Consider the following 57671-nt stretch of genomic DNA (forward strand, 5'->3'; position numbering starts at 1 on the left):
ATGCCGCTGCCTGAAGCTTCGCAACGTTAAGCTGATAAACATTCGACGCATTGCGGTTACCCTGGCGACGCGCCTTACGCGTTAACCAGCCTTCTGCTTCCAGCCGTGCGATAGCCGTTCTGACGGTACTCATCCCCGCGCCAATCTGACGGGCAATGGTTTCAATTGATGGCCAGCACACACCTTCGTCATTACTGAAATCAGCCAGGCGGGCCATAATTGCCACGCTGGATAACTTCATGCCTGATGCAGCGCAACCATCCCATACATAGCCGGTTAATTTAGTGCTCATGACCGACCTCTATTTCCCTGAATTTACGACGAAACTGTTCGAGCGGACTGAAGCATTCATGCTCATAACCTTCGCGGAGGTAGATAACCCGTTGTGTTTCCGGTTCCCAACGAATGACTCTGACGGGCACTCCGTAGTGATCTTTGAACCAGCGGTTAACTTGTCGCAAAGGACTGTCTCCTTCTGCCGGTTGAAATCACCCACAGCCCACTCTGCAAAGCTGTGGGTTACAATTTCCCTGTCACCTGGTACATTCACTGCATAGCAATACTCCACCTTCGCTTTTCCACCCGGTACAGGAAGCGCAATCAGTTGCGAGCGACGGTAGGGTGTTGTTAAACTGTTCATGCGTTAGTTTCTCCACAATTAGAAGCAATCGACGCCACGACGCCCGGAGCTGCACACTCGCGGGCGTCATTACTTTCTGAAATGCAAAAGATTTTGTAGACCAGTGCTGCATGCTCCTGCAGCTTCGAAATTGACAGGTACAGTTCGTCGTTAATTGCTGCCTGCTCGTGTGGTTCCACCACCCCGTCTTCAATTGCTGAACGAATCTGTTTTGAATAACTGCCGATCTGTTCAATGACCTCCAGCAGGCGTTGGTTGATATCGGCGTTCTCTACTTCCTCAATTTCAGGAAGCGATACAAACACCCCACCAGCAGACTGTGCGACTGCATCCGCAATGTGGTGAGTGCCAGCAGCACGCTGTAAAACCATTGCCCATCCCAGCGGGAAAATCTGATCGCCATCGGCACGAAGGCGGTTAAATAATGCGTTCTCTGTTACATCCAGCCAGTCAGCAGCTTCAGCGTAACCCCCCGGCAATGCCGCGATAGTTTTTCTGACAGCTTTCACGTACCACTCAGGCTGTTTTTCTACTTTCCAGTGATGCTTACCCACGGTTAGCCTCATCGTTCTGTGGTTTCTGTTAATCGATTTATCCATTAGATTTTTCATAAAGCTCAGGTTTAAATGGCAACCGTCCGCAAGTTCTATATGCAGCTTCTGCTGCACGTCCTTTTGGAATTAACTGGCCCGGACGGTTTCGCCACTGATAAACGGCTTCAGTTGTTATGCCGAAAAAAGCAGCAACTTTCTCAATACTGCCGAAGTAGCTTTCGATATCGTCAGTTGTCATACGCCCTCCAAACTAAGTTTTATTAGATGCTAATTACAAATCTATCTTTGGTCAATAAAAACTAAGATTACTTAGCAATTCAAGAAATGGTGCTCCTATGGAAACGGTTGGTCAGCGTATAAAAGCTCTGAGAAGAGTTACCAGAACGTCCCAGAAAGAATTGGGTAAATTTTGTGGAGTAAGCGACGTTGCTGTGGGGTACTGGGAGAAAGACATCAATACCCCTGGTGGGGAGGCACTTTCGAAATTAGCGAAGTTCTTCAATACGTCAATAGATTACATTCTTTATGGTGCTGAGTTTGAAGGCAAACTCGTCACAAACATGCGCAGAGTTCCTGTAATATCGTGGGTTCAGGCTGGGCAGTTTACTGAGTGCAGGGCAGCAGAAGTGTTTAGTGAAGTGGACAAGTGGGTAGATACATCATTAAAGATTGGTGATAACTCATTTGCATTAGAGGTTAAAGGTGACTCCATGACTAACCCTAATGGCCTCCCAACAATACCAGAAGGCGCAACAGTGATTGTAGATCCAGATGCAGAACCTCGTCATGGAAAAATAGTCATCGCTCGACTTGATGGAACAAACGAAGCTACAGTAAAAAAATTAGTCATCGATGGCCCTCAAAAGTTTTTAGTGCCATTAAATCCTCGGTATCCCAACATCCCTATCAATGGTAATTGCCTTATCATTGGTGTAGTCAAAGGAGTTCAATACGAACTCTAAGACCTCTCTTCTCTAACTAAGGCACCGAGCTAAGAAAAGTTTGGTGTTTTCTCTTGCCATAATAACTAAGTTAAGTTAGATTTTATATCAAAGATAACGAACAGGCAGGACGCCCACGAAGTAGCCGCCGGTGGCGTATGAATGACCGGATGATTCGTTAGCAACAAAAAAAGCGCCCTATAGGACGCTTCGCTCTTTAACAATCCTGGTATCCCCGTAACAAAAGAGGGTTCTATGGTCATATTCTGTGCTTACGTTCATCCTAATGGATTTTTTATCAGCACCAACCAACAAGACGAATTCTGGATTCTACTTAGTAAGCAGATCGGATGGGGACGATTCTGTCTAATCCGACCAGAATCAGAATTTACAGAGAATGGAGGGCTTTTTGAATTACGTGAAATACGTCCGGCAGATGGTCAAGCCCCTGACCAAGTAATCGAATCGTCAGCTGTTTTATGGCGTCGGCAGGAAGCGTTCGAAGCTGAGAAAGTAATTTCTTCTTATCTTCAGTCGTGGCAGAAGTAGAACTATTGATGATACGTTCAAGTTCACAGAGAGTCTCATCATGCAATCTTATTGTCATAATCCCAAGAATAGCTTTAAGACCTCCATCATCACGAATGAAATCAATTCCATCTTTAGTAATTCTTAATTCAGGAATATTTATATTTATGCCATCCAAGTAATAATCAAGAGCATTCTTAATCAAGCCATGTTCTTCGAGATAAATTAAGTTCGAAATTAGGACATTATCATCTCCAAATGCGTCACGAACAGACTGCAACGCATCATCAGAAATTTCATAAGGATGAGCATCATACAGTATTTGTAACAACTGCCTTTGTGCACTTCTATCAAATTTGTCCATCTTAAATAATCACCATGTTATTGGGGGTATCAAGATTAACCGAATCCTTGTTGTTGGGGAATAACCAGGTCCACCTCGCCTGATGTGGCTAAAAGCAGGCACATAACAGCTAAGTATTTTCAACCAGAGAGAATCCTTAGCGTTGTGGTGAATGCGGCTCAGCGCACGCGGGTTAAGGTTGAGGCTGACAGTCGACCTTCTGTGGATACCCACCCGCCTGGTGTGCAACCTTCGCCAGGCACCGGGAGGCACCCGGCACCACAACAGCCACTGCTTTGGCGGTACCAGTTTGTACACTTGCTTCCGGCTGGCACCGCTCTTTTTACAAAACAGAGAAGAGCATCACCGGACGACGGGCTCATAACCCAATCCATCCGGGCGGCTGCCACCGCAGGTGTTCTTCTCTGTTTTGTGGAGAAACTAACCGCCCCTGCGGGGGCATCTATTGAAACGTAATTGACTCAATAATCGCCGGATGGCGAGGGCTTCCTTTTCCCAAAATTCAGCGCGGTGCAGCGCATATAAAGTGGAGAACGAAATGTCATTTATTAAAACTTTTTCCGGGAAGCATTTTTATTATGACAAGATAAATAAAGACGACATCGTTATTAACGATATCGCGGTTTCCCTTTCAAATATCTGTCGCTTTGCTGGTCATCTTTCACACTTCTACAGCGTTGCCCAACATGCGGTGCTTTGCAGCCAGCTGGTACCGGAGGAGTTTGCTTTTGAAGCGTTAATGCATGATGCAACAGAAGCGTATTGCCAGGACATCCCCGCACACTGAAACGCCTTCTTCCTGACTATAAACGGATGGAAGAAAAAATAGACGCAGTAATCCGTGAGAAATACGAGTTGCCCCCGGTTATGAGCACGCCTGTGAAATATGCCGATCTCATCATGCTGGCAACTGAACGCCGCGATCTCGGGCTTGATGATGGCTCTTTCTGGCCGGTACTGGAAGGCATCCCGGCAACAGAGATGTTCAAAGTTATTCCACTGTCACCAGGCCATGCCTATGGGATGTTTATGGAACGCTTCAACGAGTTATCGGAATTACGCAAATGTGCATAACTCATGTAGTTAGTTTTTCTGGCGGGAGAACATCTGCATATCTTGTTCACCTAATGGAAGAACAAAGAAAGGCTGGCAATAACGTCTGCTACATCTTTATGGATACCGGTTGCGAACATCCGCTGACATACCGCTTTATTCGAGAGGTTGTGAAGTTCTGGGGCATACCGCTAGCTGTGTTGCAGGTCAATATCAATCCAGAACTTGGGCAACCAAATGGTTATACGGTATGGGAACCAAAGGATATTCAGACGCGAATGCCGGTGCTCAGACCGTTTATGGACATGGTTAAAAAATATGGCACGCCATACATCGGCGGCCCGTTCTGTACTGACAGGCTAAAACTCGCTCCTTTCACGAAATATTGCAATGACCATTTCGGACGAGGGAATTACATCACATGGCTGGGTATTCGCGCAGATGAACCCCGCAGACTGAAACAGAAATCGGGTGTCCGGTATCTTGCCGAGCTGTCAGATTTTGATAAGTCGGATGTTATCCGGTGGTGGCGTAAACAACCTTTTGATTTGCAAATCCCGGAGCACCTCGGGAACTGTGTTTTCTGCATCAAAAAGTCAACGCAAAAGCTGGGGCTTGCATGTAAAGACGAACCTGGTCTGATGCGAGTTTTTAATGAACTGCTTACGGGTAAACACGTCAGAGATGGTCATCGCAGGACAGGTAAAGACGTAATATACCGTTGTCACCTGACGCTTGATGGGATCGCCAGAATGTATACCGACAGCGACTACAAAAATTTATATCAGGCGATGGTGCAGGCCAAGAGATTTGATACCGGGTCGTGTTCAGAGTCATGTGAAATCTTTGGTGATCAATTGGAATTGAAATTCGAAGAGGTAGGGGTATGACAACAAAAATTAACTACTATGCTCTGCGTGAGCGCGCACGGAATAAAGTGCAGAGCATTGAGTTCGCCTTTACACAGAGTGCATTCGCTGAGATTCGCGCTGAGCTTGAAGATGAGTTAGAACTGGCACGGATTGCACTGGCATTTCTGGAAGTAGAGCCAGATGAACGCGCAGCCTATGAATTATTCATGGAAAAGCGTTTCGGTAAAACAGTCGATCGTCGGAGAGCAAAAAACGGTGATAACGAGTACATGGCGTGGGATATGGCTCTCGGCTGGATCGTCTGGCAACAACGCGCTGGCATGAGTCTTACAACTGTACAACCGCTGGAGAGTCAACAATGAACAACTTAATGACAACTAAACAAGTAGCCGACTTCTGTGGCGTTTCAGTATCAACAGTTCTTCGCTGGAACAGCGTAAACAGGAGAACTGGCCAGAAATACAGGCCTGACTTTCCAGATCCTGATATTAAATCCTGCCCCAATAAATGGGCATCACACAAGATATACAGGTTTGCGGGAGTTATTGAGTAATACGTATTAGTTCAGATGTGAACTAACACATCTATGGCACAGAGCTAAACCTAATCTGACTGTCTACTCTGTGCCATAAGTGGATGTTAATTACTTCTTGGTATTTTAATGGTTGGATAGCTTATCAAGATTACTAATCACCCTGTGATGTAAAATAAAACCAATGGTATTCTAGAGCTTGCATAGACAACCCAACCTTGTCCCTCAATAGGACACCATTCAGCTCCTGATAGTACCTATCGCGCACCATATCACTTACGTGAATCCTTAAAGTCGCTGGGTCAATAGATATTAGATAGTTATCAAAGAGACGATGTATATCAGTACGCAATAACAAGCCATTTTTTATATGATTATCCTTATCTCCTCTGTAAGGATAAATATGAGCTGCATCAAGTACTGCTATTGTTTTGCACCCAGTAAAGGCACATTGCCCCCAAACGTTTATCAGTTTATTTCTGAAGTCGCTTTGACCTATACGTATCGTGACGTTTCTATTTATAACCTTTCGTTCATCAGAGTTATTTATTTTAAAACTCCCCGCTGTTGAAAAATCAAATTTTTCAGTCGCACTAAATATTTTTTTAGATTGTTTTTTTACTTTTGCAAGCTGTAAATCTGACTTTATTTGTAAGGGTTTTGAGTTTTCTTCATCAAACGATGGAAGTTGAAGTTCTTTAATCATGCTGGTAGATAGAAAATTTTTGTAACTCATTAACTTAAAATCTAATCCTCGCTCATAACGAATTTTAGAGAGCACTATTGCAGCTTCTTCAATGTATTTAAAACTACTTTTCCTTTTATCCCATAATTGAGATAAACAATCTGCATTTAACCTATCATATCTTGATAAAATCTCACCCAAACTGCTGGCTTTAGCGGCGCTATCATAGTTTATATACTGTTTTTCTTGGGAATCTTCAATGGAATCCAGAATAAAATTTATATTTACATGATTATCTACATCTGCATCTGCATCTGCATCTGCATCTGCATCTGCATCTGCATCTGCATCTGCAGATGAATCATTAAAATTATCGTAGTCAAGAGAATTTTGATCACTCCAAATAGGTAGCGATAGATAGCAAATATTATCAATACTGTCGTCCACCAACATTAATTTTTGGTGGAGTAAAAATAATATAACTGAAGCTTCAAGGTAATTCATTTCTTGTGACAAGAATTTTTCTTTAAGCATATCAAAGTCATATTGTACGTATTCATTTTTTTTCTTTGATATTACGGAGAGTTGCTCTTCACTTAAGACCACTGGCCTGTCTTCTGATATATTACGAAGTAAGTATGAAATCAATTTTTTTTGATTTTTTTTAGAATCTTCAGACCTAGGAGGTTCGAGAAACACACCTTCAAGTCTATCCAATGCTTTAAGGCAACTTCCCGCAAGCCTAGTCATCGCATCTTTTCTTGTTTGAATTAGAGGATCTGCATAGATAACAAAATTATCCCCATTACGAATATGAGCTATTTCAAGCTGATATACATCTAGATTTTTTATAAGTTTAAATACAAATCCGTATTTTTGCATTCTATGCAAAGTCAGTGTCGGTATAATATCTTTATTAGATTCTTCATCCAAATTATAGTTTTTTATTCTTTTGTACAACCAATTTGTTGCAGAGGAAGAGCAAATTAACTCATTATATTGAATTTTACTATTTTTAGTTATCAGATTTAGAAGAGACATTCCAAACAATGCCTGAATACAATCTACATAATAAGATATAGTTGTATAATCTGGATGTCCTTTATAGGGGAGAGAATCTATTGAAATAAAACCTGAGTTATAGAATCTCATAAAGTTTTTTTCAGATAACACCATGATCCCTAACGTAGTTCTGTCAATAACATTCTGTCCATTTTTTATTATCTCAAGTAGGCTTACTGAAGCTAGTAAGGAAATATAATGCGAACCTAAAGTAGCGAGATCTCTGTGCGAACTTATAGATCTATTTTTACCCTTTATTCTAGGGGGTATAAAAGCCTGGATTGAATTAAAGTTATTTGAAAAACCAAAAGCCATGTTCAATTCATTGTTGATGTAACACTCTTTAACATTCGGTTTCTGTACGCCACCCCATGCTGAAATAATACTATTAGATTTTAATATTTGTTTTTTATTGTTTTTCAAATTCAAATGATTGCAAACTAAACTGGCAACATTATTCTCTGCTTTTTTTTTACTCTCACCACTTCCGATAAATATCTGTCCATTAGGAAGTGCTATTTCAGACTCATATATTGGTGCATGCTCGGTCCCACCAGCCAAGGTGGTTTTGTATGTAGGGATTATGTGTTGATGTCTTTGGAAATATTCATGTAAAAGAGTTTTTGGGGGTTTGCCAACAAATGACTCCGTAATAGAAAGGCTTTCAACAAAAAATTTGAGATGTAATATGATATCACAATTAGATATCGCCCCTAGGTAAAATTGAAATATTTGAATTATCATAGAAGATGAGTTGATTTCTTCTTGTTTTACTCCAGGACCAAATTCTGTTTGTTGGTAGACTTTTGTTAAGGGAAAATTTGTAACAACAAGCTCTCTTAGTTTTTTCTTCAGGCTGCTAGTCATAATGCTTAAATTGTTACCATCCGCACCTTCTATACTCAGAGACCGACAAGCGCAGATTAAATCCTCAAGCGACTTACCAACTGATACAGTTGCGTTAAACAATTCAGTATTGCAATTAAAAGATGAACGATGACTTATCTGAATATAATTTTCGTTGATATGATTTATGAATAACTTATTCATTTTCACCTCGTGTATTATTCGATAAAGATCACATTGTACGTGATATCAACTACTTGCTCAAAGCAGATCGTCATATCCTATTGCGTTCTAGCTACGTAAACTATCCTATCAGTTAGAGTCTGAGTTAGTACAAGTAACAATCGATTCAACTCTCTCCCACCATGCCTGGTAGGCTTTACGCTGTTCTTCTAGATAATCGCTCTTGTCATAAACTTGCCATACCCCTGGCAGTTTATGACCTAGCATTATTTCTGCAATATGAGGCGCAGTAAGATCAGAAAAGTTTGTTCGTGCTGTTCGTCTCAAATCATGAAGAGACCAATGAGGAAATTGATACCCCAAACGCCGCCATGCGTACTGCATTAAATTGTAAGGCAGCGACTGCAATGATGTCCGACCAACTGGTTCCCTGCTTCCTTCCTTAGTAAAAAGCATATCGGAACCGTTGTTCATAGAGATAACGTATTTTATAAGCTCTTCAACCGGTTCAATAATGGGCCGCTTTAGCGGTTCGCCTGTTATATCCCCTGTCTTATGTCGTTCTGGTGGTACAGTCCATATCTTATTAATGAAATCAAAATCGTCCACCTTGGCAGTAATTAGCTCTGAACTACGGCAACCAAAATGAAGCAATAGTTTAATGAAGGCCCGGTATTTAGGAACCATTCGAGAACCATCGATCGCAGCATAAAGGATTTTAATTTCATCATGTGTCAGAAACCGTTTCTTCTGACCTTTACGGATATCCATATCTTTACCCGTGATATCTGACAGCGGGCGAGTTTCAATGAGCTTTCTCTTATACGCCCAGACATGGGCCTGCTTTGCGTTAATTAGCAATCGGTCTGCTATTGCTGGAGTCTTAGTGCTAAGAGGCTCCAGGACTTCTAACCAATCATGCAATGTAGCTGCATCGTGAGGGATATTCCCGATTTTAGAGAACAGGTGCAGCTCAAACGAGCGGAGTATCTGTTCAGAACCTTTTTTATTTTTTACACAATATGCTTCATACCAGGCACGGATCACAGACTCTACCGTCATGGCTTCAGTAGCTTTTCGTTTTTCAGCCTGCTTGACCAATCGTGGATTACGGTTTGACTCGAGTTCACCACGGAGACGGATAACTTCTTCTCTGGCCTCTTTTAATCCAGTTGCCGGGTAAGTTCCGATATCAAGACGCTCACCTTTCCCTGCCCATTGATAACGATATTGGAACACTACGCGACCTTTCGGTGATACTCTGACAGACAGACCATCACGATCGGATTTAACCAAAACCTTATCACGTTCCTTTCCAACGACTGAACGCAACCACGCATCAGACAGCGCCATTACTCACCTTGTACAAATCGCAAAACACCTCTGCTGCTTTGTACATTATGTACAAGCATATGTACAGATTTTTGATGAAAGCAACCTGATCGATTTAAAGTTACATGAAAGAATTTTCAATTAAAGAAGTCACATAACCAAATGTATTTAAATGAGTTATATAGCTCAACCTCAATTAACTGAAAGGATTTTGAAAGAGTGAAAGAGCTTTAATTTGGACTTAATTATTGGGGTGAGAAATAATGGCAAAAGTGCGGCGCTTCGCCACCTCTTGCAAATAAGGAGACAACGTCATAATTCTTTCTTCTTGAGTAAGCGGCATCGCGCCGCGCTTGTTGAAAACGAAAAATTGCGGCTATTTTACCCATCAACGGGGGGGAGGCAATCAGTGTTTACACAGGAGCTGCTCCAGTTCGTGCAACGAAGAAACGGTCCAGGTGGGCGCGATGCCTTCTGGTTGCTCGCGATGGTGCGCATTCAGCCAGCAGGTCGCAAGCCCGGCGTTGATGCCACCGAGAATATCGGACTCGGCAGTGTCGCCAACCATCAGCACGCGTGAACGGTCAGGATTGCCCGCCTGTTCCAGCGCATAATCGAAAATTTTCTTATTCGGTTTGGCAACGCCAACTTCTTCGGAAATCACCAGCAAATCGAAGTAATCACGCAGGCCCGTGCGTTCCAGACGCACTTGCTGCAAGGCGCTAAAGCCGTTGGTGATGATGCCGATTTTGGCGTTGCCACGAATGGCGTTAAGCAGAGAAACCGCGCCCGGCAGCGGCGTGCAGATTTCCGCCATCGCATTAATAAAGGCATCGTTAAGCAAGCCTGCTTCAACTTTCAGCCGTTCGGCCCAGCTCTCAAAACGCCCGTGCTGAAGCTGTAATGAAGTGATCGCGCCGTTTTGATAATCCACCCACAGTGGCTTGTTAACGGCCTGATAGTCCTGAAAATCTTCAGCGGTAAAGGTGACGCTGTAATCAAGAAACATCCGCTGCAGGCCGGTGAATGAGTCAAAGGTAAACAGCGTTTCATCGGCATCAAAGAAAATCCAGTCCCACTTCATTATTCCACCTTGTCTTACATACTGATTGGCAACGCCATGATGATGGCGTCTTCGCGACCGTCCGTGGTGGGGTAGTAATTGCGGCGAATCGTCGCCTCGTTAAAGCCTAAACTTTCGTACAGGGCAATGGCGGCAGCATTTGAGGCACGGACTTCCAGCCATAGTGTCGCCACGCCGCGTTTTTCCAGTTCGTCGATCAGATGTTCCAGCAGCACCCTTCCCAATCCCTGACGCTGATAGTCAGGATCGACCGCAATATTGAACAATGTAGCTTCATCCAGCACCACTTGCGTAATCGCAAACGCCGCCATTTTGCCGTTTTGCGTTAACTGAAAGTTGAGATAACGCTCGCCCTGGTTGCTGGCAAAGGTTTTTTCACTCCACGGAAAGGCGTGGGCGCGTTGTTCAATGTGGTAAGCCGCTGGTAAATCAGTCGTTTCGAGGGAAGAAATCGTGTTCATATGTGCAAATTTGTTGCCATAACGCGGCGCGTGCCGTTGGGTTTGCCCGTAATTCGGTGAGCGCCGGTGATGCCACCTGAGCGCCTTCCAGTGATAGCGGTTCGTCAGTACCCAACCGCCAGCTGTTGCAGCGACTGCCTTGCGGCAGCATCGCGATTTTTTCTGGCGTCAGTTGCAGCACTTGATCGGGGCTGACGGTTAATGCGCGCAGAACATCGCTCACTAAAGGATCGGTCAGGGCGGGAAGATCGTTTGCCACCATCACCAGACGGACGTGTGCCGGGATCGCAATGGCAATCTCCCCCTGCAACGCGCCAGGGCGACGCAGCGACCACTGGGTAATGCCCAGTTGCTGTAACTGCCAGTCTCGTCGGGATGTCATAGCGAATCGCTCCTGTTGTCAGGGGCGCAAATATAGCAAATTCGTCGATACCGCGCCAACATATGGCTATAATCGCCGCCAGTATCAATTGAGGAGCATTCCATGTCTGCATTTACCCCGGCAAGTGAAGTCTTGCTGCGTCACAGTGATGATTTCGAACAAAGCCGTATTCTGTTTGCCGGAGACTTACAGGATGACCTGCCCGCGCGTTTAGATACCGCGGCCAGCCGTGCTCATACCCAGCAATTCCACCACTGGCAGGTATTAAGCCGCCAGATGGGGGATAACGCCCGTTTCAGTCTGGTCGCCACGGCGGATGACGTCGCAGATTGCGATACGCTGATTTACTACTGGCCGAAGAACAAACCGGAAGCCCAGTTCCAGTTGATGAATTTACTTTCTCTGCTGCCGGTGGGGACGGATATTTTTGTCGTTGGCGAGAACCGCAGCGGCGTGCGCAGCGCCGAGCAGATGCTGGCAGATTATGCGCCGTTGAATAAAGTCGACAGCGCTCGTCGCTGTGGCCTCTATTTTGGTCGTCTGGAAAAACAGCCGGTATTTGATGCCGATAAATTCTGGGGCGAATACAGCGTCGATGGCCTGACGGTCAAAACGCTGCCTGGCGTGTTTAGCCGCGACGGTCTGGATGTCGGTAGCCAGTTGCTGCTCTCGACGTTAACTCCGCACACGAAAGGTAAAGTGCTGGATGTCGGCTGTGGCGCGGGGGTGCTTTCAGTTGCCTTTGCGCGCCATTCGCCGAAAATTCGTCTCACCTTGTGCGATGTCTCTGCGCCAGCGGTAGAAGCCAGCCGCGCAACACTTGCGGCCAACTGTGTTGAAGGTGAAGTCTTTGCCAGCAACGTCTTTTCCGAGGTGAAAGGTCGTTTTGATATGATCATCTCCAACCCGCCGTTCCACGATGGGATGCAAACCAGCCTGGATGCGGCGCAAACGCTGATTCGCGGCGCGGTGCGTCATCTTAATAGCGGCGGCGAGCTGCGAATTGTAGCGAACGCCTTCCTGCCTTACCCGGACGTGCTGGATGAGACATTTGGCTTCCATGAAGTGATTGCGCAAACCGGGCGTTTCAAGGTGTATCGCGCCATTATGACCCGCCAGGCGAAGAAAGGTTAATTATCTCGCCGAATACCGTGTCGGATGCGGCGTGAACGCCTTATCCGACCTACAAAACCTGCACGTTAGCCCTTCGTAGGCCAGATAAGACGCGCCAGCGTCGCATCTGGCATCTGCCCCCGCATGCCTACCAAACCTGCACGCTAGTTTCCTGATGGACATTTTTCCAGCAATTACACCTCCGGCGATAATTAACTATTGACGAAAAGCTGAAAACCACTAGAATGCGCCTCCGTGGTAGCAATTCTTTTTAAGAATTGATGGTATGCGAAGGTGGCGGAATTGGTAGACGCGCTAGCTTCAGGTGTTAGTGTCCTTACGGACGTGGGGGTTCAAGTCCCCCCCCTCGCACCAAAAACCACGTTGATATTGCTCGCACTGGGCGAAGGTGGCGGAATTGGTAGACGCGCTAGCTTCAGGTGTTAGTGTTCTTACGGACGTGGGGGTTCAAGTCCCCCCCCTCGCACCAAACGAGGCGATATCAAAAAAAGTAAGATGACTGTGCGAAGGTGGCGGAATTGGTAGACGCGCTAGCTTCAGGTGTTAGTGTCCTTACGGACGTGGGGGTTCAAGTCCCCCCCCTCGCACCAATTATCTTTACTTCCTTTCTTGTTTCTTCCTTGATTTTTCATCCCTGATTCAAATTCATTATCATCAGCATGATGGCAGCAATAAGCGCCAGGCACGATGGTAGCAAAACGTAATGCCGTAACTGTTTGTGATACAGCATCACCGACGTCAATACTAATCCCATCAGAATGACAATCCGCCACTGATCCGGTGATAAATCCGCATACATCAGCCCTGCAATCAGCAATCCTGGCAGCAACACTCCCCAGCCACTGCCCAGCGTACGTTGCAACATGGTTTCATCTCTTTCATTGATAATGATAACCAATATCATATGATAATTTTTATCATTTGCAAGCCAGAGAAATCCCTTGCTATCGGGTAAACCTATCGCTAGGATTAGCAATCATTATCATTTAGATTACTATCCCGATTATGGCCTATCGTTCCGCACCGCTCTATGAAGATGTTATCTGGCGAACGCATCTCCAGCCACAGGATGCTGGGCTTGCACAAGCCGTACGTGCGACGATCGCCGAACATCGTGAACATTTGCTGGAGTTTATCCGCCTGGATGAACCCGCTCCGCTTAACGCCATGACGCTGGCGCAATGGTCATCACCGAATGCGCTAAGTTCTCTACTCGCGGTCTATTCCGATCATATCTATCGCAACCAACCAACGATGATCCGCGAGAACAAACCGCTGATCTCACTATGGGCACAATGGTATATCGGCCTGATGGTGCCACCATTAATGCTGGCGCTACTGACGCAGGAAAAGGCATTAGATGTGTCGCCGGAACATTTCCATGCTGAGTTTCACGAAACCGGCCGTGCCGCCTGTTTCTGGGTCGATGTGTGTGAAGATAAAAACGCAACACCACATTCGCCGCAGCAGCGAATGGAAAGGTTAATCAGCCAGGCGCTGGTTCCGGTTGTGCAGGCACTAGAAGCGACCGGAGAGATCAACGGCAAACTTATCTGGAGTAATACCGGTTATTTGATCAACTGGTATCTTACTGAGATGAAGCAACTGCTCGGCGAGGCGACGGTTGAATCGCTGCGCCATGCCCTCTTTTTTGAGAAAACGCTTACTACCGGTGAAGATAATCCACTCTGGCGTACCGTGGTGCTACGCGACGGCCTGCTGGTGCGCCGGACCTGCTGCCAGCGTTATCGCTTACCGGATGTGCAGCAATGTGGCGATTGTACGCTGAAATGAAAGCACTGCCGGGGAAGTAAACCCGGCATCATGCAGATTAATAGGGATGCAACACATTACTTGCTTCGCAATGCCGCATACATAACAGAATATCTGCGGCCTCCAACAACCCTGCATCAGAACTGACGCCCAGTTTCGACATCACATTAAATTTATGTGCACGGATCGTTTTGATATTGCGTTTAAGCTGCTCGGCAATTTGTGTCATTGAGTAGCCACGCGACATAAAGCGCAATATTTCTCTCTCCGTCGGGCTTAGCGTCCGGCTTTGGTTAATGTACCACTGATTGTTCAGTCGGTCGGTCGCCTGACGTACACCATTTAATGACAAAAAGAGTTCCTGATGAAAAATCTCCAGCGTTGACGCTTTACTTAATACACCGTCCAGCGGTGATGGCGACAATGAACCAATCAGCCGAGCTTCAATATCATCATCCGCAATAACTAAACGCCGGGTACGCGGAAACTTAATCGCCAGTTCAGTCAGGCAAGATAATCCCTCTCTGCGCTCACTTCTCATGGCAGAAAAAGAAAAAATGACCGCCGCAAATGAGATCCGCGACATGGCATCCTGAAATGACTCCTGACTGGTATAGGTATGGAGCTTATAAGGGTTACCCGCAAACTTTCTGAATAAACTCTCAATACCGATACTGCTCATGACGCATTTTTCTATGAGTGCGACATTTCTCTTCTTAATTCGGCTGTGTTCCATTCTGCGGCATCTCCATAAACAGAAGGCAAGTTAAGTTCTCTTGCACCCTGCGCGCTATTTATCCATGCATACATTTCAGCGTTGCTGTGAATTGCCAGTCGACGCATAGCACTGTTTTTTTGGGCGCTGATAGTTTTATTACTTTTCTTAAGCAACGAAGCTATCTGGTTGATGCCCCATCCTTTACCTAATAGCCGCAGTACCTTGCGCTCTGAAAGAGTGAGAATGACGGAGCGATAGCTAAAATCATGAGTTTCATTCATTGCCGGAGAGGTCAGCATGGCGCTGATACGCTCTGCGTGCGTATTGCCGGAACGTACGGTCTTGACCAGATTCTCAATGGGTTCAACATCAGACAATAACGTCGCCGTAGGGCACATGAGCAATTCTACTGCCTGGGAATACCAGGAGCGTGACACCATGAAAACCCAGTGAATTTCCCGATATTGTGAGATTAAAGAATAATAATGTTCACAAACAGAACGAGGATCTTCACTTTCACCGGCTAAATCAGCAATGACTAATCCGGAACGACGTAATTGTAATAAGGTAAGGTCCTCCGCAGAGGCGCTGGATATTATTTCATATTCAGGGAAGTGAGTCCTCATGACCTCTTTTAACCCTGCTTGCATAACAGGTATTTTACTGATAACAATTCCATTTTTGCAGCATCCTGGCAACATATTTCCTCCACATCCACTGTCTAAAAATCATGATGGTTTATTCAGGATATTCATTCCTTAAATGTTTCCAGCAAATTAATAGATTAAGCGAATAAATTATCCTTAGCATTCACTTTCATATCAGCATACTCCTGCTGCACAACAACTCCACTGCATGTGTCAGAAGGTTAGCATCAAATGATAACCTGGTGAAATAGCCTGGAGACATTTAAAATATCTACATTAAGTTGTTAGGAATACTTAATGAAAAACAGAAATCACATTCATTTAATTTATAATTAAATGATATCCCTTCCCGCAGAATGAAAAATCACACAACCAATATTTATTCAATGAAATCTGATGGTTTTAACTTGTTAACATTAAAAAACGTGCCCGGTTATCTATTATCCTGATTCGTAAAGGCCAAACAATAAATTCATTATAGTGATAATATTCATGTGATAGTTTGTTTGCGGCGAGAGATAATTCGCTTTTTATCACCGAGCTTGTCCCGATAACCAGGATTAATCAGCGCAATTTTGATCTTAACCTACCGCAAAACAACCGTGCTTCATGATACAAATGGATTCTCATTATCTGAACAATACGCAGCACGTCTATGACAAAGGGCGAGTTATGCAAACTGAGCAACAGCGAGCCGTAACACGGCTTTGTATCCAGTGTGGATTATTTCTTTTGCAACATGGTGCGGAAAGCGCGTTGGTTGATGAGCTTTCCTCACGACTGGGTCGGGCGTTGGGGATGGACAGCGTCGAAAGTTCTATCTCTTCGAACGCCATAGTGCTGACAACCATTAAAGATGGGCAATGCCTGACATCGACACGTAAAAATCACGATCGCGGCATTAATATGCATGTGGTGACTGAAGTCCAGCACATTGTGATTCTGGCGGAGCACCATCTGCTGGATTACAAAGGCGTAGAGAAACGATTTAGCCAAATTCAGCCATTACGTTACCCAAGATGGCTGGTAGCCTTAATGGTTGGCCTTTCTTGTGCCTGTTTCTGTAAACTCAATAAAGGTGGCTGGGATGGTGCCGTCATCACCTTCTTTGCCAGTACGGCCGCGATGTATATCCGCCAGCTGCTGGCACAACGTCATCTTCATCCACAAATCAACTTTTGCCTTACCGCTTTCGCCGCCACCACCATTTCCGGATTGCTTTTGCAACTTCCCACTTTCAGCAATACACCCACTATCGCGATGGCCGCCAGCGTTCTGCTGCTGGTGCCGGGATTTCCGTTGATTAATGCCGTCGCCGATATGTTTAAAGGCCACATCAATACCGGACTGGCACGCTGGGCGATCGCCAGTCTGCTGACACTGGCTACCTGCGTCGGCGTAGTGATGGCACTGACGATTTGGGGGCTACGCGGATGGGTGTGATCGAATTTCTGTTAGCGTTGGCGCAGGATATGATCCTCGCCGCCATTCCTGCGGTCGGCTTTGCGATGGTGTTCAACGTTCCCGTTCGGGCGTTACGCTGGTGTGCGCTGCTTGGCGCGATTGGTCATGGTTCACGAATGATCTTAATGACCAGCGGGCTGAATATTGAGTGGTCAACTTTTATGGCTTCTATGCTGGTCGGCACCATTGGTATTCAATGGTCGCGCTGGTATCTGGCGCATCCGAAAGTGTTTACCGTGGCGGCCGTTATCCCTATGTTCCCGGGCATATCGGCTTATACCGCAATGATTTCGGCGGTAAAAATCAGCCAGTTAGGTTACAGCGAACCGTTGATGATTACCCTGTTAACCAACTTTCTTACAGCTTCATCGATTGTTGGTGCGTTATCCATCGGTCTTTCCATTCCTGGATTATGGTTGTACCGCAAGCGCCCTCGCGTATAAAATTGCCTCGCTTAAGCACACGGATGAGAGACAGCCTCCTCTCCTCCGTGTGTTACTATAAAAGTTATCTCCCTTCTCGTTCATCGTTCCATATTTGAGAAACAGTATGTCTTCCAGAGTTTTGACCCCGGACGTCGTTGGTATTGACGCCCTGGTACACGATCACCAAACCGTTCTGGCAAAAGCTGAAGGCGGTGTGGTTGCCGTATTTGCTAACAATGCCCCGGCGTTTTATGCCGTCACGCCTGCACGCCTGGCTGAACTGCTGGCGCTGGAAGAAAAGCTGGCGCGTCCGGGAAGCGATGTCGCTCTGGACGATCAACTCTATCAGGAACCGCAAGCCGCTCCCGTTGCTGTCCCCATGGGGAAATTCGCCATGTATCCGGACTGGCAACCCGATGCCGACTTTATCCGCCTGGCGGCGCTATGGGGCGTGGCGCTAAGAGAGCCGGTAACCACCGAAGAACTGGCCTCATTCATTGCCTACTGGCAGGCGGAAGGTAAAGTCTTTCACCATGTGCAGTGGCAACAAAAACTGGCGCGCAGCCTGCAAATCGGTCGTGCCAGCAACGGCGGACTGCCGAAACGAGATGTGAATACGGTCAGCGAACCTGACAGCCAAATTCCACCAGGATTCAGAGGGTAACGATGAAAAACGTTGGCGACCTGATGCAACGCCTGCAAAAAATGATGCCTGCCCATATCAAACCCGCATTCAAAACGGGTGAAGAACTACTGGCCTGGCAAAAAGAACAAGGGGCGATCCGCTCCGCCGCTCTCGAACGTGAAAATCGGGCGATGAAAATGCAGCGCACCTTTAACCGCTCCGGTATTCGTCCACTGCATCAGAACTGCTCCTTTGAGAACTATCGCGTTGAGTGTGAAGGGCAGATGAATGCGTTAAGCAAAGCGCGCCAGTATGTCGAAGAGTTTGACGGCAACATCGCCAGCTTTATCTTTTCTGGTAAGCCAGGAACCGGCAAAAACCATCTGGCGGCGGCAATCTGCAACGAGCTGCTGCTACGCGGTAAATCCGTATTGATCATCACCGTGGCCGATATTATGTCGGCGATGAAAGATACCTTCAGGAATAGCGGTACCAGCGAAGAACAACTGCTTAACGATCTGAGCAACGTTGATCTGCTGGTGATCGATGAGATCGGCGTGCAGACCGAATCGAAATACGAAAAAGTGATCATCAACCAGATCGTCGATCGCCGCTCTTCTTCCAAACGCCCAACCGGGATGCTGACCAACAGTAATATGGAAGAGATGACCAAGTTGCTGGGCGAACGCGTGATGGACCGTATGCGCCTGGGTAACAGTTTGTGGGTGATCTTCAACTGGGATAGCTACCGTAGCCGGGTAACAGGTAAAGAGTATTAATCCCCGTTTCTGGCGGTATACTGCGACACAATTCCACCTTGAGTAATGATGATGAAAACTGTTAAACATCTTCTGTGCTGTGCCATTGCCGCCAGCGCATTAATTTCCACCGGGGTGCATGCTGCGTCCTGGAAAGATGCGCTCTCCAGCGCCACCAGCGAACTTGGCAACCAAAACAGCACGACACAGGAAGGCGGTTGGTCGCTCGCGTCATTAACTAACTTGCTTAGCAGCGGAAACCAGGCCTTAAGCGCAGATAACATGAACAATGCCGCAGGCATTCTGCAATACTGCGCGAAGCAAAAGCTGGCGTCGGTAACCGATGCCGAAAACATCAAGAATCAGGTGCTGGAAAAGCTGGGCCTGAACAGTGAAGAGCAAAAAGAAGACACCAACTATCTGGACGGCATTCAGGGTTTGCTGAAAACCAAAGATGGTCAGCAACTCAATCTGGATAACATCGGAACGACTCCGCTGGCAGAAAAGGTGAAAACCAAAGCCTGCGATCTGGTGTTAAAGCAGGGGCTGAACTTCATTTCCTGAACCGCGAAACGCCGCGTTTTAGCTGTTACCCGGCTGACGCGGCTCTCTCCTGCCCTTTTCCCTGCTCCTGGACGGTTTTCCCCCTGTTACACGGGAAGCGACCGCGATCAAAAAAGTCTGTTTATAAACTAATTCCTAACAACATCGCATTTTTTTGACACTAGAATTGCAGCAATATGGCGACGCCATTACATTGTGCTTCTCAAAAAGCTTAAACGTTGGCTAAACGGCCCGGTTTAGTGAGGATCGCCCGTTGTCAGAACTACTCTCTTTCGCCCTTTTTCTCGCCTCTGTGCTGATTTACGCATGGAAAGCGGGACGTAACACCTGGTGGTTTGCAGCCACATTAACGGTGCTGGGGCTATTTGTCGTTTTAAATATCACCCTGTTTGCCAGCGACTATTTTACTGGCGATGGTATTAACGACGCGGTTCTCTATACCTTAACCAACAGCCTGACCGGTGCTGGCGTCAGCAAATACATCCTGCCGGGTATCGGCATTGTGCTGGGGCTGACAGCGGTGTTCGGTGCGCTGGGCTGGATCCTGCGCCGTCGTCGCCATCATCCGCACCATTTTGGTTACAGCCTGCTGGCGCTCTTACTGGCGCTGGGTTCGGTGGACGCCAGCCCGGCATTTCGTCAGATAACGGAACTGGTGAAATCCCAGTCACGCGATGGCGACCCGGACTTTGCGGCTTATTATAAAGAGCCGTCGAAAACTATCCCTGACCCGAAACTCAACCTGGTTTATATCTACGGCGAAAGTCTCGAGCGGACCTATTTTGATAACGAAGCTTTCCCGGATCTCACGCCTGAACTGGGCGCGTTGAAAAATGAAGGCCTGGATTTCAGCCACACGCAGCAGCTGCCAGGAACGGATTACACGATTGCGGGCATGGTGGCTTCTCAGTGCGGCATACCGCTGTTTGCCCCCTTTGAAGGCAACGCCTCCGCCTCTGTCTCCAGCTTCTTCCCGCAGAACATCTGTCTGGGCGATATCCTGAAAAACTCGGGTTATCAGAACTATTTCGTGCAGGGCGCGAATCTGCGTTTTGCCGGTAAAGATGTGTTCCTGAAGTCGCATGGCTTCGACCACTTATACGGCTCAGAAGAGCTGAAAAGCGTGGTGGCCGACCCGCACTATCGCAACGACTGGGGATTCTACGACGATACCGTTCTCGATGAAGCGTGGAAAAAGTTTGAAGAGCTTTCCCGCTCAGGTCAGCGATTCTCACTGTTTACCCTGACAGTCGATACCCATCACCCGGATGGTTTTATCTCGCGTACCTGTAACCGCAAAAAATATGATTTTGACGGTAAGCCGAACCAGTCATTCAGCGCGGTAAGTTGCAGCCAGGAGAATATCGCGGCGTTTATCAACAAAATCAAAGCGTCACCGTGGTTTAAAGATACCGTCATCGTCGTCTCTTCTGACCATTTAGCGATGAACAACACGGCGTGGAAATACCTTAATAAGCAGGATCGCAATAACCTGTTTTTTGTCATTCGTGGCGACAAGCCGCAGCAAGAGACGCTGGCAGTGAAGCGTAACACGATGGATAACGGCGCGACGGTGCTGGACATTCTCGGTGGCGATAACTATCTCGGACTTGGTCGTAGCAGTTTATCCGGGCAGTCGATGTCGGAAATCTTCCTCAATATCAAAGAGAAAACATTGGCGTGGAAGCCGGATATCATCCGCCTGTGGAAATTCCCTAAAGAGATGAAAGAGTTCACTATCGACCAGCAGAAAAACATGATTGCCTTCTCGGGTAGCCATTTCCGTTTGCCGCTGCTGTTGCGGGTTTCAGACAAGCGCGTAGAACCGCTGCCGGAAAGTGAATACTCAGCACCGCTGCGTTTCCAGCTGGCCGATTTCGCTCCACGCGACAATTTCGTCTGGGTTGACCGTTGCTACAAGATGGCACAACTTTGGGCTCCGGAACTGGCACTCTCCACCGACTGGTGTGTCTCGCAGGGGCAGCTTGGCGGTCAGCAAATTGTCCAGCATGTTGATAAAACAATGTGGAAGGGCAAAACGGCATTTAAAGATACGGTCATCGACATGGCGCGTTACAAAAGCAATGTCGATACGCTGAAAATTGTTGATAACGATATTCGCTACAAAGCCGACAGTTTCATCTTCAACGTCGCCGGTGCGCCAGAAGAGGTGAAACAGTTTAGCGGGATTTCCCGTCCGGAGTCGTGGGGCCGCTGGTCCAACGCTCAGCTGGGCGATGAAGTAAAAATCGAGTACAAGCATCCGCTGCCGAAGAAATTTGACCTGGTGATTACCGCCAAAGCATACGGCAATAACGCCAGCCGTCCTATTCCGGTACGCGTAGGCAATGAAGAACAAACTCTTGTGCTGGGCAATGAAGTAACCACCACCACACTGCATTTCGATAACCCAACCGATGCCGACACACTGGTAATTGTGCCGCCGGAACCTGTCTCAACCAACGAAGGGAATATCCTCGGACACTCGCCGCGTAAGCTCGGGATCGGCATGGTGGAAATTAAAGTTGTGGAACGTGAAGGGTAATTCCTGACTGATGTGTAGGTCGCATAAGGTGCGACCTACACACCTTCTCCGGCCTACAAAACATCATTGAGAAACAGAAAAAAACAGCGCCCAACACTTCCCCGGACGCTGCATGGCAACTTTAATAATCTCGCCTTATCAGAAAGTAATTACACCCTTAATCAACTCACGATTGTTAATCACATCGCGCTCGTAGGTTTCTGCCAGCGTGGCGAACGGATAGCGATGGGTTAACATCATGTCGGCAGTGATTTTCCCTTCTGCCATCAGTCGACCGACTTTAGCGAAATCTTCCGGCGTGGCGTTGCGGCTGCCCATCATCGTCGTTTCTTTTTTATGGAATTCCGGATCGGAAAACTGCAACTCACCTTTAAACAGGCCGACAAATACCACCGTGCCGCCGTGACGAATCAGATTCACGGTGTTATTCATCGCATGTTGATTACCTGTCGCGTCGATCACTTTCTGCGCCAGCGAACCACCAAACTGCGCCCGTAGCTGCGCGTCAAAATCTTCGGCTGACGGGTCCAGTACAGGTAATTCCAGACGCGTTGCCACATGTTCACGGCGCGCTGGACTGGTATCCGCCACCACCACCTGTGCGCCATCGGCTTTAGCGATTGCCGCCGCGCCCAGACCGATTGGCCCCGCCCCGACCACCAGCACCTGCTCGCCGGGAGCAATGGCTGCGCGACGCACCGCATGAGCGCTAATAGCGAAAGGTTCAATCAATGCTGCCGCCTGCGGGTCAATACCGTCTGCGGGCAAAATGTTCGCCACCGGCACGCTCAAATACTCACTAAAACCGCCATCCTGATGCACGCCAATGACTGAAATTTTTTCACAGCAATTGGTACGCCCGCTTTTACACGCCGGGCATTGCTGACAGGCAACATAAGGGATCACAGCAACTTGCTGACCATTTTTAAGATCAGCAATATTTTTACCCAGCCCAACAATCTCCCCACATATTTCATGGCCTAAAACACGTGGATAACTAAAAAATGGTTGATTTCCACCCCAGGCATGAATATCGGTACCGCAAATCCCGACAGACTTAATTTTTATTAATGCTTCATTGTCACCCGGAATAGGTATCTCGCGTTGTTTCCAGACTAATTCTTTCGGCTGCTGGCAAATTAAAACATTCATCGTAGACATGATTCGGCTCTCCATTTTTTGTTGCCTTAGATATCAATGAAAATGAAAAATGGCAGCGGAACGGAAAATCTGTTTTGTGAAAACACACGCATAAAAATGTTTTAAATCGGGTTTTAATGGACTCACAAGGAGGAAAATATGAGTCGTTCACAAAATTTACGCCACAATGTGATTAACCAGGTCATTGATGATATGGCGCGGGGTCATATCCCTTCCCCACTTCCATCGCAAAGTGCGCTGGCGGAAATGTACAACATCAGCCGCACAACAGTGCGTCATATTCTCAGCCACTTACGCGAATGCGGCGTCTTAACGCAGGTTGGAAACGACTATGTTATTGCGCGTAAACCTGACCATGATGACGGTTTCGCCTGTACTACCGCTTCAATGAGTGAACAAAACAAAGTGTTTGAGCAGGCTTTTTTCACGATGATAAACCAGCGTCAGTTACGCCCTGGGGAAACTTTTTCTGAACTGCAACTGGCTCGGGCCGCGGGTGTCAGCCCGGTGGTTGTAAGAGAATATCTTTTAAAATTCGGCCGTTATAATCTTATTCAAAGCGAAAAACGCGGCCAGTGGAGCATGAAGCAATTCGATCAATCCTACGCCGAGCAGCTGTTTGAGCTACGCGAAATGCTCGAAACACATTCACTTCAGCACTTTCTCAACCTGCCTGATCATGATCCCCGCTGGCTGCAGGCGAAAACCATGCTCGAACGTCATCGGCTACTGCGTGACAACATCGGCAATAGCTTTCGCATGTTCTCGCAACTTGACAGAGATTTTCACTCCTTACTGCTTTCAGCTGCCGACAATATCTTTTTTGATCAATCGCTTGAGATCATCTCAGTCATCTTTCATTTTCACTATCAATGGGACGAAAGCGATCTTAAACAGCGCAATATCATTGCCGTCGATGAGCATATGACCATTCTCAGCGCTCTGATTTGCCGCAGTGACCTTGATGCCACCCTTGCGCTCCGTAACCATTTGAATTCAGCTAAACAATCAATGATTCGAGCCATTAATGAGAACACGCGTTATGCTCATTAAGTACGGATTAAAAACAGCAAACTATTAGCGGGTGCACGGTTTTATCAAAAGATAAATACCGGGAAATTCCCGCTTACCTATGCTCACAATCAGTCGACTAAAAATTTTTTTGTGAGCGGTAGTAAAGTCCTAAAACTTTAACCTGCCGTTAATGTCAACCTTGCGTAATTCACAATTACGTAAACAATTAAAATTATAAATACAGGAGTCCGGCGTGGAAAAAGAAAATATCACCCTCGATCCGCGTTCTTCATTTACTCCATCTTCGTCGGCAGATATTCCCGTGCCACCAGATGGATTAGTTCAACGCAGTACCCGAATTAAACGCATTCAAACCACCGCCATGTTGTTATTATTTTTTGCGGCGGTAATCAATTATCTCGACCGCAGTTCGCTGTCGGTAGCAAATTTAACGATTCGTGAAGAATTGGGATTAAGTGCCACCGAAATCGGCGCTTTGCTCTCCGTGTTTTCACTCGCTTACGGGATTGCGCAACTTCCTTGCGGCCCACTATTGGATCGTAAAGGCCCACGCCTGATGCTGGGACTGGGGATGTTCTTCTGGTCACTGTTCCAGGCAATGTCTGGCATGGTGCACAACTTTACGCAGTTCGTGTTGGTGCGTATCGGTATGGGGATTGGTGAAGCGCCGATGAACCCATGCGGTGTAAAAGTCATTAACGACTGGTTCAACATCAAAGAGCGCGGACGCCCGATGGGCTTCTTCAACGCAGCTTCTACCATTGGCGTTGCCGTAAGCCCACCGATTCTGGCGGCGATGATGCTGGTGATGGGCTGGCGCGGGATGTTTATTACCATTGGTGTACTGGGGATTTTTCTCGCCATCGGCTGGTATATGCTCTATCGCAACCGCGAGCACGTAGAACTGACTGCCGTTGAACAAGCTTATCTCAATGCAGGTAGCGTCAATGCCCGCCGAGATCCGCTCAGTTTTGCCGAATGGCGCAGCCTGTTCCGTAACCGTACAATGTGGGGAATGATGCTCGGATTCAGTGGCATCAACTACACTGCGTGGCTGTATCTGGCCTGGCTTCCTGGTTACCTGCAAACAGCCTATAACCTGGATTTAAAAAGCACAGGGTTGATGGCGGCTATCCCTTTCCTGTTTGGGGCTGCCGGGATGCTGGTCAACGGTTACGTTACTGACTGGCTGGTCAAAGGGGGAATGGCTCCGATTAAAAGCCGTAAGATCTGCATTATTGCCGGGATGTTCTGTTCTGCCGCCTTTACGCTGGTCGTACCACAAGCGACAACATCCATGACGGCGGTTCTGCTGATTGGCATGGCACTGTTCTGTATTCACTTTGCCGGAACATCCTGCTGGGGCTTGATCCACGTCGCAGTTGCTTCTCGCATGACTGCGTCGGTGGGCAGTATCCAGAACTTTGCCAGCTTCATCTGCGCCTCTTTTGCGCCGATCATTACTGGTTTTATTGTTGATACCACCCACTCATTCCGTCTGGCACTAATCATCTGCGGTTGCGTCACCGCAGCGGGGGCACTGGCGTACATCTTCCTGGTTCGTCAGCCGATCAACGACCCACGTAAAGATTAATCTCCTTATGCCCGATAACATTTTGCTTATCGGGCATTTTCATGGCGATTAAAATGTTTCCCAGTTCTCCTCGCTATCTGCCACGGCCATTTTACGCGGCGCAGCTGGCGTCACGGTTTTTACCACAGCCGATGTTTCACGCTGCTGTTGCTGAATCCGGAACACTGCCACTGCTTCGGTCAGGCGACTGGCCTGCTCTTCCAGCGCGGCGGCGGCGGCGGCAGATTCTTCCACCAGCGCGGCGTTCTGTTGAGTTACCCGGTCCATCTCAGCAACCGCTAAGCCAACCTGATCGATACCACGGCTCTGCTCATCAGAAGCAGAAGCTATTTCGCCCATAATGTCCGTCACGCGGGTCACAGCACTGACAATCTCCGCCATTGTTTCCCCGGCGCTTTCGACCAGTGTAGAGCCAACATCCACTTTCCCCACCGAGTCTTCAATAAGGCTTTTAATTTCACGAGCCGCCTGAGCGCTACGCTGGGCCAGATTACGCACTTCTCCCGCAACCACCGCAAAACCGCGCCCTTGCTCACCCGCACGCGCTGCTTCAACCGCCGCGTTCAAAGCCAGAATATTGGTCTGGAAGGCAATGCCGTCAATTACGCTGATAATATCGGCGATTTTCTGCGAACTGGTGGAGATATCGCGCATAGTCTGCACCACGTTATCTACCACTTTGCCGCCCCGTTGCGCCGTTTCAGAAGCACTTAATGCCAGATGGCTGGCCTGGCGCGCATTCTCGGCGTTCTGTTTCACCGTTGCGGTCAGTTGCTCCATGCTGGCTGCCGTCTCTTCCAGCGAAGCGGCCTGTTGCTCGGTGCGCGAAGAGAGATCGTTATTGCCGGTAGCGATTTCGCTGGCACCGCTATAGATGGCATTGGCCCCGTTGCGCACATCACCGACGGTACGCATCAGCTCTCCCTGCATATGGCGCAAACTCTCTGCCAGTTGCCCCATCTCATTAGAGCCATCCACCTCAATCGGTTTCACCAGATCGCCGCCTGCAATATGACGGATGCTGTCAATCAGGCGATTCATTGGCGCTACCAGCGAGGCTTTAATACCGAACCAGACGGCGAAGATGACCGCCAGTACGACGATCATCACGCCCACCAGAATCCACATCGCCTGGCTGTAGGAGGCATTGTTATCGCTGACGGCGATATCATAGAGCCGATCGTTTTGCTCCATGTAAGCCACATACTGCTTCTCGAAACCGTCTTGATATCCCTGGGTCGGCTGATCAAAGAACTCGTTGATTTTGCCTGCACCTAACAGTTGGATCAGCTCCGCCAGCGCATTGTGATAAATATCGTAATTACGTTTGATCTCTGCCGCTGCGGCGGTGCTCTGACGCGGGTCACGCGGCAACGCTTCGTAATCCGCCCAGTTTTTTTCCGCCTGTTTCAGCGAAATACTGGCACTCTGCATCAGCTCAGCAACGGTTGAACCGCTACCAATATTATTCTGATCCATCATGTAGCGGATACCCGCGCGGTTGAGGGTGTTACGCGTCTGCAACAACGCGACCCAGCTGCCATTCAGCGTGGATTGCTGCTGGCGAATGGTTTGTAAAACAGTGAAATTTTCTTTGTCATTCTTTAAGGCATTAAAGAACAGACCGCCTGATGTCAGTTGTAAAAGGCCAAAAACGGCCAAAACCAGCAGTAAGCTGGTCACGATCTTGATACGTTTTAACATGGTTTCTCTTTCCTGTGGACCGATGCAAGATTTTCGGCCTGGAAAGCAAAAACTTTATGAAAAGGTGTAACCCGCCATCCATGGAAAAACCAGGCGCTGGTTATCAGATACTAAAAAGTTATTCATTATCGCCCGGGATGGCTTCTTGTCGGGAATTGCCCAGAGCAATAAATTCCTCTAACAGATGGGTTAACTGTTGCATTTTCTCGGCAGTAAACTGAGCTTCAATCTGCCGATAGGCTTCTTCAATCTGTGTCTGAGCGCGGTTATACAGCGCCTGCCCCTCTTTGGTTAGCGAGATATAGAGCTTCCGCTGATCATTGATCGGCTTTAATCGCAACACTAAACCGTCGCGTTCCATCCGCGTAAGGATCCCGGTCAGGCTTGGGCGCAAAATGCAGGCGCGATACGCCAGATCGTGAAAATCCATTGATGGGCTTTCCGCCAGAATACGCACGATGCGCCACTGTTGCTCAGTCAAATTATGCCGTTTAACGATTGGGCGAAAATAACTCATCGCCGCTTCTCGCGCCTGGAGCAACGCAATGGTTAGAGAGTCGTGCATTATCTTTCCCCTGAAAAATTCAAAATCATTAATATAGAAACAGTTAATCATCACGTTACCGGGACTGCGCTGCCCCTGCAATTCTTCATTTTATCAAAATTGAGCATATTTTGTTAACTTGCTGATATTTAATATTTTATTATCTTTAAATGTAAATAGTTTGTTAATTAGATCACATTTACATCACTTACTTTTGCCAAACTACGCAATCGGGAATAAAAGTAATCATTAACATATTAATGATTAAAATGATCGAATCCGAGGAGTGGTAATGAAAGGCACTATCTTCGCCGTAGCGTTGAACCATCGCAGCCAACTTGATGCATGGCAGGAAGCGTTCCAGCAATCCCCCTACAAAGCCCCGCCTAAAACTGCGGTCTGGTTTATTAAACCGCGCAATACGGTGATTGGTTGCGGTGAACCGATTCCCTTTCCACAGGGTGAAAAGGTACTGAGCGGTGCGACTGTTGCGCTGATTGTGGGAAAAACGGCGACGAAAGTAGGTGAAGAAGATGCGGCAGAGTACATCGCCGGATATGCGCTGGCTAACGACGTCAGCCTGCCGGAAGAGAGCTTTTACCGCCCGGCAATCAAAGCAAAATGTCGTGATGGATTCTGCCCCATTGGCGAAACCGTGGCTCTCAGCAATGTCGATAATCTGACCATCTATACCGAGATCAACGGGCGTCCTGCCGATCACTGGAATACCGCCGATTTACAACGTAACGCCGCGCAGTTGCTGAGCGCCCTGAGCGAATTTGCCACACTGAATCCAGGCGATGCCATTCTGCTCGGCACGCCACAGGCGCGCGTGGAAATACAGCCAGGCGATCGCGTTCGTGTTCTCGCAGAAGGTTTCCCGCCGCTGGAAAATCCGGTAGTGGACGAACGTGAAGTGACCACGCGCAAGAGCTTCCCAACGCAGCCACACCCGCACGGCACGCTGTTTGCCCTCGGCCTGAACTACGCCGACCACGCCAGCGAACTGGAATTTAAGCCACCGGAAGAACCGCTGGTGTTCCTGAAAGCGCCAAATACCCTCACTGGCGATAACCAGACCTCCGTGCGTCCAAACAATATTGAATACATGCACTATGAAGCGGAGCTGGTGGTAGTTATTGGCAAACAGGCGCGTAACGTCAGCGAAGCCGATGCCATGGATTATGTCGCGGGCTACACCGTGTGTAACGACTACGCCATTCGCGACTATCTGGAAAACTACTACCGCCCTAACCTGCGGGTCAAAAGCCGCGACGGACTGACGCCGATGCTTTCAACCATCGTGCCGAAAGAGGCGATCCCGGACCCGCATAATCTGACCCTTCGCACCTTCGTCAACGGCGAGTTACGCCAGCAAGGCACCACCGCCGATCTGATCTTCAGCGTGCCCTTCCTGATCGCCTACTTAAGCGAATTTATGACCCTGAATCCGGGCGACATGATCGCCACCGGCACACCAAAAGGCTTATCTGACGTGGTGCCTGGCGATGAAGTGGTGGTGGAAGTAGAAGGCGTGGGCCGCCTGGTGAACCGAATTGTGAGTGAGGAAACAGCGAAATGAAAAAAGTAAATCATTGGATCAACGGTAAAAATGTTGCAGGTAACGACTACTTCCAGACTACCAATCCGGCAACGGGTGAAGTGCTGGCGGATGTGGCCTCCGGCGGTGAAGCGGAGATCAATCAGGCGGTAGCGGCAGCGAAAGAGGCGTTCCCGAAATGGGCCAATCTGCCGATGAAAGAGCGCGCGCGCCTGATGCGCCGTCTGGGCGATCTGATCGACCAGAACGTGCCGGAGATCGCCGCGATGGAAACCGCGGACACGGGCCTGCCGATCCATCAGACCAAAAATGTGTTGATCCCACGCGCTTCTCACAACTTTGAATTTTTCGCGGAAGTCTGCCAGCAGATGAACGGCAAGACTTATCCGGTCGACGACAAGATGCTCAACTACACGCTGGTGCAGCCGGTAGGCGTTTGTGCACTGGTGTCACCGTGGAACGTGCCGTTTATGACCGCCACCTGGAAGGTCGCGCCGTGTCTGGCGCTGGGCAATACCGCGGTACTGAAAATGTCGGAACTCTCCCCGCTGACCGCCGACCGCCTGGGTGAGCTGGCGCTGGAAGCTGGTATTCCGGCGGGCGTGCTGAACGTGGTACAGGGCTACGGCGCAACCGCAGGGGATGCGCTGGTCCGTCATCATGACGTGCGTGCCGTGTCGTTCACCGGCGGTACGGCGACCGGGCGCAACATCATGAAAAACGCCGGGCTGAAAAAATACTCCATGGAACTGGGCGGTAAATCGCCGGTGCTGATTTTTGAAGATGCTGATATTGAACGCGCGCTGGACGCCGCCCTGTTCACCATCTTCTCGATCAACGGCGAACGCTGCACCGCCGGTTCGCGCATCTTTATTCAGCAAAGCATCTACCCGGAATTCGTTAAACGCTTTGCCGAACGCGCCAACCGTCTGCGCGTGGGCGATCCGAACGATCCGAATACCCAGGTTGGCGCGCTTATCAGCCAGCAGCACTGGGAAAAAGTCTCCGGCTATATCCGTCTCGGCATTGAAGAAGGCGCAACCCTGCTGGCGGGCGGCCCGGATAAACCGTCCGACCTGCCTGCGCACCTGAAAGGCGGCAACTTCCTGCGCCCAACCGTGCTGGCAGACGTTGATAACCGTATGCGCGTCGCCCAGGAAGAGATTTTCGGGCCGGTCGCCTGCCTGCTGCCGTTTAAAGACGAAGCTGAAGGCTTACGCCTGGCAAACGACGTGGAGTACGGCCTCGCGTCGTACATCTGGACTCAGGATGTCAGCAAAGTGCTGCGTCTGGCGCGTGGCATTGAAGCTGGCATGGTGTTCGTCAACACCCAGAACGTGCGTGATTTGCGCCAGCCGTTTGGCGGCGTAAAAGCCTCCGGCACCGGGCGTGAAGGCGGTGAGTACAGCTTCGAAGTGTTCGCGGAAATGAAGAACGTCTGCATTTCCATGGGCGACCATCCAATTCCGAAATGGGGAGTCTGATATGGGTAAGTTAGCGTTAGCCGCCAAGATCACGCACGTACCGTCGATGTATCTCTCTGAACTGCCAGGGAAAAACCACGGTTGCCGCCAGGGCGCGATCGACGGGCATAAAGAGATCAGCAAGCGTTGCCGGGAAATGGGCGTCGATACCATTATCGTTTTCGATACCCACTGGCTGGTCAACAGTGCTTATCACATCAACTGTGCAGACCATTTTGAAGGCATCTACACCAGCAACGAGCTGCCGCATTTTATCCGCGATATGACCTACAACTACGAGGGCAACCCGGAGTTGGGGCAGCTTATTGCCGATGAAGCCTTAAAGCTCGGCGTGCGGGCAAAAGCGCACAACATTCCCAGCCTGAAACTGGAATACGGCACGCTGGTACCGATGCGCTACATGAATGAAGACAAGCACTTCAAAGTGGTCTCCATTTCGGCTTTCTGCACGGTTCACGATTTTGCTGACAGCCGCAAGCTGGGCGAAGCGATTCTGAAAGCGATCGAACAGTACGACGGCACCGTGGCGGTCCTTGCCAGCGGTTCGTTATCGCACCGCTTTATTGACGATCAGCGTGCAGAAGAAGGGATGAACAGCTACACCCGCGAGTTCGACCGCCAGATGGACGAGCGCGTGGTGAAGTTGTGGCGCGAAGGCCAGTTCAAAGAGTTCTGCAATATGCTGCCGGAGTACGCCGACTACTGCTACGGCGAAGGCAATATGCACGACACGGTGATGCTGCTGGGGATGCTCGGCTGGGATAAATACGACGGCAAGGTGGAGTTTATCACCGAGCTATTCCCAAGCTCTGGCACCGGTCAGGTTAACGCTGTTTTCCCGCTTCCCGCGTAAGGAACCACCATGCCGCACTTTATCGTGGAATGTACTGAAAATATTCGTGAAGAAGCCCGCTTACCTGAGCTGTTTGCCAGTGTTAACACTGCACTGGCGGCAACGGGGATTTTTCCGCTTGGGGGAATACGTAGCCGGGCGCACTGGATCGATACCTGGCAAATGGCTGATGGCAAGCACGATTACGCCTTTGTGCATATGACGCTAAAAATCGGCAGCGGGCGCAGCCTGGAAAGCCGTCAGGAAGTGGGCGAAATGCTGTTTGATCTGATTAAAACGCACTTCGCCTCACTGATGGAGAGCCGTTACCTGGCGCTTTCATTTGAGATTGCAGAGCTGCACCCGACGCTGAATTTTAAACAAAACAACGTGCACGCGTTGTTTAAATAAATTTGCACCAGCTTCCAGGCCGGATGATAAGGCGCAGCCGCATCCGGCAATGCCACAGGATATCGCTATGTTCGATAAACACACCCACACCCTGATCGCCCAGCGTCTGGATCAGGCAGAAAAACAGCGCGAACAGATCCGCGCGATCTCGCTGGATTACCCGGAGATCACCATCGAAGACGCTTACGCGGTGCAGCGTGAATGGGTTCGACTGAAAATCGCCGAAGGTCGCACGCTGAAAGGCCACAAAATCGGCCTGACCTCGAAAGCGATGCAGGCCAGCTCACAAATCAGCGAGCCGGATTACGGTGCCCTGCTGGATGACATGTTCTTCCACGATGGCAGCGATATCCCGACCGATCGCTTTATCGTGCCGCGCATTGAAGTGGAGCTGGCTTTCGTGCTGGCAAAACCGCTGCGTGGGCCAAACTGCACGCTGTTCGACGTCTACAACGCCACGGACTATGTGATCCCGGCGCTGGAGCTGATCGACGCTCGCTGCCACAACATCGATCCGGAAACCCAGCGCCCGCGCAAAGTGTTCGACACCATTTCCGATAACGCCGCCAACGCCGGGGTGATCCTCGGCGGTCGTCCGATCAAACCAGACGAACTGGATCTGCGTTGGATCTCCGCCCTGATGTATCGCAATGGCGTGATTGAAGAAACCGGCGTCGCCGCTGGTGTGCTGAATCATCCGGCAAACGGCGTGGCCTGGCTGGCGAACAAACTCGCACCGTATGACGTACAACTGGAAGCCGGGCAAATCATTCTCGGCGGTTCGTTCACCCGCCCGGTTCCGGCGCGTAAGGGCGACACCTTCCACGTCGATTACGGCAACATGGGCTCCATTAGCTGCCGCTTTGTTTAAGGAGAGAACGATGGAAAACAGTTTTAAAGCGGCGCTGAAAGCAGGCCGTCCGCAGATTGGATTATGGCTGGGGCTGAGCAGCAGCTACAGCGCGGAGTTACTGGCCGGAGCAGGATTCGATTGGTTGTTGATCGACGGTGAGCACGCGCCGAATAACGTGCAAACCGTGCTCACCCAGCTACAGGCGATTGCGCCCTACCCCAGCCAGCCGGTGGTACGTCCGTCGTGGAACGATCCGGTGCAAATCAAACAACTGCTGGACGTCGGCACACAAACCTTGCTGGTGCCGATGGTACAAAACGCTGACGAAGCCCGTGAAGCGGTACGCGCCACCCGTTATCCCCCCGCCGGTATTCGCGGTGTGGGCAGTGCGCTGGCCCGAGCCTCGCGCTGGAATCGTATTCCTGATTACCTGCAAAAAGCCAACGATCAAATGTGCGTGCTGGTGCAGATCGAAACGCGTGAGGCAATGAAGAACTTACCGCAGATTCTGGACGTGGAAGGGGTCGACGGCGTGTTTATCGGCCCGGCGGATCTGAGCGCCGATATGGGTTATGCCGGTAATCCACAGCACCCGGAAGTACAGGCCGCGATTGAGCAGGCGATCGTGCAGATCCGCGAAGCGGGCAAAGCGCCGGGGATCCTGATCGCCAATGAGCAACTGGCAAAACGCTATCTGGAACTGGGCGCGCTGTTTGTCGCCGTCGGCGTTGACACCACCCTGCTCGCCCGCGCCGCTGAAGCGCTGGCAGCACGGTTTGGCGCACAGGCCACGACCGTTAAGCCCGGCGTGTATTAATGCCGGATGCGCTGCACTTATCCGGCCTACACTCGCACCAAATCGTAGGCCGGATAAGGCGTTTACGCCGCATCCGGCAAAAAGCCGTACCAAATCGCGGACCGGATAAGGCGTTTGTGCGCATCCGCCATAAACCTTGTCGTACCCTACAAAAATCCCATTAGAGGAAGAAAAATGAGCGACACCTCACCTGCCATACCGGAGAGTATCGATCCGGCGAATCAGCATAAAGCGCTGACTGCCGGACAACAGGCGGTTATTAAGAAGCTGTTTCGCCGCCTGATCGTCTTTCTGTTCGTGCTGTTTATCTTCTCGTTCCTTGATCGCATCAACATCGGCTTTGCCGGACTCACGATGGGACGCGACCTCGGTCTGAGCGCCACCATGTTTGGCCTCGCTACCACCCTGTTCTATGCCGCTTATGTCATCTTCGGCATTCCCAGCAACATTATGCTGAGTATTGTCGGTGCGCGGCGCTGGATCGCCACCATCATGGTGCTTTGGGGCATCGCCTCTACTGCCACCATGTTTGCCACTGGCCCCACCAGCTTGTACGTACTGCGTATACTGGTTGGCATTACCGAAGCCGGCTTTCTGCCCGGCATTCTGCTGTATTTAACCTTCTGGTTTCCGGCCTATTTCCGCGCCCGTGCCAACGCCTTGTTTATGGTAGCAATGCCGGTAACGACAGCGTTGGGATCGATCGTTTCCGGCTACATTTTGTCGCTGGATGGCGTAATGGCATTAAAAGGCTGGCAGTGGCTGTTTTTGCTGGAAGGCTTCCCGTCGGTATTACTCGGCGTCATGGTGTGGTTCTGGCTTGATGACTCACCGGACAAAGCTAAGTGGCTGACGAAAGAAGACAAAAAATGCCTGCAAGAGATGATGGATAACGATCGTCTGACGCTGGTTCAGCCAGAGGGAGCCATCAGCCACCACGCCATGCAACAACGCAGTATGTGGCGGGAGATCTTCACTCCGGTGGTGATGATGTATACCCTGGCGTATTTCTGCCTGACCAACACACTTAGTGCGATCAGCATCTGGACACCGCAGATCCTGCAAAGTTTTAATCAGGGCAGCAGTAATATCACCATCGGCCTGCTGGCCGCCGTACCGCAGATTTGTACCATTCTCGGGATGGTCTACTGGAGCCGTCACTCAGATCGCCGCCAGGAACGAAGGCATCACACCGCCCTTCCTTATTTGTTCGCTGCCGCAGGTTGGTTACTGGCTTCGGCAACTGATCACAACATGATCCAGATGCTGGGGATCATTATGGCTTCGACCGGATCATTCAGCGCAATGGCGATTTTCTGGACAACACCGGATCAGTCCATCAGCCTGCGGGCACGAGCGATCGGTATTGCGGTGATCAACGCCACTGGCAACATTGGTTCAGCGTTAAGTCCGTTTATGATCGGCTGGTTGAAAGATTTGACCGGCAGCTTTAACAGTGGATTGTGGTTTGTTGCCGCGCTGCTGGTGATTGGTGCGGGGATTATCTGGGCGATTCCAATGCAGTCCTCCCGTCCGCGAGCGACCCCGTAAGGAACGACGATGTGTGACCGTCAGATTGCCAATATTGATATCAGCAAAGAGTACGATGAAAGCCTGGGCACGGACGATGTGCATTATCAGTCGTTCGCCCGCATGGCGGCCTTTTTTGGCCGCCATATGCTGCCACATCGCCACGAACAGTACTTTCAGATGCATTTCCTCAATAGCGGACAGATTGAGCTACAACTTGACGATCATCGCTACTCGGTGGAAGCGCCCCTGTTTGTCCTGACGCCGCCGTCAGTACCTCATGCGTTTATTACGGAGTCTGACGCCGACGGTCATGTGTTGACGGTACGGGAAGATCTGATCTGGCCCCTGCTGGAAGTTCTTTATCCGGGCACTCGGGAAACCTTCGGCCTGCCGGGGATTTGCCTGTCACTGGCAGATAAACCCGACGAACTGGCGGCGCTGGAACACTATTGGCAACTGATAGAGCGGGAATCGGTGGAACAACTGCCTGGACGGGAACACACCCTGACGTTACTGGCACAGGCAGTGTTCACCCTACTGCTGCGTAACGCAAAACTCGACGACCATGCCGCCAGCGGGATGCGCGGAGAATTAAAACTGTTCCAGCGTTTTAATATGCTGATTGAAAGCCATTTTCATCAGCACTGGACAGTACCGGATTACGCTAACGAACTGCATATCACCGAATCACGACTCACGGACATCTGCCGTCGCTTTGCCAACCGTCCGCCAAAACGGTTGATTTTCGACAGGCAGCTGCGAGAAGCCAAGCGGCTGCTGCTGTTTTCTGATAACGCCGTGAACAATATTGCCTGGCAACTCGGTTTTAAGGATCCGGCTTATTTTGCGCGCTTTTTTAATCGCTTAGTCGGTTGCTCGCCCAGTGCTTATCGCGCCAAAAAAGTACCTGTGACGTGAAAATCCCTTAGCCTTAACGGGAAACCAGGCACCACCTGCTATTCCCCTTTCTCCGCCTGGAGCAAGGGGATTTAGTAACGTCAAAAATCGCTAAAAGCGACCTCGATCACAAAACCGTACCCGACCTGAAAAGTACCAGCCATTGTCCCAAAAGTCTCTTCCCGTAATCGCCCCTGCAAGCTTCAATTGAATAACAAAAACAACACACAAAATTAACAATCGTATTCCGATTAATACTGTAGAGGTCGACATGAAACCAGAAGATTTCCGCGCCAGTACCCAACGTCCGTTCACCGGGGAAGAGTATCTGAAAAGCCTGCAGGATGGTCGCGAGATCTATATCTATGGCGAGCGAGTGAAAGACGTCACTACTCATCCGGCATTTCGTAATGCGGCAGCGTCTGTTGCCCAACTGTACGACGCGCTACACAAACCGGAGATGCAGGACTCTCTGTGCTGGAACACCGACACCGGCAGCGGCGGCTATACCCATAAATTCTTCCGCGTGGCGAAAAGTGCCGACGACCTGCGCCAGCAACGCGATGCCATCGCTGAGTGGTCACGCCTGAGCTATGGCTGGATGGGCCGTACCCCAGACTACAAAGCTGCTTTCGGTTGCGCACTGGGCGCGAATCCGGGCTTTTACGGTCAGTTCGAGCAGAACGCCCGTAACTGGTACACCCGTATTCAGGAAACTGGCCTCTACTTTAACCACGCGATTGTTAACCCACCGATCGATCGTCATTTGCCGACCGATAAAGTGAAAGACGTTTACATCAAGCTGGAAAAAGAGACTGACGCCGGGATTATCGTTAGCGGTGCGAAAGTGGTTGCCACCAACTCGGCGCTGACTCACTACAACATGATTGGCTTCGGCTCGGCACAAGTGATGGGCGAAAACCCGGACTTCGCACTGATGTTCGTTGCGCCAATGGATGCCGATGGCGTGAAATTAATCTCCCGCGCCTCTTATGAGATGGTCGCGGGTGCTACCGGCTCGCCATACGACTACCCGCTCTCCAGCCGCTTCGATGAGAACGATGCGATTCTGGTGATGGATAACGTGCTGATCCCATGGGAAAACGTACTGATCTACCGCGATTTCGATCGCTGCCGTCGCTGGACAATGGAAGGCGGTTTTGCCCGTATGTATCCGCTGCAAGCCTGTGTGCGCCTGGCAGTGAAATTAGACTTCATTACAGCACTGCTGAAAAAATCTCTCGAATGTACCGGCACCCTGGAGTTCCGTGGTGTACAGGCCGATCTCGGTGAAGTGGTGGCGTGGCGCAACACCTTCTGGGCATTGAGTGACTCGATGTGTTCTGAAGCGACGCCGTGGGTCAACGGGGCTTATTTACCGGATCATGCCGCACTGCAAACCTATCGCGTACTGGCACCAATGGCCTACGCGAAGATCAAAAACATTATCGAACGCAACGTTACCAGTGGCCTGATCTATCTCCCTTCCAGTGCCCGTGACCTGAACAATCCGCAGATCGACCAGTATCTGGCGAAGTATGTGCGCGGTTCGAATGGTATGGATCACGTCCAGCGCATCAAGATCCTCAAACTGATGTGGGACGCCATTGGCAGCGAGTTTGGTGGTCGCCACGAACTGTATGAAATCAACTACTCCGGTAGCCAGGATGAGATTCGCCTACAGTGTCTGCGCCAGGCACAAAGCTCCGGCAATATGGACAAGATGATGGCGATGGTTGATCGCTGCCTGTCGGAATACGACCAGAACGGCTGGACTGTGCCGCACTTGCACAACAACGACGATATCAACATGCTGGATAAGCTGCTGAAATAACGCAGCAGGAGGTTAAGATGCAATTAGATGAACAGCGCCTGCGCTTTCGTGACGCGATGGCCAGCCTGTCGGCAGCGGTAAATATTATCACCACCGAGGGCGACGCCGGACAATGCGGGATTACGGCAACGGCCGTCTGCTCGGTCACGGATACACCACCATCGCTGATGGTGTGCATTAACGCCAACAGTGCGATGAACCCGGTTTTTCAGGGCAACGGCAAGTTGTGCGTCAACGTCCTCAACCATGAGCAGGAACTGATGGCACGCCACTTCGCGGGCATGACGGGCATGGCGATGGAAGAGCGTTTTAGCCTCTCATGCTGGCAAAAAGGTCCGCTGGCGCAGCCGGTGCTAAAAGGTTCGCTGGCCAGTCTTGAAGGTGAGATCCGCGATGTGCAGGCAATTGGCACACATCTGGTGTATCTGGTGGAGATTAAAAACATCATCCTCAGTGCAGAAGGTCACGGACTTATCTACTTTAAACGCCGTTTCCATCCGGTGATGCTGGAAATGGAAGCTGCGATTTAAGCTCCAGCCCCTTCACGCATTCGTCGAAGGGGCATTTTTATTGTGATCTCAATCACATATCCACCCGATGAATAATTCTTGCCCAACCGCTCACCGCCATTCCTGACCGCTTACGTCCCTAAAATAACCACTCAGTTATTTACCTTACTTTACGCGCGCGTAACTCTGGCAACATCACTGCAGGATAGCGGTCAATTTACCTCCTCAAACGCAACGCAAACCTAGAACGGCTTCGGCCTATGATTAACAAATTACTCTATGAATTTTGGTTTGCAGGAAGGCAGCAAGTGAGTGAATCCCCGGGAGCTTACAACAGTAAGTGACAGGGGTGAACGAACGCAACTGCCGCACCTGTAAGCCAAAAGACGACGAGTAAAATGCCAGGTTTTACTATGGATACGAAAAAACTATTCAAGCACATACCCTGGGTGATTCTCGGAATCATCGGTGCATTCTGCCTCGCGGTAGTTGCATTACGTCGGGGGGAGCACGTCAGCGCCCTGTGGATCGTGGTCGCCTCTGTGTCGGTGTATCTGGTGGCGTATCGCTACTACAGTCTGTACATCGCCCAGAAGGTGATGAAACTCGACCCCACGCGCGCGACGCCTGCGGTTATTAACAACGACGGTCTGAACTACGTTCCGACCAACCGTTACGTGTTGTTTGGTCACCACTTCGCCGCTATCGCCGGTGCTGGTCCGCTGGTCGGTCCGGTTCTCGCCGCACAGATGGGCTACCTGCCTGGCACGCTGTGGCTGCTGGCGGGGGTAGTGCTGGCCGGTGCGGTACAGGACTTTATGGTGCTGTTTATCTCCTCTCGCCGTAACGGCGCATCTCTCGGTGAGATGATCAAAGAAGAGATGGGGCCAGTACCGGGGACTATCGCGCTGTTTGGCTGTTTCTTAATCATGATCATCATCCTTGCCGTCCTGGCGCTGATTGTGGTTAAAGCCCTGGCCGAAAGTCCGTGGGGTGTCTTCACCGTTTGCTCAACCGTACCGATTGCGCTGTTTATGGGTATCTACATGCGCTTTATCCGTCCGGGGCGTGTGGGTGAAGTCTCTGTCATTGGTATCGTGCTGCTGGTTGCCTCTATCTACTTCGGTGGCGTGATTGCTCACGATCCGTACTGGGGTCCGGCACTGACCTTTAAAGACACCACCATTACCTTCGCGCTGATTGGCTATGCGTTTGTTTCCGCATTGCTGCCGGTGTGGCTGATCCTCGCACCGCGCGACTATCTGGCAACCTTCCTGAAAATCGGCGTTATCGTCGGCCTGGCGCTGGGTATCGTGGTGCTGAACCCGGAACTGAAAATGCCTGCGATGACCCAGTACATTGACGGTACTGGCCCGCTGTGGAAAGGTGCTCTGTTCCCGTTCTTGTTCATTACCATCGCCTGTGGTGCGGTATCTGGCTTCCACGCACTGATCTCTTCCGGTACGACGCCGAAACTGCTGGCTAATGAAACCGACGCGCGTTTCATTGGCTACGGCGCAATGCTGATGGAGTCCTTCGTGGCGATTATGGCGCTGGTTGCTGCGTCCATCATCGAACCGGGTCTTTACTTCGCGATGAACACCCCGCCTGCTGGCCTTGGCATCACCATGCCTAACCTGCATGAAATGGGTGGCGAGAACGCGCCGATCATCATGGCGCAGCTGAAAGACGTTACCGCACACGCGGCAGCGACCGTCAGCTCCTGGGGCTTCGTGATTTCGCCAGAGCAGATCCTGCAAACCGCGAAAGACATTGGTGAGCCTTCTGTCCTGAACCGTGCAGGTGGTGCGCCAACGCTGGCGGTAGGTATCGCTCACGTGTTCCACAAAGTGCTGCCGATGGCTGACATGGGCTTCTGGTATCACTTCGGTATTCTGTTCGAAGCCCTGTTCATCCTGACCGCGCTGGATGCGGGTACTCGTTCTGGCCGCTTTATGCTGCAAGACCTGCTGGGTAACTTCATCCCGTTCCTGAAAAAAACCGACTCTCTGGTTGCCGGTATCATCGGTACTGCGGGCTGTGTGGGTCTGTGGGGCTACCTGCTGTATCAGGGCGTGGTCGATCCGCTGGGCGGCGTTAAGAGCCTGTGGCCGCTGTTCGGTATTTCCAACCAGATGCTGGCAGCCGTAGCGCTGGTACTGGGCACCGTTGTGCTGATTAAGATGAAGCGCACCCAATACATCTGGGTAACTGTTGTTCCGGCTGTATGGCTGCTTATCTGCACCACCTGGGCGCTGGGCCTGAAACTGTTCAGCACCAACCCGCAGATGGAAGGCTTCTTCTACATGGCAAGCCAGTACAAAGAGAAGATTGCTAACGGTACTGACCTGACGGCGCAGCAGATTGCCAACATGAACCACATCGTTGTAAACAACTACACCAACGCAGGCCTGAGTATTCTGTTCCTGATTGTGGTGTACAGCATCATCTTCTACGGTTTCAAAACCTGGCTTGCGGTGCGTAACAGCGACAAACGTACTGACAAAGAAACTCCGTACGTTCCAATCCCGGAAGGCGGCGTGAAGATCTCTTCGCACCACTAACCGTGTTTAGCCCCGCTTCGGCGGGGCTTTGTTCTTATCAGAGTGAACTATGTTTGGTAACTTAGGACAGGCAAAAAAATATCTCGGCCAGGCGGCGAAGATGTTGATTGGCATTCCAGACTATGACAACTACGTCGAGCATATGAAGACCAACCATCCCGACAAGCCGTACATGAGCTATGAAGAATTCTTCCGCGAACGCCAGAACGCACGCTACGGCGGCGATGGTAAAGGCGGTATGCGCTGTTGTTAATGGAGAGAGCATGAACCCGATTGCAGTTACCCTACTCACCGGTTTTTTAGGCGCGGGCAAAACCACCCTGCTGCGCCATATTCTTAATGAACAACACGGCTACAAGATTGCCGTGATTGAAAACGAATTCGGCGAAGTCTCCGTTGATGATCAATTGATTGGTGATCGCGCAACGCAGATCAAAACGCTGACCAACGGCTGCATCTGCTGTTCGCGCTCCAACGAGCTGGAGGACGCGCTACTCGACCTGCTGGATAATCTCGACAAGGGCAATATTCAGTTCGATCGTCTGGTCATTGAATGCACCGGCATGGCCGATCCTGGCCCGATTATTCAAACCTTTTTCTCCCATGAGATTTTATGCCAGCGCTACCTGCTGGACGGCGTGATTGCGCTGGTGGATGCGGTACATGCCGATGAGCAGATGAACCAGTTCACCATCGCCCAGTCCCAGGTGGGCTACGCCGACCGTATTCTGCTGACTAAAACCGACGTCGCAGGCGAAGCAGAAAAACTGCGTGAACGTCTGGCACGCATCAACGCCCGTGCACCGGTCTACACCGTCACCCACGGCGACATCGACCTGGGTCTGCTGTTCAACACCAACGGTTTTATGCTGGAAGAAAACGTCGTCAGCACCAAACCGCGTTTCCATTTTATCGCGGACAAACAAAACGATATTTCGTCGATTGTGGTGGAACTGGATTACCCGGTAGATATCAGCGAAGTTTCCCGGGTGATGGAAAACCTGCTGCTGGAATCGGCGGATAAACTGCTGCGTTACAAAGGGATGCTGTGGATTGACGGCGAACCTAACCGCCTGCTGTTCCAGGGCGTCCAGCGCCTCTACAGCGCCGACTGGGACAGGCCATGGGGCGATGAAAAACCGCATAGCACGATGGTGTTTATCGGGATTCAGTTGCCGGAGGATGAGATTCGGGCGGCGTTTGCGGGACTCAAAAAGTAACCAGCCCTCCAACATCACAATACCTGAGACTTTATCACCCTCATATTCCTCCAGAATATGAGGGCTTTCGGGCTTAATTATCTCTGAACGTGCAACACTTCCTGCGACTCCTTATGCGCCTCCACATCCTGCTTCGTTAACCAGAGCGACTTACGGCCAAAATTTTCGTACATTTTCAGCTGATCTTCATAGTGCTTATCAACTGTTCCATCGGGAGCAATAAACCCACTCTGACCGGGTGCGACCACATCCCAGGCAAGCACAGGACGATCGCTTGTCGTTGGTGAGAAAACAATCATATCGTTTTCTGTTCCACGGTTTTGATACTCCGCCTGATGACGCGTTTCTTCCGCTGCGGCCTGCGGTACACCAAAGAAATTATTTGCCCGGAACGTTAAGGCCATTGCAGGTGTTTTCCAGTTACTCACATTATTGCCATAGCGTTTGGAAAGAGTCTCCCAGGTATCTTCCAGCGCAGCCAACACAACCTCCTGCTGTGGTTTCCCAGCAAACAGATCAACCGCCTGTGGGATTGGTGATTTGTCTCCCTGCACCGCCTCATACAAAATTTTTGCTCCAACACTTATATTCAGCGAACCAGTTGGGCCGTCCTGGGTTGTTTCGTAGCCACTGGCGCTGTACCACTTATCAAATGGCATAGGTACGGCAGCCACTACGGTACGCTTCAACATACTGGTCAGCCAAACGTTCAGGATGGCAGAGCCTGGCTGCTGCCAGGTTTTACCATCATCATTAAGCAAATTGATGCCATCCCAACGTGTTAATGTTTCTACCAACTGACGACGCGGATCGCTCTGTGTCAAACCAGATGTCGCTGCTTGCAGAGTAGGTAAAAAAAGCCTCAGGTTAAGATCCTGACGACTGGTTTGGCGAATAACATCCCATGCCTGATCAGCAGTTAAGCGTGGCTTTTGCTCAAGCAGTCGGTCGATCTCCGTAACGCGATCTGCACCACCCCACAAAAAGGCAAACAGATCTGAAGCGGGATAATCTTTTTGGGGAGAATTGTTCCAGTTAGCAATATATCCCGACTGGGGGTTATACACCTTAGGGTTCATTTCAAAAGGCAATAGCCCTTTCCAGTCCCATTTTCCCGTACCAGGAACGGGTAATCGCGGATCATGGCCTGATTGACGATCTGGATAAGCACCAGTATGAACATAACCAATATTGCCGTTTACATCAGCATAGTACCAGTTGATGGTCAGTGCTTGTTTCGCTGCCTGCTGTGTCCACTCCTGCCAATTTTTGGCCTTCATCTGATGAGTCCAGGCCAGCAAAGACGCCACCTCTTTACCATCCCATGCGCGGGATTTAGCGTAAGCCGTTTGTGTCGTCTGGTCAGTTTGGAGAATGTTGCCATGCACCGTACGCCAGACAGTAAAGGTCTCTGCCTGACCATTTTTCACCGTAATGGTTTCCTCACGGCTTAACATTTTCACCCACTTACCATTATGCAAGTAGTAGCCTGGTTTCTCTGCCGACAGCCGTTCAGCAAAAATATCGACATCATCGCCGAAACCTGCCGTTGATCCCCAGGAAATCACACCATTATGACCAAAAACCAGCCCAGGATAGGCAAATGGTGTATTGCCAGTGACATCATAACCAGCACCGTGCAGACCAATACCATAAGTATACGCAGGCGCATACCAGCCAAACTGCGGACCATTTACCATGATTGCTTTCGCATCCTGGGCTTTGCTTTTGCCGATCACCCACATATTGCTGGTCGTTGGATACCCCGCCAGACCATTGGCACCACCCTGTGCAAATTGTGCAGCAATAGTTTCCCGGTTCTTCCCTGCTGTTAACGCCAGCAGTGCGCCATCCGCCCCTTTTGCTGGTCGGTCAAGCATTGGTGCAGGTAAATCGTAGCGTGGCAACAGAGCTGCTGTTTGCGAGTTTTGCTGATTAAATTTAAGTGGGTAGTTACTCTCTTGTACGGCAATAGTGGTTGGCGCTGATGGGTTTACCAGCCATTTCAACTGATTAAATACCGCCATGCCTTGTGATACACCATATTTATCTTTTAAAGCCGTTAGCAGTGCCAGATTATCAATTTCGCTAGTGCTATCAGAGAAGCGGTTTGCCATGGTGCCCACAAATATCATCGCGACATCAAACGGTTCCCAGCGCTTAGGAGTAAAGCCAAATGTATTAAACTGTTTTGGTAAGAGCGTCTCTGGATTGGTATTTACCTTATCAATCCAGGCATTCATTCCATCAGCGTAGCCTTGCAGAATGGACATATCCTCTGGGGAAAGGGCAGCAATTTGCGCCCGGATAGCATCCGGCCAGTAGTTACGACGGATATCTTTATCAAATTTCACAAAATCTTTGCCAAGCACTTCCGCGACAGTCCCTTGAGTACTGCGACGTGCCATTTCCATCTGAAAAAGGCGATCTTGTGCTACTACATAGCCATAGCCATAAAATAGGTGCCATGTATCATTGGCATAAATATGCGGCATGCCGTATTCATCGCGAACAATCTTTATCTCACTTGACGACTGCTCAGCCAGTGCAGGTAAGCTCCAATAATACATCAGGGAAGCAGTAACACAGTTCACGATCATACGATTTCTATTTTTCATTGTATCCTCTGGCAGGTGTATAATTAGCGAATTGATACTAGCAACGAAGCTTCGGTTATCTATTTGCAGAGAATTGTTTCATTATGAACTGTGAGCGCGATAACTAATTTTTGATACAAAAATTTCATTAATGTGATCTAAAACGAATCGCTTTATTCACCGCTGATGATTTTGTTCTATTCCTTTTTGTGACAGATCCCCCGGACGCATAGATGATGACCCCCAGAGAGACAGCTCAGGTCATTATCTGTATGTAAATCAGAAAAATATGTTGTAAACGACTTTTATGGTTGGATTTTGTAGCAATTTTGAATGCAGACAGGCAGCATTTGCCAACACGCCGCCCATAGTTCACTCCACATCCTCCCTGCGTAACCCAATATCCCTCAACCGTTCATCACTCATCTGCTGTAACACTCGTCGGGTCTGCATTTGCCGCCGCCAACGCCTCACCGCATGCCAGAGTTGCACAAGTCTGATAAACGGCGTTTTGGCTTTGTTTTCGTGAAATTCCATCTGCTGCCTCCTCATCTTTCAGAGGCTTCATCATCCGCCTTCTGGCAGTTCACAATACAGATGCAAATATTAGTTTTATTTAACATACAGACAGGTTAAAACAGCATCTGCATCCGGTTTTTTAGCCTCATCTGTACCGGTTTTTCTTTCTGTATGGGCCAAATAAGGAATACAGCATGACGCGTTATCAACATCTGGCGACTCTACTTGCCGAGCGGATTGAGCAAGGGCTGTATCGTCACGGGGAGAAATTGCCGTCGGTGCGCAGCTTAAGTCAGGAGCACGGCGTCAGCATCAGCACCGTGCAACAGGCGTATCAGACGCTGGAAACGATGAGGCTCATCACTCCGCAGCCGCGTTCGGGTTATTTTGTCGCACAACGTAAAGCCCAGCCGCCTGTACCGCCGATGACGCGTCCGGTGCAGCGCCCGGTGGAAATTACCCAGTGGGATCAGGTGCTGGATATGCTGGAGGCGCATAGCGACAATTCCATTGTTCCGTTAAGCAAAAGCACGCCGGATGTCGAAACGCCCAGCCTGAAACCGCTGTGGCGTGAGCTAAGCCGGGTGGTGCAGCATAATCTGCAAACCGTTCTCGGTTATGACTTGTTAGCCGGTCAGCGAGTGTTGCGGGAGCAGATTGCCCGCCTGATGCTCGACAGCGGCTCGGTGGTCACCGCCGATGACATCATCATCACCAGCGGCTGCCATAACTCGATGTCGCTGGCGTTAATGGCGGTGTGTAAACCGGGCGATATTGTCGCGGTCGAATCTCCCTGTTATTACGGTTCGATGCAGATGCTGCGAGGCATGGGCGTGAAAGTGATTGAAATCCCAACCGATCCAGAAACTGGCATCAGCGTTGAAGCACTGGAACTGGCGCTGGAACAGTGGCCGATTAAAGGCATCATTCTGGTGCCAAACTGTAATAATCCGCTGGGATTTATTATGCCGGACGCACGCAAACGGGCCGTTCTCTCTCTCGCTCAGCGTCATGATATTGTGATTTTTGAAGATGATGTCTACGGCGAACTGGCAACGGAGTATCCGCGCCCGCGGACCATCCATTCATGGGATATCGACGGGCGAGTGTTGTTGTGCAGCTCGTTCAGTAAAAGTATTGCTCCAGGCCTGCGCGTGGGTTGGGTCGCACCGGGGCGTTATCACGATAAACTGATGCATATGAAATACGCCATCAGCAGCTTTAATGTGCCGTCCACGCAAATGGCGGCGGCAACGTTTGTGCTGGAAGGTCACTATCATCGCCATATCCGGCGGATGCGGCAGAGCTATCAGCGCAATTTGGCGCTTTATACCTGCTGGATACGGGAATATTTTCCCTGCGAAATCTGTATTACGCGCCCGAAAGGCGGATTTTTACTGTGGATAGAATTGCCTGAACAGGTCGATATGGTCTGCGTTGCGCGGCAGCTGTGCCGCATGAATATCCAGGTGGCAGCAGGCTCGATTTTCTCGGCTTCCGGCAAATACCGTAATTGTCTACGCATCAACTGCGCTTTGCCGCTCAGCGAAACCTATCGCGAAGCACTAAAGCAAATTGGCGAGGCCGTGTATCGGGCAATGGAATAAATTCGAATTAGTGGCGAAGCACCTGATTTCCTCTCACGAATCGCCTGTAACTCGTTGTATCTTTGCAGGGTCATCGCCACGTTCCAGCATGGCTTAGGCAAAGTGTGCTTCGTTCATACCGGATGCGGCGTGAACGCCTTATCCGGCCTACAAACCGCGCAAATTCAATAGATTGCAGAGGAAATGTAGGTCTGATAAGCGTAGCGCATCAGGCAGCTTTGCGTTTGTCATCCGTCTCTGATTAGTATTCGATCCATGGATCGCGCTTGATTTCAGGCAAGGGCTGCTCTAATGCCTGCATTTGCTCTGTCGAAAGTCCGGTAATCTTTTGTATCCATTCAGGATCGGCCCCATTCTGCAACAACAATCTAAGGAGGCGTTGTTCCCCTTCTTCTTTCCCCTTTTCCATCCCCAACAGCCATCCATCATTATAAATTCGCTCTGCAATCGTCATTATTCGCTCCCTGTGTTGTGGCATTCGACGGGTAAGTTCGCTGATAAACGCCTTAAAACGCGCTTCATCGCCAGTCAGTAAAATGTAATTTAACAGCGCAGTTATCTGGCTGTCATTAGCACACTCTGTAACCAGTAATACTACCAGTTGGTCAATAAGCCCCATCAGATCGCGCTGGCGAATATGCTTTTGGATCAACTCCAACAGGGCGACTCTGCGATGCTGCACAATCTCGTCGTCTGGCACGACAGTGACATCCACCAGCGGGAACGCTGCGCTATAAAGTTTCCGTGCGGTAGTCGGGGCGGCAAATTCGTCCAGCCAGCACAGGGACCAGGGGTAAGGACTACGGCTACCGTGATAAAACAGCATCGGGATAACCAGCGGTAGCGGCCGGCGTTTATCATGCTCGATATGGCGCTGCATCACCGCCATGGAATATCGCATCAGGCGAAACGCCATATGAATATCCTCGCGGCTCTGATGTTCAATCACTACGTAAATATAACCATCACCTTCACGGGTCTTTACCGACCACAGAATATCGGAGTGTAGCGCCCGCAATTTTTCATCGACAAAGCTGGCGGATTCCAGTTTTAAGCTGTCGAGATCGCACAGTTCACGTAAATCTTTAGGTAAGTGGATCTCCATAAAATCCCGCGCGGTGCCAGGGTGCGTGAGAAAGGACTTAAATAATGCGTCATGCGGCGTGCTGGTCGAGAAGTTTGTCATGGCGATCCGTCACCTGTAGATAAGATGGCCCGACTTTAGCGGCTAACAAAACCATTCTCACCCGGCAATTTCCCGTTCCCCGAGGCGCTTTCCAGGCTATTTTTATTCTTCTGCAAACGATACATTTTTTCGGAAACAGGCTCGCGTTTTACATTTCCTGTACCCGGCAGATATTCCCCTTTCCACCGCGCTCTTTTGATTAACCGCAAATTTTAATTACACTTAAGGTGTATATTTTCTATGCAACCCATCAATTAAAGAGGTGTAATGTGCTGATGACTATTTGTAATCGTTATACATTCTGACCTGGAGTCAGAAGGTATTTCTCTGTCTGTGTGTTCACAGGCAGTGTGGTTGATTACATGAAATTCAGTACATTTGTCCTTCTCGCCTGCCTTTCGTCATTACCGACGGTATTGAATTTCGTTTTCCCCGTTGGGGTTCTCCGGACAAGGAGTTGTTTGTTATGCCACGTTTTTTTGCCCGCCATGCCGCCACGCTGTTTTTCCCGATGGCGTTGATTTTGTATGACTTTGCCGCGTACCTGTCGACGGATCTGATCCAGCCGGGGATCATTAATGTGGTCCGTGATTTTAATGCCGATGTCAGTCTGGCCCCGGCAGCCGTCAGTCTCTATCTCGCGGGCGGTATGGCGTTACAGTGGCTGCTGGGGCCGCTTTCCGACAGGATTGGCCGCAGGCCGGTGCTGATTACCGGGGCGCTAATATTTACCCTTGCCTGCGCTGCGACAATGTTCACAACGTCTATGACACAGTTTCTTATCGCGCGTGCAATTCAGGGCACCAGTATCTGTTTTATTGCCACCGTTGGTTATGTCACGGTGCAGGAGGCGTTCGGCCAGACAAAAGGGATCAAGTTGATGGCGATTATCACCTCCATCGTACTGATTGCGCCGATTATTGGCCCGCTTTCCGGCGCAGCTCTGATGCACTTTGTGCACTGGAAAGTCCTTTTTGCCATCATTGCAGTTATGGGTTTTATCTCATTTGTTGGCTTACTGCTGGCGATGCCAGAGACGGTGAAGCGCGGCGCGGTTCCATTTAGCGCCAAAAGCGTCTTTCGCGATTTTCGTAATGTCTTTTGCAATCGGCTGTTCCTCTTTGGCGCAGCAACCATCTCTTTAAGCTATATCCCAATGATGAGTTGGGTGGCTGTCTCGCCGGTGATCCTGATCGACGCGGGCGGCTTAACAACTTCGCAGTTCGCCTGGACACAGGTTCCGGTGTTCGGCGCGGTGATTGTCGCGAATGCCATCGTGGCGCGTTTCGTTAAAGATCCGACCGAACCGCGCTTTATCTGGCGTGCTGTACCCATTCAACTGGTCGGCCTCGCGCTGTTGATTATCGGCAATCTGCTGTCACCGCACGTCTGGCTGTGGTCGGTGCTGGGCACCAGTTTGTATGCTTTCGGGATTGGTTTGATCTTCCCGACCTTATTCCGCTTTACGCTTTTTTCCAATAACTTACCGAAAGGGACCGTCTCCGCATCGCTGAATATGGTGATCCTGATGGTGATGTCGGTCTCGGTCGAAATCGGCCGCTGGCTGTGGTTTAACGGCGGTCGCTTGCCGTTTCATCTGTTAGCCGTCGTGGCGGGCGTTATCGTCGTTTTCACCCTGGCAGGATTGCTTAATCGCGTGCGCCAACATCAGGCTGCCGAGCTGGCGGAGGAGTGGTGATTTTTGCGCGATCCTGCCGTCAGGCTCTATTCTTAACGTTATGAATAAACTCATTGAACTCAGACGCGCCAAAATGTTGGCGCTCTCTTTACTGCTTATCGCCGCTGCTACCTTTGTCGTTACGCTGTTTTTGCCGCCCAATTTTTGGGTGAGCGGCGTGAAGGCGATTGCTGAAGCGGCGATGGTCGGCGCGCTGGCGGACTGGTTTGCGGTGGTGGCGCTGTTTCGCCGCGTGCCGATTCCGATCATTTCTCGTCATACGGCGATTATCCCGCGTAATAAAGACCGGATTGGCGAAAATCTCGGCCAGTTCGTGCAGGAAAAATTTCTCGATACCCAGTCGCTGGTGGCATTGATTCGACGCCACGAACCGGTGTTGTTGATTGGCAACTGGTTTAGTCAGCCAGAAAATGCCCGCCGCGTTGGTCAGCATCTGTTGCAGATCATGAGCGGTTTTCTTGAACTGACCGATGATGCGCGTATTCAGCGCCTGCTTAAGCGCGCGGTCCATCGGGCGATTGATAAGGTCGATCTTTCCGGCACCAGTGCGTTGATGCTGGAGAGTATGACCAAAAACGATCGTCATCAGGTGCTACTGGATACGCTGATCGCACAGTTGATCGCCCTTCTCCAGCGCGATAAATCGCGCAAGTTTATTGCCCAGCAGATTGTTCGCTGGCTGGAGAGTGAGCATCCACTGAAAGCCAAAATTCTCCCCACCGAATGGTTGGGCGAACATAGCGCGGAGTTGGTTTCTGACGCGGTGAATTCTTTGCTTGATGATATCAGCCGTGATCGTGCGCATCAGATCCGTCATGCGTTTGATCGCGCCACTTTTGCCCTGATCGACAAGTTGAAAAACGATCCGGAAATGGCAGCGCGAGCCGATGCCGTAAAAAGTTATCTGAAAGAAGATGAAGCTTTTAACCGCTATCTCAGTGAATTGTGGGGGGATTTACGGGAGTGGCTGAAAGCGGATATCAACAGTGAAGATTCTCGTGTGAAAGAACGTATCGCGCGGGCGGGTCAATGGTTTGGCGAAACGTTAATTGCCGATGATGCCTTGCGGGCGTCGTTAAATGGTCACCTGGAACAAGCCGCGCACCGCGTCGCGCCTGAGTTTTCCGCATTCCTGACGCGCCACATCAGCGATACAGTAAAAAGCTGGGATGCGCGGGATATGTCGCGGCAAATCGAGTTAAATATCGGCAAAGATCTGCAGTTTATCCGTGTCAACGGTACGCTGGTTGGCGGTTGTATTGGGCTAATTTTATATTTGTTGTCGCAGCTCCCGGCCTTGTTCCCCCTCAGCAATTTTTAGAAATCCATGAAAAACTAAGTGGCTAACCGCGAGAGAGATCAAATAAACCACACTAAAAGAATGGTAATAATGTGGCCTCTTTTCATTATCTCCCGTGGTACGGGGAAGGAAAATCATGTCACTTATCACCGATCTACCCGCCATTTTCGATCAGTTCTCTGAAGCTCGCCAGAAAGGCTTTCTCACCGTCATGGATCTCAAGGAGCGCGGCATTCCGCTGGTTGGCACTTACTGCACCTTTATGCCGCAAGAGATCCCGATGGCAGCCGGTGCGGTTGTGGTTTCGCTCTGTTCTACCTCTGATGAAACCATTGAAGAAGCGGAGAAAGATCTGCCGCGCAACCTCTGCCCGCTGATTAAAAGCAGCTACGGCTTTGGCAAAACCGATAAATGCCCCTACTTCTACTTTTCGGATCTGGTGGTCGGTGAAACCACCTGCGACGGCAAAAAGAAAATGTATGAATACATGGCGGAGTTTAAGCCCGTTCATGTGATGCAGTTGCCGAACAGCGTTAAGGACGATGCCTCGCGTGCGTTATGGAAAGCCGAGATGCTGCGCTTGCAAAAAACGGTAGAAGAACGTTTTGGGCACGAGATTAGCGAAGATGCTCTGCGCGATGCCATTGCGCTGAAAAACCGCGAACGTCGCGCACTGGCTAATTTTTATCATCTTGGGCAGTTAAATCCTCCGGCGCTTAGCGGCAGCGACATTCTGAAAGTGGTCTACGGCGCAACCTTCCGGTTCGATAAAGAGGCGTTGATCAATGAACTGGACGCGATGACAGCCCGCGTTCGTCAGCAGTGGGAAGAAGGCCAGCGGCTGGCCCTGCGTCCACGCATTTTAATCACCGGCTGCCCGATTGGCGGCGCAGCAGAAAAAGTGGTGCGCGCGATTGAAGAGAATGGCGGCTGGGTTGTCGGTTATGAAAACTGCACCGGGGCGAAAGCGACCGAGCAATGCGTGGCAGAAACGGGCGATGTCTACGACGCACTGGCGGATAAATATCTGGCGATTGGCTGCTCCTGTGTTTCGCCGAACGATCAGCGCCTGCAAATGCTCAGCCAGATGGTGGAAGAATATCAGGTCGATGGCGTAGTTGATGTGATTTTGCAGGCGTGCCATACCTACGCGGTGGAATCGCTGGCGATTAAACGTCATGTGCGTCAGCAGCACAACATTCCTTATATCGCTATTGAAACAGACTACTCCACCTCAGATGTCGGGCAGCTCAGTACCCGTGTCGCGGCCTTTATTGAGATGCTGTAAGGAGTGGCAGTGACATATTCGATTGGCATTGATTCTGGTTCTACCGCCACCAAAGGGATCTTACTGGCAGACGGCGTGATTACGCGCCGTTTCCTCGTTCCAACACCCTTTCGTCCGGCAACAGCAATTACTGAAGCCTGGGAAACTCTGCGCGAAGGGTTAGAGACAACGCCGTTTCTGACGCTCACCGGCTATGGACGGCAACTGGTGGATTTTGCCGATAAACAAGTGACGGAAATCTCCTGTCATGGGCTGGGCGCACGGTTTCTTGCGCCAGCAACGCGCGCGGTAATCGACATCGGTGGTCAGGACAGCAAAGTGATTCAGCTTGATGATGACGGTAACCTGTGCGATTTCCTGATGAATGACAAATGCGCGGCGGGCACCGGGCGTTTCCTGGAGGTGATCTCGCGCACGCTTGGCACCAGCGTCGAGCAACTCGACAGCATTACCGAAAATGTCACGCCGCACGCCATCACGAGTATGTGCACAGTGTTTGCCGAATCAGAAGTGATCAGCCTGCGCTCAGCGGGCGTCGCGCCAGAAGCGATTCTCGCCGGAGTGATTAACGCGATGGCGCGGAGGAGTGCCAATTTCATTGCTCGTCTCTCCTGTGAAGCGCCGATTCTGTTTACTGGTGGCGTTAGTCATTGCCAGACGTTTGCCCGGATGCTGGAATCTCATCTGGGAATGCCGGTAAATACCCATCCTGATGCGCAATTTGCTGGCGCAATTGGCGCGGCGGTAATTGGTCAACGAGTGAGGACACGCCGATGAAAGAGTTTTTATTTTTATTTCACTCCACGGTCGGCGTCATACAAACCCGCAAGGCGTTGCAGGCAGCGGGCATGACTTTTCGCGTCAGCGATATTCCCCGTGATTTACGCGGCGGCTGCGGGTTATGCATTTGGCTGACCTGTCCCCCCGGCGAGGAAATACAATGGGTGATCCCTGGGCTGACTGAGTCAATTTATTGTCAGCAGGATGGTGTCTGGCGCTGCATTGCACATTACCGGGTTTCTCCGCGTTAAGGATTCATTAAGGTCGCTACGTATACTTCTCGATATCTTATTGATTTGCCTTAAAGGGATTACCGTGACAAAAAGTATTTCGTTAAGTAAACGCATCTCCGTTATTGTGATTCTTTTTGCCATTGTGGCAGTGTGTACTTTCTTCGTGCAATCTTGCGCCCGTAAAAGCAATCATGCAGCATCATTTCAGAATTACCACGCCACCATTGACGGCAAAGAAATTGCAGGCATAACGAATAATATCTCTTCGCTGACCTGGTCGGCACAAAGCAATACTCTTTTTAGCACTATCAACAAACCTGCCGCCATTGTTGAAATGACCACCAATGGTGATTTTATCCGCACAATTCCTCTGGATTTTGTTAAGGATCTCGAGACGATCGAATACATTGGCGATAATCAGTTTGTCATTAGCGATGAGCGCGATTACGCCATTTATGTGATTTCACTGACCCCAAACTCGGAAGTAAAAATCCTCAAAAAAATAAAAATCCCGCTGCAAGACTCCCCAACCAATTGCGGTTTTGAAGGGTTGGCTTATTCTCGCCAGGATCACACTTTCTGGTTTTTTAAAGAGAAAAATCCGATTGAGGTCTACAAAGTTAACGGGCTGTTAAGTAGCAATGAATTACACATCAGCAAAGACGAGGCACTACAACGGCAATTTACTTTAGATGATGTGTCCGGCGCAGAATTTAACCAGCAAAAAAATACGCTTCTGGTGCTGTCTCATGAATCTCGCGCACTCCAGGAAGTAACCCTGGTTGGCGAGGTTATCGGTGAAATATCACTAACCAAAGGTAGTCGAGGTTTGTCGCATAACATCAAACAGGCCGAAGGGATTGCGATGGATGCCTCTGGTAATATTTATATCGTTAGCGAACCAAATCGTTTTTATCGCTTTACCCCTAAATCATCGCATTAACAGGCTGGCATATTTCACCTTTTTGTTATTAACTTGTTAACAACAAAAATGACATACAAGGTTAAACATGCCTTCGTCCTCGCATCCCGTAGAACGCTTTTCTTTCAGCACCGCGCTTTTCGGGATGCTGGTTCTGACCCTAGGTATGGGATTAGGTCGCTTCCTTTATACGCCTATGTTGCCCGTCATGATGGCGGAAGGGGCGTTTTCATTTAGCCAGCTCTCGTGGATTGCCAGCGGCAACTATGCGGGGTATCTGGCTGGCAGTCTGCTATTTTCGTTTGGCGCATTTCACCAGCCGTCGCGCCTACGCCCATTTCTGTTGGTTTCTGCCCTGGCGAGCGGGTTGTTGATCCTCGCAATGGCATGGTTGCCGCCATTTATTCTGGTGTTATTGATTCGCTTCCTGGCGGGTGTCGCCAGCGCCGGTATGCTGATTTTTGGTTCGACGCTGATTATGCAGCACACGCGCCATCCTTTTGTGCTGGCAGCTTTGTTTTCTGGCGTTGGCATTGGCATTGCACTGGGCAACGAATATGTTCTGGCAGGCCTGCATTTTGCCTTATCCTCGCAAACGTTATGGCAAGGCGCCGGGGCGCTTTCTGGCATGATGCTGATTGCACTTACGCTTTTAATGCCCTCGAAAAAACACGCCATCGCACCAATGCCATTGGCAAAAACGGAGCAACAGATAATGAGCTGGTGGTTACTGGCTATTCTGTACGGCCTTGCGGGATTTGGTTATATCATCGTCGCGACTTACCTGCCGCTCATGGCGAAAGATGCAGGCTCACCATTGTTAACCGCCCATCTCTGGACGTTAGTCGGCTTATCAATTGTGCCAGGCTGCTTTGGCTGGCTATGGGCAGCAAAACGTTGGGGGGCTTTGCCTTGCCTGACGGCGAATTTGCTGGTGCAGGCTATCAGTGTGCTGCTTACTCTCGCCAGCGACTCTCCTCTCTTGCTTATCATTAGTAGTATCGGTTTTGGCGGTACCTTTATGGGCACGACATCTCTGGTGATGACTATCGCCCGCCAACTGAGCGTTCCGGGAAATCTCAATCTTTTAGGCTTTGTGACGCTCATTTACGGCATTGGACAAATCCTCGGCCCGGCGCTGACCAGTATGCTCGGCAATGGAACATCGGCGCTTGCCGGCGCCACTCTCTGCGGCGCGGCGGCGTTGTTTATTGCTGCGCTTATCAGCACAGTACAATTATTTAAGCTGCAAGTGGTCACTTCATGAGGAGTGTTTCCCTTACCACTCAAGAAACTCAACAGCAACCGTTGATGTCAGCCAGACCCCGTTTTCCGCTTGCCAGAAAGGGATGCCTCGTTTCGCCATTTCCTGTGCTTTGACGGTTAAGATAACCGGCGATCCGTGTCTTGCTCCCACTTTGCGTGCCGTTGCTTCATCAGCAGAGAGATGTACGTAATGACGCTCCCCTGCAATCAGCCCCTGTTTTTTTATCTCGTCAAGGAAACGGCTTGCCGTACCGTGGTAGAGAAACTGTGGCGGTGTTTTTTCGGCAAAGGAAATGGCGACCTGCGAAGTCGAATGCCCCTGAACCGCGCGGATGCACCTACCATCACTGGAATAACTAAAACGTTTTTTATCACTGGTAGCGACCACGGTATCCAGCAATGCACGGGTTAACCGCTTGCCCGCTTTTTGGGCACAAAGTATGAGCTTATCGATATCCGCCCATCCTTCACGGTCCAGTACGATACCTATCGCCTCCGGTTTGTGTCGGAGGACAAAACTTAAAAACTTGCTCGTATCCGCCAGCTCTTTTTCGTTGTACTTTGCCATCTCGTTTTCGTCCCTGGATTTTCTGTTTTTATTTACTGATGTCATTGTCACTGGGTTTATGAATTTTCTGCAACTCAATCCTGCGCAGAGCCTTTTCCACACAGCATAATTTTTCCGCTATGCAAAAAACGCATAGCCAGAAACATACTTGCATTTTCCCCATACCCACATGGCTGATAAGGTTTTTCAGCTCCAGGAATTTTCCTGGCTCAAGCAACACACAAACACAAAAAAACAATGGGGATTGTTATGACACAACAAGGGGATGCTGTAGCCGGGGAGCTGGCGACAGAAAAAGTGGGCATTAAAGGGTATCTGGCTTTTTTTCTCACCATAATCTTTTTTTCCGGTGTTTTTTCCGGAACAGACAGCTGGTGGCGCGTTTTTGATTTTTCCGTTCTGAACGGATCGTTTGGGCAACTGCCTGGTGCGAACGGAGCCACCACCTCATTTCGCGGGGCGGGTGGCGCGGGGGCTAAAGATGGCTTTCTCTTTGCGCTGGAGCTGGCACCGTCAGTCATTCTCTCTCTGGGGATTATTTCAATTACCGATGGTCTTGGTGGATTACGCGCCGCGCAGCAGTTAATGACACCTGTGCTAAAACCGTTGTTGGGCATTCCAGGGATCTGCTCGCTGGCGCTGATCGCTAACCTGCAAAACACGGATGCCGCCGCCGGTATGACCAAAGAGCTGGCGCAGGAAGGGGAAATTACCGAACGCGATAAAGTGATTTTCGCCGCATATCAAACCAGCGGTAGCGCCATCATCACCAACTACTTCTCTTCCGGCGTCGCGGTGTTTGCCTTTCTGGGCACGTCCGTAATCGTACCTTTAGCCGTCATCCTGGTGTTTAAATTTGTCGGAGCCAACATTTTGCGCGTCTGGCTTAACTTCGAAGAACGTCGCAACCCAACGCAAGGAGCGCAAGCATGACAACTCAGGTCCGCAAAAATGTCATGGATATGTTTATCGATGGTGCGC

56 protein-coding genes, 3 tRNA genes and 2 pseudogenes (1 of these 61 running past the window's edge) are annotated in these 57671 nt (G+C 50.0%); 40 read left to right on the forward strand and 21 right to left on the reverse strand.

The window, feature by feature from the left end; genetic code table 11:
• From ACJHXA_RS18075 to ACJHXA_RS18090, 4 genes are all read right to left on the reverse strand, one after another.
• Positions 1-292, reverse strand: a 292-nt coding sequence (locus tag ACJHXA_RS18075; protein WP_073980643.1) for a helix-turn-helix domain-containing protein, incomplete at its 3' end; no start/stop codon positions are given.
• A complete protein-coding gene (locus ACJHXA_RS18080; protein ID WP_001250269.1) occupies positions 282-461 on the reverse strand; it encodes a DUF4222 domain-containing protein in 180 nt (59 codons plus the stop codon). The genes ACJHXA_RS18075 and ACJHXA_RS18080, both read right to left, overlap by 11 nt.
• Before the next feature lie 175 nt (positions 462-636).
• The gene (gene ymfL, locus ACJHXA_RS18085; RefSeq protein WP_060579163.1) at positions 637-1194 is read right to left on the reverse strand and encodes a protein YmfL; all 558 of its coding nucleotides are present in this window, start codon (positions 1192-1194) and stop codon (positions 637-639) included.
• Positions 1195-1231: 37 nt separating this feature from the next.
• A complete protein-coding gene (locus ACJHXA_RS18090) occupies positions 1232-1432 on the reverse strand; it encodes a Cro/CI family transcriptional regulator (RefSeq protein ID WP_000205494.1) in 201 nt (66 codons plus the stop codon).
• Between the two features lie 97 nt (positions 1433-1529).
• Here ACJHXA_RS18090 and ACJHXA_RS18095 point away from each other — a divergent pair, with 97 nt between their 5' ends.
• Entirely contained in the window at positions 1530-2156 is a 627-nt protein-coding gene (locus ACJHXA_RS18095; protein ID WP_000450737.1) for a LexA family protein, read from the forward strand.
• Between the two features lie 367 nt (positions 2157-2523).
• On the opposite strand, the gene ACJHXA_RS18100 is transcribed toward ACJHXA_RS18095, so the two are convergent.
• Positions 2524-3027 carry a hypothetical protein gene (locus ACJHXA_RS18100; RefSeq protein WP_000357060.1) on the reverse strand — a complete coding sequence of 168 codons (504 nt, stop codon included), beginning with the start codon at positions 3025-3027 and terminating at the stop codon, positions 2524-2526.
• Positions 3028-3565: 538 nt separating this feature from the next.
• On the opposite strand from ACJHXA_RS18100, the pseudogene yfdR reads away from it, so the two are divergent.
• The 3 genes and pseudogenes from yfdR to ACJHXA_RS18115 all read left to right on the forward strand — a co-directional run bounded on the left by yfdR (position 3566) and on the right by ACJHXA_RS18115 (position 5314).
• Positions 3566-4101: pseudogene (yfdR, locus tag ACJHXA_RS18105) on the forward strand (5'-deoxynucleotidase).
• A complete protein-coding gene (locus tag ACJHXA_RS18110) occupies positions 4092-4970 on the forward strand; it encodes a phosphoadenosine phosphosulfate reductase family protein (protein WP_273947273.1) in 879 nt (292 codons plus the stop codon). Before yfdR ends, ACJHXA_RS18110 begins: the two are co-directional and overlap by 10 nt.
• Positions 4967-5314, forward strand: coding sequence for a DNA-binding protein (locus ACJHXA_RS18115; protein WP_074195129.1), 348 nt, complete (start codon positions 4967-4969; stop codon positions 5312-5314). Before ACJHXA_RS18110 ends, ACJHXA_RS18115 begins: the two co-directional genes overlap by 4 nt.
• A 324-nt stretch (positions 5315-5638) precedes the next feature.
• Here ACJHXA_RS18115 and ACJHXA_RS18120 read toward each other — a convergent pair whose 3' ends face one another.
• The 6 genes and pseudogenes from ACJHXA_RS18120 to holD all read right to left on the reverse strand — a co-directional run bounded on the left by ACJHXA_RS18120 (position 5639) and on the right by holD (position 11519).
• Positions 5639-8281: an HNH endonuclease gene (locus ACJHXA_RS18120; RefSeq protein WP_275284810.1), complete on the reverse strand. Its 2643-nt coding sequence runs from the start codon at positions 8279-8281 to the stop codon at positions 5639-5641.
• A 108-nt stretch (positions 8282-8389) separates the two neighbouring features.
• Positions 8390-9613: a tyrosine-type recombinase/integrase gene (locus tag ACJHXA_RS18125; protein ID WP_047645001.1), complete on the reverse strand. Its 1224-nt coding sequence runs from the start codon at positions 9611-9613 to the stop codon at positions 8390-8392.
• A gap of 226 nt (positions 9614-9839) precedes the next feature.
• Positions 9840-9908 (reverse strand): annotated as a pseudogene (locus ACJHXA_RS18130) (hypothetical protein); the annotation flags it as partial.
• Between the two features lie 90 nt (positions 9909-9998).
• Positions 9999-10676, reverse strand: a complete 678-nt coding sequence (gene yjjG / locus ACJHXA_RS18135; RefSeq protein WP_000870700.1) for a pyrimidine 5'-nucleotidase — start codon at positions 10674-10676, stop codon at positions 9999-10001.
• Positions 10677-10690: 14 nt separating this feature from the next.
• A complete protein-coding gene (rimI, locus tag ACJHXA_RS18140) occupies positions 10691-11137 on the reverse strand; it encodes a ribosomal protein S18-alanine N-acetyltransferase (RefSeq protein WP_001092465.1) in 447 nt (148 codons plus the stop codon).
• On the reverse strand, positions 11106-11519 hold the full coding sequence (gene holD / locus ACJHXA_RS18145; protein WP_000204018.1) for a DNA polymerase III subunit psi: 414 nt from the start codon (positions 11517-11519) through the stop codon (positions 11106-11108). The genes rimI and holD overlap by 32 nt, the downstream gene beginning before the upstream one ends.
• A gap of 102 nt (positions 11520-11621) precedes the next feature.
• Between holD and rsmC the strand changes: the two genes are divergently transcribed.
• From rsmC to ACJHXA_RS18165, 4 genes are all read left to right on the forward strand, one after another.
• Positions 11622-12653: a 16S rRNA (guanine(1207)-N(2))-methyltransferase RsmC gene (gene rsmC, locus ACJHXA_RS18150; protein ID WP_001272319.1), complete on the forward strand. Its 1032-nt coding sequence runs from the start codon at positions 11622-11624 to the stop codon at positions 12651-12653.
• A 267-nt stretch (positions 12654-12920) separates the two neighbouring features.
• A tRNA-Leu gene (locus ACJHXA_RS18155) sits at positions 12921-13007 on the forward strand.
• Between the two features lie 28 nt (positions 13008-13035).
• A tRNA-Leu gene (locus ACJHXA_RS18160) sits at positions 13036-13122 on the forward strand.
• A gap of 34 nt (positions 13123-13156) precedes the next feature.
• A tRNA-Leu gene (locus ACJHXA_RS18165) sits at positions 13157-13243 on the forward strand.
• Between the two features lie 38 nt (positions 13244-13281).
• Here ACJHXA_RS18165 and ACJHXA_RS18170 read toward each other — a convergent pair.
• Positions 13282-13518: a DUF1435 domain-containing protein gene (locus ACJHXA_RS18170; RefSeq protein ID WP_001350028.1), complete on the reverse strand. Its 237-nt coding sequence runs from the start codon at positions 13516-13518 to the stop codon at positions 13282-13284.
• Positions 13519-13658: 140 nt separating this feature from the next.
• Between ACJHXA_RS18170 and fhuF the strand changes: the two genes are divergently transcribed.
• A complete protein-coding gene (gene fhuF / locus ACJHXA_RS18175; RefSeq protein ID WP_000331602.1) occupies positions 13659-14447 on the forward strand; it encodes a siderophore-iron reductase FhuF in 789 nt (262 codons plus the stop codon).
• 37 nt (positions 14448-14484) lie between these two features.
• On the opposite strand, the gene bglJ is transcribed toward fhuF, so the two are convergent.
• Together bglJ and ACJHXA_RS18185 are read right to left on the reverse strand one after the other, a co-directional pair.
• A complete protein-coding gene (gene bglJ, locus ACJHXA_RS18180; protein ID WP_001300509.1) occupies positions 14485-15162 on the reverse strand; it encodes a DNA-binding transcriptional activator BglJ in 678 nt (225 codons plus the stop codon).
• The gene (locus tag ACJHXA_RS18185) at positions 15120-15845 is read right to left on the reverse strand and encodes a helix-turn-helix domain-containing protein (RefSeq protein ID WP_000936630.1); all 726 of its coding nucleotides are present in this window, start codon (positions 15843-15845) and stop codon (positions 15120-15122) included. The genes bglJ and ACJHXA_RS18185 overlap by 43 nt, the downstream gene beginning before the upstream one ends.
• Before the next feature lie 618 nt (positions 15846-16463).
• On the opposite strand from ACJHXA_RS18185, the gene ACJHXA_RS18190 reads away from it, so the two are divergent.
• The 6 genes from ACJHXA_RS18190 to opgB all read left to right on the forward strand — a co-directional run bounded on the left by ACJHXA_RS18190 (position 16464) and on the right by opgB (position 22172).
• Positions 16464-17234 carry a threonine/serine exporter ThrE family protein gene (locus ACJHXA_RS18190; RefSeq protein ID WP_001340933.1) on the forward strand — a complete coding sequence of 257 codons (771 nt, stop codon included), beginning with the start codon at positions 16464-16466 and terminating at the stop codon, positions 17232-17234.
• A complete protein-coding gene (locus ACJHXA_RS18195; protein ID WP_000538188.1) occupies positions 17225-17698 on the forward strand; it encodes a threonine/serine exporter in 474 nt (157 codons plus the stop codon). The genes ACJHXA_RS18190 and ACJHXA_RS18195 overlap by 10 nt, the downstream gene beginning before the upstream one ends.
• 106 nt (positions 17699-17804) lie before the next feature.
• Complete coding sequence (dnaT, locus tag ACJHXA_RS18200) at positions 17805-18344, forward strand: primosomal protein DnaT (RefSeq protein ID WP_000098818.1); 540 nt, start codon at positions 17805-17807, stop codon at positions 18342-18344.
• A 2-nt stretch (positions 18345-18346) separates the two neighbouring features.
• Complete coding sequence (gene dnaC, locus ACJHXA_RS18205; RefSeq protein WP_000799911.1) at positions 18347-19084, forward strand: DNA replication protein DnaC; 738 nt, start codon at positions 18347-18349, stop codon at positions 19082-19084.
• A 48-nt stretch (positions 19085-19132) separates the two neighbouring features.
• Positions 19133-19627 (forward strand): DUF2501 domain-containing protein YjjA, encoded by a 495-nt coding sequence (gene yjjA, locus ACJHXA_RS18210; RefSeq protein ID WP_021533162.1) that lies wholly within the window; start codon positions 19133-19135, stop codon positions 19625-19627.
• 253 nt (positions 19628-19880) lie between these two features.
• Entirely contained in the window at positions 19881-22172 is a 2292-nt protein-coding gene (gene opgB / locus ACJHXA_RS18215; protein WP_001292657.1) for a phosphatidylglycerol--membrane-oligosaccharide glycerophosphotransferase, read from the forward strand.
• Positions 22173-22310: 138 nt separating this feature from the next.
• On the opposite strand, the gene lgoD is transcribed toward opgB, so the two are convergent.
• Entirely contained in the window at positions 22311-23333 is a 1023-nt protein-coding gene (gene lgoD, locus ACJHXA_RS18220) for an L-galactonate oxidoreductase (RefSeq protein WP_000106033.1), read from the reverse strand.
• A 138-nt stretch (positions 23334-23471) separates the two neighbouring features.
• Here lgoD and ACJHXA_RS18225 point away from each other — a divergent pair, with 138 nt between their 5' ends.
• Entirely contained in the window at positions 23472-24386 is a 915-nt protein-coding gene (locus tag ACJHXA_RS18225; protein WP_103262139.1) for a GntR family transcriptional regulator, read from the forward strand.
• Between the two features lie 214 nt (positions 24387-24600).
• Positions 24601-25962: an MFS transporter gene (locus ACJHXA_RS18230; RefSeq protein WP_000410129.1), complete on the forward strand. Its 1362-nt coding sequence runs from the start codon at positions 24601-24603 to the stop codon at positions 25960-25962.
• A gap of 48 nt (positions 25963-26010) precedes the next feature.
• Here ACJHXA_RS18230 and tsr read toward each other — a convergent pair whose 3' ends face one another.
• Entirely contained in the window at positions 26011-27666 is a 1656-nt protein-coding gene (gene tsr, locus ACJHXA_RS18235) for a methyl-accepting chemotaxis protein (RefSeq protein WP_000919572.1), read from the reverse strand.
• A gap of 118 nt (positions 27667-27784) precedes the next feature.
• Complete coding sequence (hpaR, locus tag ACJHXA_RS18240) at positions 27785-28231, reverse strand: homoprotocatechuate degradation operon regulator HpaR (RefSeq protein ID WP_000543915.1); 447 nt, start codon at positions 28229-28231, stop codon at positions 27785-27787.
• 271 nt (positions 28232-28502) lie between these two features.
• Here hpaR and hpaG point away from each other — a divergent pair, with 271 nt between their 5' ends.
• The 13 genes from hpaG (at position 28503) to yjiA (ending at position 42725) form a co-directional block, all read left to right on the forward strand.
• Entirely contained in the window at positions 28503-29792 is a 1290-nt protein-coding gene (gene hpaG, locus ACJHXA_RS18245; protein WP_000679076.1) for a 4-hydroxyphenylacetate degradation bifunctional isomerase/decarboxylase, read from the forward strand.
• Positions 29789-31255, forward strand: coding sequence for a 5-carboxymethyl-2-hydroxymuconate semialdehyde dehydrogenase (gene hpaE, locus ACJHXA_RS18250; protein ID WP_000757512.1), 1467 nt, complete (start codon positions 29789-29791; stop codon positions 31253-31255). The genes hpaG and hpaE overlap by 4 nt, the downstream gene beginning before the upstream one ends.
• Position 31256: 1 nt before the next feature.
• Positions 31257-32108 carry a 3,4-dihydroxyphenylacetate 2,3-dioxygenase gene (gene hpaD, locus ACJHXA_RS18255; RefSeq protein WP_000516983.1) on the forward strand — a complete coding sequence of 284 codons (852 nt, stop codon included), beginning with the start codon at positions 31257-31259 and terminating at the stop codon, positions 32106-32108.
• Between the two features lie 9 nt (positions 32109-32117).
• Positions 32118-32498 carry a 5-carboxymethyl-2-hydroxymuconate Delta-isomerase gene (locus ACJHXA_RS18260; RefSeq protein ID WP_001119868.1) on the forward strand — a complete coding sequence of 127 codons (381 nt, stop codon included), beginning with the start codon at positions 32118-32120 and terminating at the stop codon, positions 32496-32498.
• 67 nt (positions 32499-32565) lie between these two features.
• Positions 32566-33369 (forward strand): 2-oxo-hept-4-ene-1,7-dioate hydratase, encoded by an 804-nt coding sequence (hpaH, locus tag ACJHXA_RS18265; protein WP_000459750.1) that lies wholly within the window; start codon positions 32566-32568, stop codon positions 33367-33369.
• A gap of 10 nt (positions 33370-33379) precedes the next feature.
• Positions 33380-34168, forward strand: coding sequence for a 4-hydroxy-2-oxoheptanedioate aldolase (gene hpaI / locus ACJHXA_RS18270; protein WP_000431705.1), 789 nt, complete (start codon positions 33380-33382; stop codon positions 34166-34168).
• 174 nt (positions 34169-34342) lie between these two features.
• Complete coding sequence (gene hpaX / locus ACJHXA_RS18275; protein ID WP_001285769.1) at positions 34343-35719, forward strand: 4-hydroxyphenylacetate permease; 1377 nt, start codon at positions 34343-34345, stop codon at positions 35717-35719.
• Positions 35720-35728: 9 nt separating this feature from the next.
• Positions 35729-36619: a 4-hydroxyphenylacetate catabolism regulatory protein HpaA gene (hpaA, locus tag ACJHXA_RS18280; RefSeq protein WP_000332891.1), complete on the forward strand. Its 891-nt coding sequence runs from the start codon at positions 35729-35731 to the stop codon at positions 36617-36619.
• 250 nt (positions 36620-36869) lie between these two features.
• Entirely contained in the window at positions 36870-38432 is a 1563-nt protein-coding gene (hpaB, locus tag ACJHXA_RS18285; RefSeq protein ID WP_000801473.1) for a 4-hydroxyphenylacetate 3-monooxygenase, oxygenase component, read from the forward strand.
• Positions 38433-38449: 17 nt separating this feature from the next.
• On the forward strand, positions 38450-38962 hold the full coding sequence (locus tag ACJHXA_RS18290) for a 4-hydroxyphenylacetate 3-monooxygenase reductase subunit (RefSeq protein ID WP_001175455.1): 513 nt from the start codon (positions 38450-38452) through the stop codon (positions 38960-38962).
• A 392-nt stretch (positions 38963-39354) separates the two neighbouring features.
• Positions 39355-41505 carry a pyruvate/proton symporter BtsT gene (gene btsT / locus ACJHXA_RS18295; RefSeq protein ID WP_001298933.1) on the forward strand — a complete coding sequence of 717 codons (2151 nt, stop codon included), beginning with the start codon at positions 39355-39357 and terminating at the stop codon, positions 41503-41505.
• A 49-nt stretch (positions 41506-41554) separates the two neighbouring features.
• A complete protein-coding gene (locus ACJHXA_RS18300) occupies positions 41555-41758 on the forward strand; it encodes a YbdD/YjiX family protein (protein WP_000467859.1) in 204 nt (67 codons plus the stop codon).
• A gap of 10 nt (positions 41759-41768) precedes the next feature.
• Complete coding sequence (gene yjiA / locus ACJHXA_RS18305; protein ID WP_001324160.1) at positions 41769-42725, forward strand: GTPase; 957 nt, start codon at positions 41769-41771, stop codon at positions 42723-42725.
• A gap of 77 nt (positions 42726-42802) precedes the next feature.
• On the opposite strand, the gene ACJHXA_RS18310 is transcribed toward yjiA, so the two are convergent.
• Entirely contained in the window at positions 42803-45343 is a 2541-nt protein-coding gene (locus ACJHXA_RS18310; protein WP_000797400.1) for a penicillin G acylase, read from the reverse strand.
• 351 nt (positions 45344-45694) lie between these two features.
• The gene (locus tag ACJHXA_RS18315) at positions 45695-45859 is read right to left on the reverse strand and encodes a DUF1127 domain-containing protein (RefSeq protein ID WP_000394270.1); all 165 of its coding nucleotides are present in this window, start codon (positions 45857-45859) and stop codon (positions 45695-45697) included.
• Between the two features lie 176 nt (positions 45860-46035).
• Here ACJHXA_RS18315 and ACJHXA_RS18320 point away from each other — a divergent pair, with 176 nt between their 5' ends.
• Entirely contained in the window at positions 46036-47448 is a 1413-nt protein-coding gene (locus ACJHXA_RS18320) for a PLP-dependent aminotransferase family protein (protein ID WP_000199339.1), read from the forward strand.
• Positions 47449-47689: 241 nt separating this feature from the next.
• Here ACJHXA_RS18320 and ACJHXA_RS18325 read toward each other — a convergent pair whose 3' ends face one another.
• Positions 47690-48634: an Rpn family recombination-promoting nuclease/putative transposase gene (locus tag ACJHXA_RS18325; protein WP_000181113.1), complete on the reverse strand. Its 945-nt coding sequence runs from the start codon at positions 48632-48634 to the stop codon at positions 47690-47692.
• A gap of 466 nt (positions 48635-49100) precedes the next feature.
• On the opposite strand from ACJHXA_RS18325, the gene mdtM reads away from it, so the two are divergent.
• The 7 genes from mdtM to ACJHXA_RS18360 all read left to right on the forward strand — a co-directional run bounded on the left by mdtM (position 49101) and on the right by ACJHXA_RS18360 (position 56123).
• On the forward strand, positions 49101-50333 hold the full coding sequence (gene mdtM, locus ACJHXA_RS18330) for a multidrug efflux MFS transporter MdtM (RefSeq protein WP_001137003.1): 1233 nt from the start codon (positions 49101-49103) through the stop codon (positions 50331-50333).
• 40 nt (positions 50334-50373) lie between these two features.
• Entirely contained in the window at positions 50374-51654 is a 1281-nt protein-coding gene (locus ACJHXA_RS18335) for a DUF445 domain-containing protein (protein WP_001037404.1), read from the forward strand.
• A 115-nt stretch (positions 51655-51769) separates the two neighbouring features.
• A complete protein-coding gene (locus ACJHXA_RS18340) occupies positions 51770-52921 on the forward strand; it encodes a double-cubane-cluster-containing anaerobic reductase (protein WP_001298930.1) in 1152 nt (383 codons plus the stop codon).
• A gap of 9 nt (positions 52922-52930) precedes the next feature.
• The gene (gene yjiL, locus ACJHXA_RS18345; protein WP_000222495.1) at positions 52931-53698 is read left to right on the forward strand and encodes a putative 2-hydroxyacyl-CoA dehydratase activator YjiL; all 768 of its coding nucleotides are present in this window, start codon (positions 52931-52933) and stop codon (positions 53696-53698) included.
• Positions 53695-53952: a DUF3343 domain-containing protein gene (locus ACJHXA_RS18350; RefSeq protein ID WP_000657676.1), complete on the forward strand. Its 258-nt coding sequence runs from the start codon at positions 53695-53697 to the stop codon at positions 53950-53952. Before yjiL ends, ACJHXA_RS18350 begins: the two co-directional genes overlap by 4 nt.
• Before the next feature lie 64 nt (positions 53953-54016).
• Entirely contained in the window at positions 54017-54877 is an 861-nt protein-coding gene (locus tag ACJHXA_RS18355; RefSeq protein ID WP_001298932.1) for an SdiA-regulated domain-containing protein, read from the forward strand.
• A gap of 67 nt (positions 54878-54944) precedes the next feature.
• Entirely contained in the window at positions 54945-56123 is a 1179-nt protein-coding gene (locus ACJHXA_RS18360) for an MFS transporter (protein ID WP_001141202.1), read from the forward strand.
• Between the two features lie 12 nt (positions 56124-56135).
• Here ACJHXA_RS18360 and kptA read toward each other — a convergent pair whose 3' ends face one another.
• The gene (gene kptA, locus ACJHXA_RS18365; RefSeq protein ID WP_001151854.1) at positions 56136-56690 is read right to left on the reverse strand and encodes an RNA 2'-phosphotransferase; all 555 of its coding nucleotides are present in this window, start codon (positions 56688-56690) and stop codon (positions 56136-56138) included.
• A 249-nt stretch (positions 56691-56939) separates the two neighbouring features.
• Between kptA and ACJHXA_RS18370 the strand changes: the two genes are divergently transcribed.
• Complete coding sequence (locus ACJHXA_RS18370) at positions 56940-57623, forward strand: nucleoside recognition domain-containing protein (protein ID WP_001295597.1); 684 nt, start codon at positions 56940-56942, stop codon at positions 57621-57623.
• Positions 57620-57671: the 5' end (the start) of a YjiG family protein gene (locus ACJHXA_RS18375; protein ID WP_000211971.1), read on the forward strand. 410 nt of this gene lie beyond the right edge of the window; only the first 52 of its 462 coding nucleotides appear in the window; its start codon is at positions 57620-57622; its stop codon lies beyond the right edge, outside the window. Before ACJHXA_RS18370 ends, ACJHXA_RS18375 begins: the two co-directional genes overlap by 4 nt.

It is taken from the genome of Escherichia sp. WS33 (genome assembly GCF_046486385.1).
Lineage (GTDB): Bacteria > Pseudomonadota > Gammaproteobacteria > Enterobacterales > Enterobacteriaceae > ECMA0423.

Coding starts and splice junctions, on each gene's coding strand:
- tsr (WP_000919572.1), bottom strand. CDS start 27,666: ATGTTAAAACGTATCAAGATCGTGACCAGCTTACTGCTGGTTTTGGCC.
- rsmC (WP_001272319.1), top strand. CDS start 11,622: ATGTCTGCATTTACCCCGGCAAGTGAAGTCTTGCTGCGTCACAGTGAT.
- ACJHXA_RS18195 (WP_000538188.1), top strand. CDS start 17,225: ATGGGTGTGATCGAATTTCTGTTAGCGTTGGCGCAGGATATGATCCTC.
- ACJHXA_RS18120 (WP_275284810.1), bottom strand. CDS start 8,281: ATGAATAAGTTATTCATAAATCATATCAACGAAAATTATATTCAGATA.
- bglJ (WP_001300509.1), bottom strand. CDS start 15,162: ATGGAACACAGCCGAATTAAGAAGAGAAATGTCGCACTCATAGAAAAA.
- ACJHXA_RS18320 (WP_000199339.1), top strand. CDS start 46,036: ATGACGCGTTATCAACATCTGGCGACTCTACTTGCCGAGCGGATTGAG.
- ACJHXA_RS18350 (WP_000657676.1), top strand. CDS start 53,695: ATGAAAGAGTTTTTATTTTTATTTCACTCCACGGTCGGCGTCATACAA.
- ACJHXA_RS18125 (WP_047645001.1), bottom strand. CDS start 9,613: ATGGCGCTGTCTGATGCGTGGTTGCGTTCAGTCGTTGGAAAGGAACGT.
- hpaA (WP_000332891.1), top strand. CDS start 35,729: ATGTGTGACCGTCAGATTGCCAATATTGATATCAGCAAAGAGTACGAT.
- ACJHXA_RS18370 (WP_001295597.1), top strand. CDS start 56,940: ATGACACAACAAGGGGATGCTGTAGCCGGGGAGCTGGCGACAGAAAAA.
- holD (WP_000204018.1), bottom strand. CDS start 11,519: ATGACATCCCGACGAGACTGGCAGTTACAGCAACTGGGCATTACCCAG.
- ACJHXA_RS18300 (WP_000467859.1), top strand. CDS start 41,555: ATGTTTGGTAACTTAGGACAGGCAAAAAAATATCTCGGCCAGGCGGCG.
- ACJHXA_RS18310 (WP_000797400.1), bottom strand. CDS start 45,343: ATGAAAAATAGAAATCGTATGATCGTGAACTGTGTTACTGCTTCCCTG.
- ACJHXA_RS18115 (WP_074195129.1), top strand. CDS start 4,967: ATGACAACAAAAATTAACTACTATGCTCTGCGTGAGCGCGCACGGAAT.
- hpaX (WP_001285769.1), top strand. CDS start 34,343: ATGAGCGACACCTCACCTGCCATACCGGAGAGTATCGATCCGGCGAAT.
- fhuF (WP_000331602.1), top strand. CDS start 13,659: ATGGCCTATCGTTCCGCACCGCTCTATGAAGATGTTATCTGGCGAACG.
- yjiA (WP_001324160.1), top strand. CDS start 41,769: ATGAACCCGATTGCAGTTACCCTACTCACCGGTTTTTTAGGCGCGGGC.
- hpaD (WP_000516983.1), top strand. CDS start 31,257: ATGGGTAAGTTAGCGTTAGCCGCCAAGATCACGCACGTACCGTCGATG.
- hpaG (WP_000679076.1), top strand. CDS start 28,503: ATGAAAGGCACTATCTTCGCCGTAGCGTTGAACCATCGCAGCCAACTT.
- ACJHXA_RS18095 (WP_000450737.1), top strand. CDS start 1,530: ATGGAAACGGTTGGTCAGCGTATAAAAGCTCTGAGAAGAGTTACCAGA.
- hpaH (WP_000459750.1), top strand. CDS start 32,566: ATGTTCGATAAACACACCCACACCCTGATCGCCCAGCGTCTGGATCAG.
- ACJHXA_RS18325 (WP_000181113.1), bottom strand. CDS start 48,634: ATGACAAACTTCTCGACCAGCACGCCGCATGACGCATTATTTAAGTCC.
- ACJHXA_RS18110 (WP_273947273.1), top strand. CDS start 4,092: ATGTGCATAACTCATGTAGTTAGTTTTTCTGGCGGGAGAACATCTGCA.
- dnaC (WP_000799911.1), top strand. CDS start 18,347: ATGAAAAACGTTGGCGACCTGATGCAACGCCTGCAAAAAATGATGCCT.
- dnaT (WP_000098818.1), top strand. CDS start 17,805: ATGTCTTCCAGAGTTTTGACCCCGGACGTCGTTGGTATTGACGCCCTG.
- ACJHXA_RS18170 (WP_001350028.1), bottom strand. CDS start 13,518: ATGTTGCAACGTACGCTGGGCAGTGGCTGGGGAGTGTTGCTGCCAGGA.
- ACJHXA_RS18090 (WP_000205494.1), bottom strand. CDS start 1,432: ATGACAACTGACGATATCGAAAGCTACTTCGGCAGTATTGAGAAAGTT.
- ACJHXA_RS18315 (WP_000394270.1), bottom strand. CDS start 45,859: ATGGAATTTCACGAAAACAAAGCCAAAACGCCGTTTATCAGACTTGTG.
- lgoD (WP_000106033.1), bottom strand. CDS start 23,333: ATGTCTACGATGAATGTTTTAATTTGCCAGCAGCCGAAAGAATTAGTC.
- ACJHXA_RS18360 (WP_001141202.1), top strand. CDS start 54,945: ATGCCTTCGTCCTCGCATCCCGTAGAACGCTTTTCTTTCAGCACCGCG.
- hpaI (WP_000431705.1), top strand. CDS start 33,380: ATGGAAAACAGTTTTAAAGCGGCGCTGAAAGCAGGCCGTCCGCAGATT.
- ACJHXA_RS18190 (WP_001340933.1), top strand. CDS start 16,464: ATGCAAACTGAGCAACAGCGAGCCGTAACACGGCTTTGTATCCAGTGT.
- ACJHXA_RS18100 (WP_000357060.1), bottom strand. CDS start 3,027: ATGGACAAATTTGATAGAAGTGCACAAAGGCAGTTGTTACAAATACTG.
- ACJHXA_RS18225 (WP_103262139.1), top strand. CDS start 23,472: ATGAGTCGTTCACAAAATTTACGCCACAATGTGATTAACCAGGTCATT.
- yjjG (WP_000870700.1), bottom strand. CDS start 10,676: ATGAAGTGGGACTGGATTTTCTTTGATGCCGATGAAACGCTGTTTACC.
- hpaE (WP_000757512.1), top strand. CDS start 29,789: ATGAAAAAAGTAAATCATTGGATCAACGGTAAAAATGTTGCAGGTAAC.
- rimI (WP_001092465.1), bottom strand. CDS start 11,137: ATGAACACGATTTCTTCCCTCGAAACGACTGATTTACCAGCGGCTTAC.
- ACJHXA_RS18185 (WP_000936630.1), bottom strand. CDS start 15,845: ATGTTGCCAGGATGCTGCAAAAATGGAATTGTTATCAGTAAAATACCT.
- ACJHXA_RS18260 (WP_001119868.1), top strand. CDS start 32,118: ATGCCGCACTTTATCGTGGAATGTACTGAAAATATTCGTGAAGAAGCC.
- ACJHXA_RS18290 (WP_001175455.1), top strand. CDS start 38,450: ATGCAATTAGATGAACAGCGCCTGCGCTTTCGTGACGCGATGGCCAGC.
- kptA (WP_001151854.1), bottom strand. CDS start 56,690: ATGGCAAAGTACAACGAAAAAGAGCTGGCGGATACGAGCAAGTTTTTA.
- btsT (WP_001298933.1), top strand. CDS start 39,355: ATGGATACGAAAAAACTATTCAAGCACATACCCTGGGTGATTCTCGGA.
- mdtM (WP_001137003.1), top strand. CDS start 49,101: ATGCCACGTTTTTTTGCCCGCCATGCCGCCACGCTGTTTTTCCCGATG.
- hpaR (WP_000543915.1), bottom strand. CDS start 28,231: ATGCACGACTCTCTAACCATTGCGTTGCTCCAGGCGCGAGAAGCGGCG.
- ACJHXA_RS18335 (WP_001037404.1), top strand. CDS start 50,374: ATGAATAAACTCATTGAACTCAGACGCGCCAAAATGTTGGCGCTCTCT.
- hpaB (WP_000801473.1), top strand. CDS start 36,870: ATGAAACCAGAAGATTTCCGCGCCAGTACCCAACGTCCGTTCACCGGG.
- ACJHXA_RS18340 (WP_001298930.1), top strand. CDS start 51,770: ATGTCACTTATCACCGATCTACCCGCCATTTTCGATCAGTTCTCTGAA.
- yjjA (WP_021533162.1), top strand. CDS start 19,133: ATGATGAAAACTGTTAAACATCTTCTGTGCTGTGCCATTGCCGCCAGC.